Genomic DNA, 57,671 nt, shown 5'->3' with positions numbered 1-57,671 from the left:
CGATCTTCGTCGCGGTGGACCCCACCACGCTCAGCCCGGCTCCCAAGGTGGGTGACCGCGTGCGCCTCCGCGCCACCGAGAAGGGGACGTCGAGCGGCCTGGTGCGCATCACCAAGCTCGACACCGCCAGCTTCACCGTGCACAGCAGTGGGGAGTCGGTGGAGTTCCTCGTCAACGACGTGAGCAGCATCGACCTCGCGGCAGCAGTGGCCGATTACGAGAGCGAACTCATCACCCTCAGTGGCACGGTGGCCAACGACTTCACCGCGGCTGGCACGGGCCACGTCGGAGCGAACGTGGTGACCCTGGGCAATCCCGACATCAACACCAACCTCCGGCTGCGCCTGACGACCGCGGTGCAGAGCGCGTCCGAGGTGGCGCAGGGCTGCTCCGTCACCGTGACCGCGCCGCTGTGGCGGTTCACCGCGCAAGCCCAGCCCTCCGCCTGGGCGCCCGGCGACCTCGACGTCCTGTCGTGCCCGGGCCCCAAGGTGACGAGCGCCTCGGCGGCCAGCAGCACCAGCGTGACGGTGAGCTTCGACCGGACGATCGACCCGGCCAGCGTGCTCGCCAACGGCAGCCAGTTCACCTTCGACAACGGCCTAGTGGCCTCGGCCGCCACCGTTTCGGGCCGCCAGGTCCAGCTCACCACCTCCACGCAGGCGGCGGGCACGGCCTACGCGGTGACGGTGGCCTCCAGCGTGAAGGACTCCCTGGGTAGCGGCGTCCAGCCGACGGCCAACACCGCCACCTTCACCGGGTTCGTCACGCCCGCCGTGCTGATGCTCACCGAGATCGCCCCCGGCCTCGGCGGCGGTAAGGATCTGGTGGAGCTATTCGTGGTGAAGGGAGGGAGCGTGAACGGCTTCACCCTGATGCAGGGCGCGAGCACCACCCTGGCCACCTTCCCGAGTGTCGTGGTGGCCGCCGGTGACGTCATCGTCGTCCACCTCAGGCCCGCCACGGCGCCCGCCGACGCGCCCACCTCCGAGACCACCAGCAAGACCGAGCACCCCGAAAGCGCCTACAGCGGCTACTACGACAGCGCCTGGGACTTCCTCGGGACCACCGCCGAGATTGGTTACTCCCAGCGCGTGATCCGCGTGCGCGATGCCGCGGGTGCCACTCAGGATGGCGCGGCCTTCTTCCGGTCGGGCGGTACCCCTCCCGCTGACTTCCTCCCGCAGCTCCAGTCCCTCCAGGATGAGGGGCAGTGGTTGCCGGCCAACTGCGGTGGCGTCCCCTGCTCGGGCACCACGACCCCCACCGCGGCGGAGGTCTCCGTCGACTGGAACGGGACGTCGACCACCGATCGGTCCACCACGGTCCGCCGCGTCCTCGCGACGGACAACAACCTGGCCAGTGACTGGGCAGTGGGCGCCTCTTCGTTCGGGTTTCCCAACCCGTAGTCCGTAGGACCTCCGTGGGAGGGGCCGGTCACTCCGGCTCCTCCCTCGTTCCAGGGGAAGACCCTCACCCCAGCCCTCTCCCAGAGGGAGAGGGAGCAGGCCGCTGATACGGTGGGAGCAACATGACGCTCTCGGTCCTCCCCGTTTCCCCCGCGGAGCATCCGCTCCTGCGCCATCTGTACCCGCTGTACCTGCATGACCTGAGCGAGTTCGGCGACGGCTACTCGCTGGATGCCGAGGGCCTCTGGCAGCCCGACTACCTGCCCCACTGGCTCTCGGGGAAGGAGGGCTTCCACCCGATGCTCTTCCGGCTCGACGGCCGGCCCGTGGGCTTCGCCCTGGTGGGACAAGCGCCCTTCCCGTTCATGACCCCCGGGCGCGACTTCCGGCTGAGCGAGTTCTTCGTGCTCCGTGGCGAGCGCCGGCACGGCATGGGACGCAAGGCCGCGTTCACGCTCTTCGATCGGTTCCCCGGCACGTGGGAGCTGTCGCAGCTCCCCGCCAACCAGGGCGCCACCGCCTTTTGGCGGCGCGTGATTGGCGAGTACATGGATGGCGCGTTCGAGGACACCACGCTGGACGGGGACCCGGCCCAGGTGTTCGACGGCCGGAAGCGGGCACGGTTTCAAGGCTGAAGGTGATGCATGTCCGCTGGGACGATGTGGAAGTGCGCGGCCCTCCTGCTGAGTACCGCGGTGTTGGCCACTGGCTGCGCCACGGTGGCTCCGATGTCCGGCCGTGGTGCGGCCCTGGGCTACAGCCGGAGCGAGCGCGTACCGGGCACGCAGGTGGCCATGCTGAGCCCGGCCAGCATGGCCGCGCACACGGTGACCGGTGGCACCGAGCAGGTAGACGCCTTCGAGCAATTGCTGACGTACGCGGGCCTGGACGATCTCAACGATCTGCCTCCGCGAGGCGCTGCCTTCACGCCCCAGCAGGCGGCCCAGGTGTTGGCGGTGCTGCTGCGCAAACCCGTAACGCTGGCCTCTTTTCCGCCACGCATGGCCGTGGGCCACCTGCTGCGCGAAGTGCTGGAGAGCGGGGAAGTCTCCCGCGAGGAACTACTGCGCCGGGTGGAGCGATTCAACATCGTGGCCGTGCTGCGGCCGGATGGATACCTCGCCTGGACGCGCAACGGGCGCACGCAGCAGAAGGTGGGCCGGGTGGAGTGGAAGGACGAAGCCTTCCGCGCGGGCCCCTTCGAGTTGGGCCACTTCTACACCAGCATCGGCTGGGTATTCCGGCCCACGGACGGGCGGCTGCGGCCCATGATGCAAGGGCCTCCGCTGGCGGAGGTGTATGACGACGCGGATTACATCGGCCGCACGTTGGACGGGGCGGAAGAAGCCTTCGTCGAGCTGTACCACGCCACGGGCCAGTTGCTGACGCGCCCGCTGGACAGCCTCGCGGCGTTGCAACACCTGCCGGCGGGAGTGGCCGCCTTGATCGCCTCCTCGCCCGAGTACCTCGAGCGCTTGCGGTACATGACGCGCGGAGAGCAGGTGAAGACCCTCTCGAAGCTGACCACCAGCCTGCTCGTTACCTGGGGCGCCGCCAGCGGCACCACTCGCACGCTGACGGGAGCGTGGGCGGGCGCGGAGGCAACCGTGCCGGTGCTGTCCCTGTCAGCCGACGGACTGCTCGTCGTGGAGCGCATCGTGGTGCCAGTGGGCAGGGTGGCCACGGTGATGAGCGGTGGGCCAGGGACGGCCATCATCCTCCAGCGGGCCAATGCGGGCGGGCAGACGCCTTCGCCCGCCAATGGGCCGGGGCAGTGGGGACCGGCACAGGAATCCATGTCCGCCCGAGCCCGTGCCTACCAGGAGCAGATTTCAGGGCGCTCGGCGGACGAGGCCTACTGGGTCGGTGGCGTAGGCAGGAAGAGCGGAGGCGTGAGGTTCGACGGCTTCAAGGACGGCGTGTTGCTGGAGGCCAAGGGGCCTGGCTACGCCAACAAGTTCCTCGACGATTTGGACCCCAAGACCTGGTTCAAGAACTCTGGAGCAAGGGACCTTGTCAACCAAGCCAGGCGCCAGCTCAACGCCGCCTGGGGAACGGGTATCCCCATCCGGTGGCACATCGCGGAGGAGAAGACCGCCAAGGCCATCCAACTCTTGTTCAAGAACGAAAGAGTGGCCGGGATTGAAGTGGTCTATACCCCTCCGATGTAGGGAGCAGCGCGGCCCATGCCCAAGACGTTCCACAGAATCGACTCGTATTACGCAGGTGCCTATTGGGGACCACGGAAGGAGACGCCGGAGGAGTGCGCCCGGCGGGCGGAAGTCTTCCTGGCCGCCGTGGCGGATGTCGACCCATCCTTCTCCCGATGGTTCCAGCAGGGCAGGTCGCGCAAGGATGCACTGAAGCGCCCCATCGAGCCCACCCGCGCGGCGCTGGAGAAGCTCGTTCGCCGGGGCAAGGATCGGCAATTTGAAGAGCTCGGCTACTCAGTCTGGGCGTGGAACGGAGTGTGCGTCGACTACGACGACACCGGTTTCCACTTCACCTGTGGCGCCTATTCCAAAGCGGTGGGCAACGTCTGTGTGTGCAACCTGCCAACCCGAGGACCGAACGCGGAGCGGGTGCTGACCGTGCCCGTTCTCACCGGCCTCGTGCGGAGCATGGCCCTGGCCTGGGAGCCTGACTCCGCCATCGCGACCTCGACGATGCACCGGGACGCGGTGACACCCACTGGCATCGCGGGCACGTTCGCGGGTTGGATCATGTATTTCCCGCGCAGCCGGGGCACGGTGCCCCCTCTTCCCGCCCCCGTGCACATCGAGCCAGTCGCGGACAAGGGCACGCTCATCGTCCTCACCCCCGAGCGCCTCACTGCAGAGAACCCCGAGCATGTGGCGCTGTCCATGCGGGTGTGCGAGCTGTTGGTCCGAGCGGGGCTTCTCGAGACCACGGGGTGACTCAGCGCCTCGGCTGGCGCCTCGCGGCGATTCCGTTCGCCAGCGCCACCTGTTGTTTCCAGTGGCCATACAGCCGGCCCTGTGAGGCCAGCCGGTCCAGTTCCTTCCGCGTCTCCTCGTCCACCGAGCCCGGCGGGGCATCGCGGTACGGCGTCCCCGGCAGCGGCATGAACGTGTGCCCGTGCACCTTCGCCCCGAGCTCCGACAACCGCCGCATCAGCGCCAGCGTCGCCCTCACGTCCTCCGGCGCCTCGCCCGGCAGCCCGAGGATGAAATCCACGTTCGGCACGAAGCCCGCCTCCACCGCCAGGCTCGCCGCCCTCACCACCGTCTCCACGTCGTGCCCCCGGTGGCTCGCCTGCAGAATCCGCTCGCTCCCCGACTGGCCTCCGATGATGAGGTTGTCGTTGTCCACGTAGCGCTTCAGCAGCGCCAGCGCCTCGGGTGTCACGTGCTCCGGCCGCACCTCCGAGGGGAATGTCCCGTAGAACACCCGCCCCCCAGGGCTCATCGCCTCGCGCACCGCCGCCAACATCCGCTCGAGCGCCTCCAGGTTCACCGACTCGTCCGCCGTGCCGTACGACATCGACGTCGGCGTGATGAAGCGCACGTCCCGCTTGCCCGCCTCGCGCAGCACCCGCGTCCACCGCGCGATGTTCTCCACGCTCCGATGCCGGAACCGCGCCTTGTTCAGGAACGGCGTCTGGCAGAACCGGCACGCGTAGATGCAGCCCCGGGTGATCTCGATGGCCCCGAACATCCTGTGTCTCGCCGCGAAGGGCGGATACGTGTCCAGCAGCACGCCCTCCCCCCGCCCCTGCGACACCAGCTTCCCGTCCACCAGCCTCGACATTCCCCGCGTCTGCTTCGGCTCCTCGCCGCGCACCAGCCGGCCGAGCAACTCCAGCAGCACGGGCTCGCCCTCGCCCACCGCCACCAGATCGAAGCCCCCGCGCAAGGTCTGCTCCGTCTCCGCCGTGGCGTGCACCCCGCCCGCGATGCACAGCACCTCGCGGCCCTCCAGCCGCTCCCGCAGCCAGGCCAGTTCCTCCACCGCCCCGGGGAAGCTCGCCGAGTAGAACGACCACGCCACCACCACCCGGTACCCCGCGTCGTGGCACTCGCGCACCGCGGCCAGCAGCGACTCCCTGTCCCTCGGGAAACGCAGGGCCACGTCCTGCCCCACCGCGTCCGCTTCCACCGCCCCCGCCAGCACGGTGAGCGCGTACTTGCCCGGGTACTGGTAGCTCAGGACCAGCGCGACCTTGTTCTTCGACGCCATTTCCCCTGAAAACCCACACGGCCCCCCCTTGTCAATCGGGCCGTCCGCCCGCTCCGGGGGCATCCGGCCATACCAGCCTGCTCGAGCCGCCGGACGTGCTGGTGAACGCCGCGCCGCTAGGGGCCGACACCCTCCACGGCCAGCCGCAGCTCGCGGAACAGCCGCGCCAGGTCCCCGGGCCGGTAGTGCGCATTCAGTCCGCTCGGGTTGGGGAGCACCCAGACGCGCGCGCCGCCCAACGTCTGTGGCTGCGCCCCCAGCGAGGCCTTGGGGTGTCCGAAGGCCGTGCGCCAGGCGCCGATGCCCAGCACCGCCAGACACCGGGGACGGTAGCGCCGCACCTTCGCCTCCAGCCGCCGCCCGCCCTCGGCGAGCTCCTCCGCCGTCAGCGCGTCCGCGGACACCGTGGCCCGATCCACCACGTTGGTGATGCCGTACCCGAGTGCGAGCAACTCCTCCTGCTCGGAGGGGGCCAGCAGCCGGTCCGTGAAGCCCGAGGCATGCAGCGCCGGCCAGAAGCGGTTGCCCGGCCGCGCGAAGTGGTAGCCCACGACGGCCGAGTACACGCTGGGGTTGATGCCACAGAAGAGGATGCGCAGCCCGGGGGCGATGAGGTCCGGCATGTGGCGCCCCACCGCGGCGAGCAGCTCGTCCTTCGTGGGCCTGCGAGGTGACTTCAGACGTTCCTCCCGTGAGCTGAACCTATACCGTCTGCCCCGCGCTGGCATCCCCTCCCGATGGTGCACCGGTGGACGGGAGCCCCTCGCGGGCCCCCTTCCCTGTCCGGCGGGCGGCTACAGTCCTCCCCCATGCGCTCCCTCGATATGAAGGACGGGCCCATCGCCTCCGTGTTGATCGCCGACGAGCTCGTCTCGCCCGAGAGTGACAGCCTGGACGTCGTGGTCCGCCTGAAGGACGGCCGGCGCTTCGGCCTCACCCTCTTCACCCTCGAGCACCTGCGGCGCCAGCTCGACCAGGCGCTCTGCATCGTCTCGCCCCGGATGCTCCTCGTGCGCAACCTTTCCGACGAGGCCGTCCTCGACGCGGTGCGCTCGGCCATGAGCCAGGATTTCGAGCGGCTCGGCGTGCTGCAGCCGCTCATCAACCAATAGGCCCCTGGCCCCGGCTCACGCCTCCTTCGCGAGCGCCGCGAGCTGCTCCCAGACCGCGCGCACGTGCCGCTCCTCGGTGCGCGCCGAGCCGATGGCCATGCGCAACACGTAGCGAGCGGGCGCTCCATCCACCCCGGGCAGCACCGTGTGGGTGAGGAAGGCCTTGCCGCCCGCGTTCAACCGCTCCAGCAACTGGCGGTTGCGCGCGTCCGTGGCCGCGGGCTCCTCACCGGGCGCCGGGCGCAGCCGGAAGCACACCAGGGCCAGCGAGCGCGGCGTGGCCAGCTCGAAACGCCCGTCCGCCTCCACCCAGGAGGCGAACAGCTCCGCCTGCCGCACGTGCTCGCGGATGTAGGCCCGCAGCCCCTTGGCGCCATAGTGGCGCAGCACGAACCACAGCTTCAGCGCGCGGAAGCGGCGGCCGAGCGGCACCTGCCAGTCCCGGTAGTCGATGACGGCGCCGCTCGCGGTGGCCGCGTTGCGCAGGTACTCGGGCATGACGCTCAGCGCGTCCAGCAGGGCCTTGCGCTCGCGCGTGTAGAAGGCGTTGCAGTCGAAGTTGGTGAGCAACCACTTGTGCGGGTTGAAGGCGAAGGAGTCCACGGCCTCCAGGCCCTCCAGCATCGCGCGGTGCTCGGGGCAGACGAGCGCCGAGCCGGCCCACGCCGCGTCCACGTGCAGCCAGCCGCCCGCGGCGGTGACACCCGTGCGCTTCAGCACCTCGGCGATGGCGCCCACGGGATCCATGGCACCCGAGGAGGTGGTGCCCAGCGACGCGCACACGAAGAAGGGCTGGCGGCCGGCGGCCAGGTCCTCGCGGATGGCCTGCTCCAGCACCTCGGGGCGCAGCGCGTAGACGCCGTCCGTGCCGAGCTGGCGCAGGTGCACGTCGTCCGACACGCCGCGCACCACGCCGGACAGCATGGCCGCCTTCAACACGGAGGAGTGCGCCTGCGTGGAGGTATAGGCCACCAGCTCCGGCTCCTTGCCGAGCGTGCGCCGCACCCGCTCGCGCGCGGCGACCATGGCCACCAGGGTGGCCTCGCTGGCGGTGCCCTGGATGACGCCGCCGCCGGTGCCCGAGTCCGAGCGGAACGAGGCGGGCAGTCCCGTGCAGCTCGGCCAGCCAGTCGAGGACGCGCGTCTCCATCTCGGTGGCGGCGGGGCTGGTGGACCAGAGCATGCCCTGCACGCCCAGGCCCGCGGACAGCAGCTCGCCGAGCACCGCAGGCCCCGAGGCGTTGGCGGGGAAGTAGGCGAAGAAGGACGGCGACTGCCAGTGGGTGAGGCCGGGCAGCACCACCTGCTCCAGGTCCCGGAAGACGGCCTCCCAGCCCTCATCGCCTCCCAGGCCCTCCTCGGGCGGGTGCGCGGGGAGCTTCGCCATCACCTCGCCCGGAGCGACAGCGGAGCGCACCGGGAAGGACTCCAGCCGGGACCAGTAGTCGGCGATCCAGTCCACCATCCGATGGCCCAGCCTCCGGAACTCCTCGGGGCTCAGGTGGGGCACCGCCCCTTCACGCGCGTCACTCATCTCGGTTCTCATCTCGGGGTGGCCCTCTCATACGACGGGCCCCTCCGGCACGGGTAGAACCGAGTGGAAACTCCCCTCTCCCCTCGGGAGAGGGACGGGGTGAGGGTGCCCGCCCCCGTTCTCCTGACCCGCGGGTCACCGCGGAGTCCCCGAATGGAAGGCAGTGCGAGGGGCAACCTGGTTACATCCGATACCCTCACCCCGACCCTCTCCCGAGGGGAGAGGGGAAATTCAGCGCATGTGCCTCGCGTGACGCCGGGCGCGCCGCAGCAGACCGCCGAGCCCCAGCAGCCCCATCACCCAGAGAGACCCGCCCGCGCTCGAGCACCCCACGCGCGGCACTTCCTCCTCGAGCGTGGGAGGGGTGGCTCCGGTATCCAGCGGCGGAGAGGTGGGAACAATGGGCGGCGTCGTGTCATCCGGCGCCGTGCCCGCATCCGGCCCTGGCACCGGCGTGCCGGCGTCCGGCGTACCCGCGTCTGGCGTGCGCGTCCCCGCGTCTGGCGTGCTCGTCCCCGCGTCCGGCGTGGGCTGGGACACCGGCGGCAGCACGTCCTCCAGCCGCGTCCCCTGGACGAAACCGTCATGGTACACGGTGCCCACCGGCTGCACGGTGTCGCTGCGGTACAGGCCCATCTTCAGGTAGATGCCGTCGCCCGGGTACATCGTGGCGTGCACGTACCGCGACAGCACGCGCTGGCCGTTGTGCCACAGCTCGACGAAGCCCACGGCCGGATCGGGCGACCACTTCACGTGCAGGATGAAGTCCTGCCACTTCCCGCGCACCAACGCCGTCTTCCACGGCGTCACGCTGTCGGTGAGCGTGAGGCGGATCTCCTCGCCGTAGACGAAGAACTCCACCGGCGGCGAGCCGCAGCAACCATCGTGGTGCCACTGGGTGAAGACCTGCCACGTCTTCACGCTCGGGTAGTCCTGCGGGAACAGCACCTGCCAGCGGTAGTAGTACTCCGAGCCCTCCTTCTCGTAACCCTGGTAGACGAGCTCGTTGCGGTTGCCGCTGGAGTTGATGGGGTCATCCCCCTGTCTCACCGTGGCCTTGAGCGCGTAGCGTCCCTGGTACACCGGGGACGTGACGACCTGGAGCCGATCCGCGCTCACCTGCTGGGCGCGCGTGTACTGGGACGTGTTGCCCGTCTCGAAGTCCCCCCTCCACACGACGCCGGCCCACGCCAGCCCCGGCATCAGGATGGCGAGCAGTGAAACCAGGATTGCTCTCAAGGCGCCCTCGCTAATGTTTGACAGCCAACGACAAGGGCCACGCTCCCACGTTTCTCTTTTATTTCAAGCGGCTGTTATTTCTTCTTCCTTGACAGCCGGACAGGCACCCGGGGAGGCGTTTACCCCTCGGAAACGGCCATTCCCAGAGGTGGGAGGAATTGGCTGAACCGGGCAGCCAGCCGGACAGGCAACAGAATCGACGCAGCGCGTCGAAACGGAAGGGCAGACGAGCGGCTGACGGGATGACCGGGTGGTGTATGGTCGCCCCCTCTGCGGTCCCCCGTCCGAGGGGTGATCCGGGTGCTCCCATGCTCGTCCTGCGCGATGTCCAGAAGACCGACCTGCCCGGCCTGAAGCGGCTCGCCGCGGTGCTCAACACCGTCAACCTGCCCAACAACGAGGAGACGCTCGAGGCCATCATCGACAAGTCCGTGAAGAGCTTCGCGGGCAAGGTGAAGAACCCCTTCGAGCGCGAGTACCTCTTCGTCCTGGAGGACGTGCGCAACGAGCTCATCATCGGCACGTCGATGATCATCGCGCAGCACGGCACCTACGAGGCGCCGCACACGTACTACGACGTCTCCGAGCGCGAGCACTACTCGGCCACCATCGGCCGGCACTTCCGGCACAAGGTGCTGTCCATCGGCTACAACTACGAGGGCCCCACGGAGATCGGCGGCCTGGTGGTGGACCCGCCCTACCGCGCCACGCCGGACAAGCCCGGCAAGCAGCTCTCCTTCGTGCGCTTCCTCTTCATGGCCATGCACAAGCGGATCTTCCGCCCGCGGGTGCTCGCCGAGCTGCTGCCGCCGCTGCTCCCCGACGGGCGCAGCCTGCTGTGGGAGGCGTGCGGCAAGAAGTTCACCGGCCTCACCTACCACGAGGCGGATCGCCTCAGCCGGCAGAACAAGGAGTTCATCAAGGAGCTCTTCCCCAACTCGGACATCTACGCGTCGCTCTTCCCCGAGCGCGTGCAGAAGGTGCTCGGCGAGGTGGGGCCCAACACCAAGGGCGTGCAGCGGATGCTGGAGCGCGTGGGCTTCCGCTACGTGGAGCGGATTGACCCCTTCGACGGGGGCCCGCACTTCGAGGCCAACCTCTCGGACATCACGCTGGTGCGCCGCTACCGCTCGCTGAAGCTGGCCGATCAGGACTTCGACATGGAGGGCGATGACGTGCTCGTCGCCTACGAGCGCGAGTCGGGGCGCAACCGCTTCCGCGCGGTGCGCACCACGGCCCGGCTGGACGACAAGAACGCCTACCTGCCCGCGAAGACCAAGGAGCTGCTGGACGTGCCCGCGGGCGCGAAGCTGTCCGTCATTCCCTTCGACTGAGCGGAGTGTCCCGTCACTCGCTGGCGGGCCCGGGTTCAGGACGCTCGATGAGCCCGGCCCGGTCGAGCAGCTCGCGGATGCGGGCGGTGAAGGCCACGTGCTCGGGGTTGCTGGCCGTCATGGGCTCGGGGGACAGCACGAGGAGCCAGCCCAGCGTCCCCACCGGCTCGATGCGCACGGGCGCGGGCAGCGGCGGCAGCGTGCCCAGGCGGCGCGACAGGTACGTCAGCCAGCCCACCCGCACCTCGCTCTTCCTCTTCTTGATGAGGCGAACCATCTCGGTCGAACTGGCCATGGCGTAGTCGGGATCCCACGCGGTGGCCATGCACGTGAGTACCTCGTCCAGCACGGGTGCGCGCAGAAGCCGCTCCCGGACCGTGCCCTGCCTGGGGGGGTTGAGCAGACACGAATTGGGCCCTCCCCACGGCGAGTATCCGCCACAGGAGAGGTGGAGGTCCGTGGCCTCCTTCTTGGCGTTCCACACCATCTGGAAGAAGCCCATATCCTCGATGACCTCCCTGCCAACGTCGGTGCGGCTCCTGCCCTTGAGCAAGAAGGTCTCCAACTCCTTCAGCTCCGGACGGACGGGCCAGCCCGGCAGCTCACGGGGGAAGCCACGGCCTGACCCATACCATTGGGTGAACGTCGGGTCACACCGCGCCAGCATGTGGAAGAAGAGCTCCGCGCGCCGCGCACACTCCAATGCCGTCTCCTGGCGCGGGCCCCAGTACGCCCCGACATAGTAGTCCTCTTGCATACGTGCGCCTTTCTACTGCACGGGCCGCGTGTAGTGGACGGTGAGGCTGTTCCAGCCTTCTTTCTCGAAGAGTTCGCGAAGGTACGCCGCCACATTGGCATCGGCGACATGCCAGCTCACCGGCATCCCCAAGTGCTCGGCCATCTTCGACTGATTCCTGGCTTGCTCCATCAGCTGCCTGAACCCGCCAGACGCCCTGAACCAGGGCTTGGGCGTGCCGTTGGCCTCGAAGAAGGAGCAGTAGCCGGGACCCTTGGCCTCCAGCAGTTCCCCCAGCTTGATGCCGTCGAACTCCAGCTTCCCAACCATGTACACCCACCACGCGGGCCGTCCCGTCACCTGCTCCTGGTAGTCCAGGGAGCGCTGGGACCCGGTGGTAGGCTTCTTGTACGTCCACCTTCCGGGATTCTTCGCCGGAGCCGTCTGGGAGCCCTTCCCCGCCTTGCCACTCGCGCCGCCGCTTCTTCCCTGACCCCTCCCCGCCATGTGGAGGATGGAGAGGGCGCCCAGGTCCATCGTCGTGCCCACCGCCACCACGGCTCCACCGAGCACCAGCTCGCCCCGGGCCGTGAGTGACAGCACCGGCAGCTCGGCTCCCAGCCCGCCCATGCGTCCCACCGTGGCCCGCCCTCCCCCGAGCATCAGGAGGATGTGCGTGGACAGACGCGCCGCCTCGCGTATCTGGTCCTCGCGCGACATGGCGCCGTAGCGCGCGAAGTACTCGGGCGAGGAGGCGATGAGCTGTGCCACCGTGGTGGGCAACTGCCCCAGGTCCTCCAGCGTGCGGATGGGGTGGAGCACGGTGTGGGCCAGCGCCAGCGCCATCTCCGCCATGGCATCCTGCGCCCCGTCGAGCGCGGCGTTGAGCGCGTCCCTCTCCAGGCCCAGCTCGGCCAGGGGTGGGCTGTCCGCGCGCCGCAGGGCCTCGGTGGCCGGGTAGAAGACGCCCCCGTGCGAGACGTAGAAGCCGCCCACCACGAGGCTACCCACTCTCCACTCCCCCTCCACCAGCTCCAGCGCTCCCCGGCGCTGAAGCGGCGTGCCATCGAGCGCGGCCACCAGGTAGCCGTCCGGGCGCACCAGCACCACGGACCCGAAACGCTCGGCCCGCCACTTCAGGTCGGCGTAGTCCACGCGCTCGCCGCCCTCGAGCACCTCGCGCAGCAGCCAGCACAGCGCCTGGCGCGGCGCGAAGCTCCGCTGCGTCACGGGCGTCTTCGCCAACAGGCCCAACAACTGGCGCGCCTGCTCCACGTAGAGGGCCGCGCCCGCCGGGTGCCGGGCCTGCTCCCCGAGGCCGCTGGCCTCCTGCACCACCTGGAAGAAGTCCCGCGTCTGCTCGGGAAAGCCCCCCGCCGCGCCATCCATCTCCCCAGGAAGAGGAAGGGCCGCGCCCAGCCCGGCTCCGGAAGCATCACGGAGCGGGGTGGGCCACGAGTGAAGCGGATGGCCCGTGGCGCACCCTCCGATCAGCACGGCCACGGTCAGGGCCAGAACGAGAGCACTGGCCTCTCGACCGTGCGCGCCAACGGAACGAGTGGACAAGCCCCACCTCCCAGCCCCATGGGCTGAAAACAGACACCCTGAACGCAACCCCCTCGCTCAGCGCGCGAGGGGCTGGCGCACCACGCGGTGCTCGCCGCGCAGCAGCGCCAACCACCGCTCCCCGGCCTCCACCGAGGGCCCTCCGGGCTCGGCCACGGCGAGCGGCAGGTGGGTCTCCCGGGTGACGGGGTCCAACGAGGTGGGATCCAGGTCCAGCGTGCCGCCCCCCGCGAGCCCCACGCGCACCCAGGCGTGAGGCCGTGCGGGGCCGCCATCCACAACGAGCAGCCCGTGCACCAACGCCACCCGCTGCCCCCGGGCCGCCGCCTTCGCCGCGAAGCGCAGCGCATGGGCCAGACATCCGCCCGCCTCGCCCTCGCCCTGCTCGCTCCAGTCCGCGGCCCCCGGGCCCTTCTCCGGAAACGCCGCGTGGACCGCCTCCGCGAGCGCGCGCGCCTCTCCGGCCCGCCAGTCCGTCAGCCAGTCTGGCCGCACCACGAGAGGCCAGGACGGTGAGAAGGCGAGCGGACCCGATGCCCCCTCCACGGGGACGCCCTCGGCGAAGAGCTCCGGGGGAGGCCTCAAGCGCACGCCCGGTGCCACCGAGGTGAAGCGCGACTCGCCCACCTCCAACGCCGCCATCCGTCCGCGCTCGTCATAGCGCGCGGTGAAGGGCTGGCCGAACATCGTCCCCTCCACCCTGTCTCCCTGGACGGCGGTGACGCAGTGGGGGCCCTCGCGGCCGGACAGCTCCTCCCGCCCCGTCACGCAGCCGGGCACGCGGGGGCCTCGCCACAGCCACAGCGCCTGCGGGACGCTCGCGCGCCCCACCACCGTCTCTCCCTGGCCCACCTTCAGGGAGGCCTCCCTCACCCGCTCGCCCACGTGCTCGCCCCGGGTGTGCAGGTGACGCGAGGTATAGGTGAAGCGCTTCCCTTCAGGCGCGCGGGAGAGGGAGAGGGTGACGGTGCCCACCGGCACACCCCTCCAGGCGAAGACGAAGCGAGCGGTCTCCTCGGAAGAGGAGCTCGGCGAAGTGCCCCCTGCTGGCAGAGCGAGCAGGAGAGCGGGAACGAGCGCGAGCATGCTCCCAGTCTGCGCCGATTTGAGGACCCCGGCGAGAATGCGCGCTACGGTGGGACTCCGTTCTCCCATGGTCGCCAAAAAGTACCTCTTCACCTTCATGGCCGTCGGGGGGCTCACGCTCGCCCTCGGCCTGGGCAGCCTCCTCAAGCTCTTCACCGGCCACCCCGATGACTGGCGCGGCTGGGCCGTGCTGGTGGTGTTCACCCCACTGCTGCTGGGGCTGGCGAGCTATTTCTTCTGGTTCAAGTGGGCCGGCGAGCGCGCCGCGCAGCGCACCCAGTTGCTCACCCGGCTGGCCGAGGGGGACCTCACCAACAACGCCTACAGCGGCGTGGAGGATCAGCGCGAGGTGCGCCGGCTCCTCTTCTCGCTGCGCCGCGCGCTCAGCCAGGTGCAGCGGGTGACGAGCAACGTGCGCCGCACCTGCCAGGGCGTGTCCGAGGAGGTGCGGGTGCTGCTGGAGGCCGCGCGCCGTCAGGGCGGAGCCGTGGAGCGCTCGCAGGAGTCCGTGAACAGCATGGGCCAGAGCCTCCAGGCCGCGGGCAAGCGCGTGGCTCAGTTGGAGAGCTTCGCCCAGGAGACGAACGGCTCGTTGGTGGAGATGACCGAGCGGCTCGGGCAGGTGGCCGAGGCCCTGCTCTCGCTGGACGAGTTCTCGCACCGCACCACGCAGCAGGTGCAGGCCATGAGCGAGCGGCTGCACCACATCGCCTCCTCCGGTGACGAGCTGGCCCGCTTCGCCAGCGAGGCGGAGGCCTTCGTGCAGGTGGTGCACACGGGCATCGACGCGGTGCGCCACCGCGCCTCGGAGACCAACCAGCTCGCGCACGCGGTGACGGCCACCGCCGAGCGCGGCGAGGTGCTCGTCAACGACTGCGTCCAGGGCATGTACCGGGTGGAGGAGACGGTCCGCAAGGCCGCCGGGCTGGTGGACTCGCTGGGCGTACGCTCCACTCAAATTGGCCGCATCGTGGACGTCATCCAGGAGATCGCGGACCAGACGAACCTGCTGGCGCTCAACGCGGCCATCATCGCCGCCCAGGCGGGAGAGCAGGGCCGGCCCTTCGGCGTGGTGGCCGATGAGATTCGCAGCCTCGCCGAGCGCACCGCGCGCTCCACGCGGGAGATCGCCACCATGGTGGGGGGCATCCGCCGCGAGGTGGACACGACGGTGTCGCTGGTGAAGGAAGGCCGCGAACAGGCCAGCGCGGGCGTGCAGCTCGGAGACCGGGCCGCCGAGGCGCTGATGGAGATCCGCACCATCACCCAGCGCACCTTCTCGGCGGTGGAGGCCACGCTGGCCGAGACGAAGCGGCTGGAGGCGCAGGGCTCGACGGTGGTGGACGCGAGCCACCGGGTGGCGCGGCGCGTGGATGACGTGACGCGTGCGGCCATGGAGCAGGCGGGGCACGGGCGCGAGCTGGTGCACCAGACGCAGCAGATGGCGAAGCTGGCGCAGGAGGCCTCGCACAAGGCGGAGGGCCAGGCGCGCACGGGCAGGGACCTGTCCACGGCGGTGGTGCGGCTGAGCACGGCCATCGAGGAGATCCGCGCGGCGCACGGCGTGCTGATGCGCGGGGACTCGGCCATTGGTGAGGAGGTGGCGCGGGTGCGCGAGGACGCGCTCCAGGTCATCCGCATTGGCGACGGGCTGAGCCGCACGGTGGAGCAACTGGCGCACGAGGCGGCCAACCTGGATGGCGAGGTGTTCCGCTTCCGGCTTCCGGCCCCCCACCCGGGCGGCACGGTGCGCGCGGGCATCCACCAGACGGCCTTCGTCCGGGCCCTGGGCGGGTTGGATCCCCTCTTCGCCGTGGACAACCAGCTGCTGGAGATGAGCTGCTGCGTCTTCGCCAACCTGGTGCGGCTGGACGACGGCGTGCTGGTGCCGGACCTGGCCGAGCGCTGGGAGGAGGACCCCTCGGCGCGCCGCTACCGCTTCCACCTGCGCCAGGGCGTCACCTTCCACGATGGCACCCCCCTGACGGCGCGCGATGTGAAGCGCCACTTCGAGCGGCTGCTGGACCCCGCGGTGAAGTCGCCGGACCGCACCCTCCTGGAGGACGTGGAGGGCGCCCGGGCCTTCGCGCAGAACCAGGCCCGCGAGATAACGGGCATCGAGGTGCTGGATGACCACACGCTCGAGATCCGCCTGGAGGAGCCCAAGGCCTTCTTCCTGCAACTGATGGCGCTGCCGCGCACGGCGGTGGCCCGGGTGACCTCGAGCGGACAGGTGATCGGCACGGGCCCCTTCCGGCAGGTGGGCTTCGACTCCAACCTCATCACCCTCGAGCGCAACCCCACCTACTGGCGCAGGGGACAGCCGATGCTGGACCGGCTCGAGTTCCACCTGCTGGACTCGCGCGAGCAGGCCGTGCTCGCGCTGCAAGAGGAGCGGGTGGACCTCGTCTCGCACCTGTTCGCCCAGCACGTGGAGTCGCTCGAGCTGGATGGGCAGCAGGTGGTCACCAGCACGTCCCCCTCCACCTCGTTCCTCGGATTCAACCTGCGCGAGGCGCCGTACAACGACGTGCGGGTGCGCAAGGCCCTCCGGGCGGGAATGGACCACCAGGGACTGGTGGACCGCTTCCACAAGGGGGCTCGCGTCGCCCGCACGGTGACGCCGCCGGAGCTGCTGGATGACGAGGGCGTGCTGCCCGAGCCGCGCCTGGACCTCGCGCTGGCCGAGCGCCTGCTGCGCGAGGCCGGGGTGCGGGTGCTGTCCCTGACGATCTACTACGCGAAGGGACGCGACACGTCGGCCGAGGACGCCGTGCTCTTCCGGCCCCTGCTGGAGGCGGGCCTGTTGGAGCTCCATCACGTGGAGCTGCGCGCGGAGGAGTTCGCGGAGCGGCGGCGCGAGGGCAGGTTGCCGGCCTTCCGGGTGGGGTGGATCGCCGACTTCCCGGACCCGGACAACTTCCTCTACTTCCACCTCAATTCGAAGGCGCAGACCGTCTATTCGATGGGCTACCGCAACGCGGAGTTCGACAAGCTCACCGCGGAGGCGCGCGTCACCGTCGACCCGGAGCGGCGCAAGCAGCTCTACCGGCAGGCGGAGCGGATCGCCCACGAGGAGTGCCCCGTCATCCCCATCTTCCACCACCGCGTGTACGCGGCGGCGAGCGGGCTGGTGCAGGGGCTGCGGCTGCACCAGGCGCCCCCTCAGGTGCGCTTCGATGAGCTGTGGCTGGACAAGCAGGAGCAGCGGCTGGAGCGGAACTGAGCCTCAGGGGCTCGCGCGCCGCGAGCCGGAGACGCCGGAAGCCTGGGACCACCCGCGCGTCTCCGCCGTGATGAACGGCTCGAGGTCGAACGCCTCCAGCCGCCACGTGCCCCCCCGCTCGAGGGCGACGTAGACGAAGTGCCCCGCGTAGGTGGCCCCCACCACGCGGGGAGTCCCGGGCAGCGGGCACATCATCAGCCGCTCGCCCCGGGCGAAGACCTGGAGATGGGCCCGCGTCTCCGCACCGAGCCGCATGCTCGTCACGGTGCTCACCGCGCCGCCCTGGACCAGCGCGGCCTCGTGCAGCACCCCGGGAGCCTCGTCCGGCAGGAGGGGCACCTCCCAGCGGGCCGCGCCTCCCCGTGCGTCGAACGCGCGCAGCAGCATCCCCTCCTCCGCCGGAGCGCAAGCCGTGCCATCCGTGCGCGGGCAGGTGCGGGCGAAGGCGTAACCGGTGTCGTCCAGCAACAGCACGGGCTCGTCGAGCGGCCGCACGCCCGTTGCACCGGCGTCCCACTGCGCCAGGGCGGGCAGTCCCCCATCCACGCCCACGAAGGCCCGCGTCCCGGCGAAGAGCCAGTCCCCCGCCACGGCCAGCGAGGCCCCCGACTCCGGCACCTCCGCGAGCAGCGGGACGGACTGGAAGCCCGTGCCTCCGTCTTCTGGCGAGGCGCGCACCAGCGGCCCCCCCGCGGCGAAGAGGAACACCTCTCCCCGCGAGTCCAGCGCCACCCGCGCATCTCCCGCGAAGCGGATGCCGTCCAGGGCGCCCTGCCGCACCACGCCGCCATCCGGGGCGAGCACCACCAGCGCCGCTCCCACGCCGCCATCCCGCGCGTCCGGCGGTGCCCACGACACGAGCGACACCACTTCGCCCTCGGGTCCGAGCGCGACACGGCCCGCGCCCGTGGAGGGAACGAGGCGCTCTGCCCCCGGCGGCGCTTCGACGCTCGCGAGGGGAACGCGCCACAGCGGAGTGCCCGTCACCGAGGACGCATAGGACTCGAGTGCCCCCGGCTCGTGCAGCACCACGCCCGCATCCGAGACGGCGAGCAGCACGCGCGCCGCCCCTTCCGGGTAGAGCGTCTCGAAGCGCAGGAAGCCCTCGCTCGTGTACGACACCAACCGGCAGCCCGCATCCCCGCCACACACCGACGCGTAGAGGGCCTCGCCGTGCGTGAGCAACACGGGCCCACCGGGTGAGAACGAAGGCTCGCCGCCGAGTTCCTGGGCGAAGGCGGGGGTGAGCTCCTCCACGGGCGGACGCACGCACTCGCCGGTGCGGCAGTGGCCCTCTCCCTGACAGGGCGTGGCGGGCGCGCAGAGAAAACCCTCGGGGGTGGGTACCTCCCGGCAGGTACCGGAGAAGCACAGCCGGGCGGTGACACAGTCCACCTTGCCGCAGACGGAGAGGTCCGCGGCGGCCACGTCGGTGCACCCCTGATCCCGGTCACACAGGCCCACGCGGCACGGGTTGCCAGGCGCGGGACAGGCCACGGGCGAGGTGATGCACCCCTGCTCCGGTGAACACGCATCCCGGGTGCAGGGGTTGCCATCGTCACACGTGCGCGGCGAGCCCACGCAGGCTCCCGCCTGGCAGCGTCCATTCTCCTGACAGCGGCTGCCGGGGATGCACGCCGCTCCGTCCGGAGACTCCGACTCCACGCACCCGCCCGTCTCCAGCTCGAAGCGGGACTGGCGGCACGGCTCCGAGGCCACACACGCCAACGGCCGCACGCCCTCGCCCCGCAGGGCCACCTCCACCGTGCGCCCTCCGGCGGACAGCACCAGCGTTCCCTCGGCCGGAACATCTCCCGCCGCGAACAGCACCTCCAGCGACACGGAGCCCGCTCCCGGGACGGACACCTCGGTCTCGGCCAGGGAGAAGGGGCCGCCGCGCACCGAGGCGGAGACGGTGACGCTGGCGCGGCCCGTGCCCACCACCGTCACCGGACGGCGGGCCGTGTCGCCCTCGAGCACGCGGCCGAAGTCGAGCACCCGCGACTCCACGTCGAAGTCCCCCCGGCTCCCGCCCACGGGCGGCTCGTCACACCGGCAACCGCCAGCGAGCACGAAGGCCACGAGAAGCAACAACCACGGGTGGGAACGGAGCATGACCGCCACTTGATCGCGGCTCCGCGCGTCCGCTCAACGCCTCCGGCTGCCGAACGGATGGATGAACGACAATTCAGCCCGTCATTCGGGCGAGGCCGACGCCTGCGCCTTCCGCTTCGCCAGCGCCCGCACCAGCGCCGCCACCACGCCCACCACCACCAGCCCGATGACGGCCCGCTGGTAGCGCCACATCAACGCCTCCAGCCGCTCCAGGTTGCCACCCACCGCCGCTCCCAGCGCCAGCACCAGGCCCGTGTGCGCCATCGCCGACAGCGCCCCGAGGATGAGCGCGTTGCTGCGCGGCATGTGCGCCGCCCCCGCCGCCACGAAGATGAGCCCCCGCACGCCCGGGATGAAGCGGTTGGCCAGCAGCAGCCACGGCCCCTTGTGCCGCATCTGCGACTGCACCTGCTCCAGCCGCGCATGGCTGATGCCGAAGAACACATCCCCCGGCCGCCGCTCGAAGCGCCCCACCAGCCACCGGCCCACCTGGTAGTTGATGAACGCCCCCACCACGCTCCCCGCCACCACCACCAGGAACACCAGCGGCCACGGGTGCTCACCCCGGACGGCGTACACCCCGCCCAGCAAGGTGATGGTGTCCCCGGGGAAGGGCGGCACCACGTACTCCACCGCCGCCGCCAGCCCCAGCACCAGCAGCCCCAGCAGTCCGATGTTCGAGATGAGGTTGTCGAGGAACTCGACCATGCCCCGTCAGATTAACCAGCGGTCACCGGCGGCGGCAGCACCACGCCACCATATTGTGAAGCTTCCAGTGTCCCACACGCCGCCCCGATGTCCTTGCCCCCCGAGTAGCGCCGCGCAATCGGCGCTCCCAGGATTTGCAGGTGATCCCGGAACGCCTTCAGCTCCTCGGCCGAGGGCGGCAGGTACTTGCCCGTCGGATCCGTCACGTCGATGAGATCCACCTTGATGGGGATGCCCTCGAACGTCGCCTTCAGCGCTTCCGCGTCCTCGCGCCCCAGGTTGAAGCCGCTGATGGCCACGTAGGCGATCATCGCCCGCTCGCGCCGCACCGTGGCGTACTCGCGGATGGCCTCCACCAGCTCCGGCAGCGGGTGCGTCTTCTCGATCGGCAGCACCTTCAGCCGCTTCTCCGGGATGGCGCTCGTCACCGAGAAGGCCAGCCGGTAGGGGTGCCCCTCGCGCACGTAGCGCCGGATGGCCGGCACATGGCCCGCCGTGGAGAAGGTGATGGAGGGGCCGGCAATCGCGAAGCCCGCCGGGTTGGAGAGGATCTGCGCCGCGCGCAGCGTCTCCTTGTAGTTGAGCAGCGGCTCCCCCATCCCCATGAACACCACGCCGCGCACGGGCCGGTCCGCCTCGGCGCGAATCTGCAGCACCTGGTCCAGAATCTCCCAGGTGTGCAGGTTGCGCTTGAAGCCCAGCTTGCCCGTCATGCAGAAGTCACACGCCAGCGCGCAGCCCACCTGGCTGGAAATGCACACCACGTACTTGTGGTCGAAGATGGGGATGCGCACCGCCTCCACCCGGCCCCCCAGGGGCGAGGCGAAGAGGTACTTCACGAAGCCGTCGTCGGCCTTGCGCCGCTCCACGATTTCCAGCCGCGTCATCTCCGCGTTCTCACGCAGCAGCTCCGCGACGCGCCGAGGCACCTGCGGCGCCTGGCACACCTCCTCGAGCGAGGAGGCCCCATGGGCGAAAACGGAGGCGAACACCTTGCGCACCGCGACCGGCGACGGCTCCGCGGGGGCGAGTGCCTGCTGCAGCTCCGGCAACGACAACGACTTCAGATTGAGCTTCACGAGGCGGACTTGATGCGCGCGCGCAGGTATTCGGTGAGCTTGGTGGACACTTCCCGCGGCATCTGCTGGGCCAGCGCACGCTTGCACAGCCCCGGCGTGGCCTTGTAGGTCCGCAGAAAGTCGACACAGGGCGCGCACCCCGACAGGTGCTCGCGCAGATGTTTTGACTCCTCGGGCGGCATCTCGCCATCGAGGAATTCCAACAGGAGGTTGATGGCGTCTTTACACGTGTACATCCGGACCTTGGCCGTGGCCTGCCTCGTCATTCACGAAGATGCCTGGCCTCCCGATGGGTTTCACCCGCCCACACTGCCTTGATTGTAGAACCGATCGATGGCTTCGCGAAGTGCGAGCCGGGCGCGGTGCAACCGGCTCTTGATGGCGGGGATGGAATCCCCCGTCACCTCGGCGATCTGTTCGTAACTGAGGCCCTCCACGTCTTTCAAGAGAAAGACTTCCCGGTACCCCTCGGGCAGGCGATCAGTCGCCCCCTGGATGGCCCGCCCGAGCTCCGCGTCGAGAATCTTGCCCTCGGCGCTCCGGCTCCAGTCCTGGGAGGGGTACTCGGCCAGGCTCTCCCGCTCGGTGAACTCCGGGCCCTGGAGCTCTTCCTCGGCCGCCTGCACCACCCGGCGGTGGCGCAGCCGCATCAGCGCGTTGTTGGCGGCAATCCGGTGCACCCACGAGCCAAAGGCCGCATCCCCTCGGAAATCCTTGAGGTGTTGGTAGGCGGACAGGAAGGTGTCCTGGGTGATTTCGGCGGCATCCGCCTCGGAGCGGGTCATCCGCAGCGTCAGGCCGTACACCTTGTCCCGGTGGGCCTCCACCAACGCCTCGAAGGCGCTGATGTCGCCGGCCTGGGCCCGCGCCACGAGCTGCCGGTCCTCTTCCTTGACGGCCTCGTCGGACATTAGGGCTGCACCCTTCCAGTCATGCCGTGCCCCGTCAAGACCGCTCTCGGCGCCGGCGGGCCGGGGGCCGGCTCACGTGTTGACTGCCTCGGACCCACAGCCGGTAGGGCTCCAGCGCCCACGCTCCGGCATAGTCCACCCCGATACGGGGGCCCCGCTCCACCTGGGCCTCCGGCACGGGCTCGCCCGGGGACAGGTGGAGGGCCCGGTCCTGCAAATCCCAGCGGTTGTGGGCCAGCGTCAGCCCCAGGGCCCGGCACAGCCGCCCCGGCCCGTCCGTCCGGGCCTTCTCGGGCAGCCCCTCCACCGGCTCCACCGCCCGCACCAGCACCGCGGACGCCACCCCATCCACGTCCGTCACCACGTTGAAGCAGTGGTACATGCCATAGATGAGGTAGACGTAGGCCCGCCCCGGCGGTCCGAAGAGCACCTCGGTCCGGGCGGTGCGCCCCTTGGCCGCATGACAGGCGAGGTCATGCTCCCCCACGTAGGCCTCCGTCTCCACGATGCGGCCCACGCGCCGCCAGCCGCCCTCCTCGACGATGAGGTGGGTGCCCAACAGTTCTCGGGCCACGGTGAGCGCGGGGCGCGCATAGAAGGAGACGGGAAGGCGCACGGAGGGGAAACGAATGCCGCCGCCCCGTCCTGCCGTCAACGGGTGGAGCTGCAAGGAAGGGCCGGGGTCTCCCCAGGTGGACAAGCGGGCACGATCTCCCCTGACTGGGCGATAGGACAGTTCACACCCGGGGGGACGTGATGCATTGTGCGCCCACCATGGCTTCTACCGGCCGGATCTCCGGTCTCCTGCTCCCGCTCTTCTCCCTCCGCTCGAAGACCGACTTCGGTATTGGCGACTTCGGCGGGTTCGATGGCCTCTTTCAGTGGATGGAGACGGCGCGCCAGCGCTTGCTGATGCTGCTGCCGCTCCTGCCCACGTCTCCGGGCGACCCCAGCCCCTACTCCACGCGCTCGGCGTTCGGGCTCAACGCGCTCTTCATCAACCTGGAGATGGTGCCCGAGTTCCACGCCACCGGCGGCGAGGCGGCGCTCTCCGACGAGGAGAAGCGGCTGCTGGCCGAGGCGCGCGCGGCGCCCCGCATCCGCTACGACCTGGTCTTCCGCCTCAAGGGCACCGCCTTCCGGCGGTCCTTCGACCACTTCGACCGCACCGAGTGGCCCCAGGCCCCGCGCGCCAGGGAGTTCGACACCTGGCGCAAGCAGCAGGGCGAGTGGCTGGAGAGCTACGCGCTCTACACCGCCATCTCCCATGACCGGCATCAGGCGCCCTGGTGGGAGTGGCCGGAGCCGCTGAAGAACCGCGAGCCGGCGGCGCTCGCGGCCGAGACGGCGCGGCTGGAGCACGAGGTGCGCTACCACGCGTGGCTGCAGTGGGTGGCCGAGACGCAGTGGAACACGGTGCGCGAGCGGGCCAAGGCGCGCGGCGTCCTCTTGTGCGGGGATGAGCCCTTCATCATCGGCCAGGACAGCTCGGACGTGTGGGCGCACCCGGACATCCTGCGCCGCGACGCGCGCCTGGGCGTGCCGCCGGATGCCTTCTCCGCCACGGGCCAGGACTGGGGCCTGCCCTACTTCGACTTCGAGCGGATGGAGAAGGACGACTACCGCTGGCTCAAGTCGCGCGCCGTCAAGGCCGCCAGCTACTACGACCTGCGCCGGGTGGACCACGCGGTGGGCTACTTCCGCCAGTGGATCCGCGACGAGAAGACGCCCACCGGCCGCTTCGTCCCCGAGACGGAGGAGGCCTGGAAGCGCCAGGGCGAGAAGCACTTCCGCCTGCTGTCCAAGGACGCGGGCATCGTCGCCGAGGACCTGGGCGTGATTCCGCCCTTCGTGCGCACCATCCTCAAGGACCTGGGCCTGCCGGGCTACCGGGTGATGCGCTGGGAGCGCGACGACCTCGTCTACCGCAACCCGCACGAGTTCCCGGCCGTGTCGCTCGTCACCACCGGCACCCATGACACCGAGCCCGTGGCCGATTGGTGGATCGAGGCGGCCACCGAGGAGGAGCGCCTGGCCATCGCGCGCGTCTACCCCGAGTTCCAGGGCCTCGGCGTCACCAAGGAGTTCACCCCGGAAATCCACCGGGCCATGCTCGCCGCCGCGCTCAACGCGGGCAGTGACCTGTGCGTGCTGCCCTGGCAGGACGTGCTCGGCACGCGCGACCGCATCAACCTGCCGGGCTCCATGAGCGACGCCAACTGGTCCTACCGCATGAGCCAGAACGTCGAGGACCTGCTCACCACCGAGGAGACGCGCACGGCCGCCGAGCGGCTGGGGCTCCTCACCGCCTCGGCCCGCCGCTAGGGCCAGCCACCGGAGTGCGCCCACCGGCCCGGGTCCCTCTCCTGAGGGGCCCGGTGCCGCGGACGGGCCTGACGCGCTACCGCCTCGGCTCGACGCACTTCACCTGGCCGGGGAAGCCGTCGAAGATGGCGCACTCCTGGCCTTCCTTCGCGCACTGGAGCCGCTCGCACACGTCGATCGTGAGGCACAGCGCGGGGGAACGGCCGTACTCGAAGAACACCTCCAGACAGGCCTGGTCCTCGTAGGGACAGCCGAAGGTGGAGCAGTACTGCAGCCCCACTTCCGGATCACCCAGCGTCTGCCCTTCGCGGATCTGCACGACCTCGTCCTCGCTCACACCGCACGAGGTGAGCACCACCAGCGCCGCCAGGAATCCTCTGATTGGCCATGACATACGGCCCCACTCTGGAGCAGCCGGGCCCGGGATGCACGCCCCACGCACCTTCTGGCGCGTGCCAGCGGACAGAGCATCCTCCCCTCGAGGTGCCAAGTGTCCGCTGGCGGAGACGCCCCACGCCGGGCGGGTGCATCGGCGGCCTTCCGGGCTATGTATCCTGAGTGGACGTCCCGTACTTTTTCACTCGCCAGCTTCTTCGCGGTACCAGCCTCCTGCTCCTCCTCGCGGCCGGGTGTGGAACCCCCTCGGGCGCCATCCGGCAGGACCAGCCCAAGGTGGTGGACCTCAAGATAGAGGGGGCCGACGAGGTCAGCGCCTCCGACATCAAGGAGAAGATCGTCACCAGCGAGACACCCTGGTGGGAGCCGCTCAACCCCTTCGTGGGCCCCAACTACTTCGACGAGAACGCGTGGCAGGCGGACCTGCGGCGCATCAAGCGCTTCTACCAGTCGCAGGGCTACTACCAGATGCAGCTCGAGTCGGAGCAGCTCGAGGACACGGTGGTGCGCAAGGGGGACGACGCCGTCGCGCTCCGGGTCAAGGTGCTGCAGGAGGGCGCGCCCACCCGGGTGGGGGCCTTCGTGGTGAAGGGGATGGAGGAGCTGCCCCCGGAGCACCGCGCGCGGGTGATGGAGGAGCTGCCGCTGGAGCCGGCGCAGGAGGGCGGGGAGAGGAGCATCTTCCGCGAGGAGGGCTGGGAGGCGACCAAGGAGCTGATGCAGCAGCGCCTGCGCGAGCTGGGCTACGCCGAGGCGGAGGTGAGCGGTGAGGTGCAGGTGGACCTGGCCACCAACGAGGCGCGGGTGTTCCTGGAGGTGAGGCCGGGCCTGCGCTACCGCTTCGGCAACATCTTCGTGGCCACGGACGCCAACCCGCAGGTGAAGCCCCGGCGCATCATCGAGCAGGCACAGGGCGCCATCCGCAAGGGCGAGTGGTACAGCGAGACGGCGCTGTCCGAGGCCCAGGCGCGCGTCTTCCGCATGGGCGTCTTCGGCGCGGTGAAGGTCAACCGCGGCGCACCGGACCGGGAGGCCCGCACGGTGCCGGTGGTGGTGGACGTGCGCGAGGCGCCCTTCCGCTCCATCCGCCTGGGTGGCGGCGTGGGCCTGGACGCGGCCCGGCAGGAGGTGCGCGCGGTGGGCGAGTGGACGGACCGCAACTTCTTCGGCGGCCTGCGCCGGCTCACCGTGGGCGGCCGGGTGGGCTACGCCTTCATTCCCACCATTGGCGCCGCGTTCGATCAGATCGACACGAATGGGGACGGCGAGCCGGACGCGCCCAACCTCACCACCCCGCACGGCCTCGTCTTCGAGCTGTCCACCCAGTTCGAGCAGCCGCGCTTCCTCATGCGCGACCTCCGGCTGCAGACCACGCTCACCGGAGAGCGGGGACTGGAGCAGGCCTACAACTTCATCGGCGGGCGCCTGCGCGGCGGCGTCATCTGGCAGCCCTACCCCGAGTTCTCCCTCTTCCCCAGCTACAACCTGGAGGTCTACCGGCTCCAGGGCCAGCGGGGCCTGCAGGACCAGACGACCGTTCCGCCCCTCGTGCTGGGCTGCCCCGCCGGCGGTGGCTCGGACACCTGCAACATCTCGGTGAGCTACCTCGAGCAGGTGGCGGAGTGGGACCGCCGCGACGATCCCATCGCGCCGAGGAACGGCTTCTACACCGCGCTGTCCTTGCAGGAAGGCGGCGGGCCCCTGCAGGGCGACTACACCTTCCTGCGCGTGCTGCCGGACGTGCGCGGCTACTACTCGTTCGGCCCCAATGACAGCCTCACCCTGGCGGCGCGGCTGCGGCTGGGCACGCTCCTCACCCCCGTGGTCACCAACGAGGCGGGCGAGCGCATCCGGCAGGAGAGCGCCATCGTCAACCGCTTCTTCGCGGGCGGCGGCGCCTCCATGCGCGGCTTCAACAGCCGGCGGCTCTCGCCCATGAACATCGTCAACACGAACACCGAGTCGGCGCCCCCGGACCGGGTCGTCCCCATCGGCGGCAACAGCCTCGTCGAGACGTCCGTGGAGCTGCGCTTCAAGCTGATCGGCAACCTGTACCTCGCCGCCTTCCACGACACCGGCCTCGTGGGCGCCGGCCCGCTGAACTTCGGGCCCCGCCAGTCCGACGTCCGCAGGGAGAGCGGCCGCGTCTTCGGGGACTACCACTACCAGGCGGTGGGACTCGGCGTGCGCTACCTGACCATTGTCGGGCCCCTGCGGCTGGACCTGGCCCGGAGGTTGAATATCGGCCAGCCCCTGCCCATCTTGGACCCGCCCCCCGGCCAGCCCAACTCCCTGGGTGGATTGGGTGATTGCTTCGGCATCGGTGGGGTGGCGGCCGCCGCGGCGGAACGCAACACTTATGCGGGAAGCCCGGAAGGACTCTGCACGTTCTTCCTGTCCATCGGAGAAGCATTTTGAGGAAGCACCGGGGTCGCTGGCTATTGTGGGGCCTGCTCGGTCTGCTCGGGCTGGTGCTCGTGCTCGTGGCCGGCGCGCTCATCTATGTGACCGGGCCCGCGGGTGAGGCCCGCATCCAGGCCCTCGTCGTCCAGCAGGCGAACGAGCAGCTCTCGGGCAAGCTGGAGGTGGGCGGGCTCGACCTGGGCCTGCGCTCCGTCGTCCTCACCGGGGTGAAGCTGTACGACCCCGAGGGCGAGCTGGTGGCGGAGGTGGACCGGGTGGAGGCGCGGCTGGCGCTCGCCCCCCTGCTGCGCAAGCACGTGGTGCTCAGCTCCGCGCGCGTGGAGCAGCCCCACCTCTACCTCCACCAGGACGAGCGCGGCCTCAACCTCGCGCGCGCCATCGAGCCCCGGCAGCCCAAGCCGCCCGAGGATCCCAACACGCCGCGCGGCACCCTGCGCTTCACCCTCGAGGACTTGCAGCTCGAGGACGGCTCCGTGGACTACGTGGCGGAGTCCCCCGAGGGCAACCGCGAGGTGCGCCTGGATGACCTCGATGCCTCGGGCGCGGCCTCCTGGGCCTCGGCCACCGAGGCGCTCGACGCGAAGCTCGACGCCACCGCCAGCCTCGGCAAGCCCGTGGCGGGCCCGGTGCGCCTCGCCCTGAAGGCCCAGGGCGAGGAAGGCAAGCTGAACGCCGAGGTGGACATGAGCGCCCCGGGGCTCGGGCTCCAGGCCACCGGCGCGCTGGAGGGCGAGAAGCAGGCCCACGTCGAGGTGAAGAAGCTCAGCCTCGCCCCGGAGACGGCGCGCGCCTTCCTGCCCTCCTACCCGGTGGCCGCGCCCGTCACCCTGTCGGGCACCGTGGCCCAGGCGGGCGACACCGTGCGCGTGGACCTGGACGCCCAGGCCGCCGATGGCACCGCCGAGGTGGAGGGCGCACTCGATGTGGAGCAGCTTCGCACCAGCGGCCTCACCGCCCGCGTGCGCCAGCTCGACCTGGCGAAGCTGCTGGGCGGCGGACCGAGCACCGTGCTCGCCGCGGACCTGCGCGTCACCGGGGGTGGCAAGAGCCTGGAGACGCTCGATGGCACGCTGGACCTCACCGTGCCGCCTTCCCAGGTGGGAGGCCGGACGCTCGGCCCGGTGGAGCTGCACGCGAACGCGAAGCAGGGCCGCTTCGAGCTTCTCCCAGCTCCTGGCCCAGGTTCCCGGCGCCAGCCTCACCGCACGCGGCGGAGGCACCCAGGAGGACATGCGAATCGAGGGCCGGCTCGTGGCCTCGGACCTGGACGCCTTCGCCAACACCGTGGGCCGGCTGGGCGACGGCGAGCCCCTGCCCCTCTCGGGCCGCGGCGCCCTGGACTTCACCGTGTCCGGCCCCGTCCGCCATCCCGCCGCCAGCCTCAAGGGCGGCTTCGAGTCCCTCGCCTGGGCGGACACCTCCATCCAGGGCCTCACCGTCGACGCGCGGGTGCCGGACGTCACCCAGCCCCTCACCACGGATGCCACCCTGAAGGCCACGAAGCTGAGCGCCGGTGGCCGCACCTTCGAGGACCTGAACGCCTCGCTCCTCACCCGAGGCCGCGCCCTCGAGGCCACCGTGAGCACCGGCGGCGCCACGGACCTGCTCGTCTCGCTCACGGGCACCGTGGACAAGGACAACGAGGGCCTCGGGCTCGACACCCTCACCCTGCGCTACCCCGAGGCCGGTTGGACGCTCCAGCGCCCCACCCACCTGGGCTGGGGCAACGGCCGCGTGGAGGTGGCCACCGAGAAGGAGCCCCTCACCCTCACCTCCGGGCCCCAGTCGCTCTCGCTGGCCCTGCGCATGGAGGGCGAGCACCTCGACGCCCGCACGGAGCTGCGGGACTTCGACCTCGGACGGCTGCCCAAGGCCTTCCTGCCCGCGACGCTCGACGTGGACGGCCAGCTCTCCGGCCAGGTGGCGGTGAGCGGCCGCATGGCCCGGCCGGACGCCACCGTGGACCTCACCCTGCGCGGCGGCCGCTACCAGCAGTACGCGGACCTGGGCTTCGATCTCCAGGGCCGCTACGTGCGAGACCGCGCCACCGGCACCTTCGCCGCCAACGCTCCCGCGGGCCGCATCTCCGCGAAGTACGACGTGCCGGTGCAGGCGCTGATGAAGCACCGCCGCGAGCCCGTGGACCTGGAGCTCACCCTGGACCGCGTGGACATCGGCCCCGCGCTGCGCATGGCCGGACAGCCCGAGTCCGCCACCGGCATGCTCTCCGGCACCATGACGCTCGAGGGGCTCGCGAATGATCCCCGCCTGCAGCTCTCGCTGAAGGGCTCGGGGCTGCGCTACTGGGGAGTGCCGCCGCAGCAGCCTCCGCCCGTGGTGCTCGCCCCGGGCGCGCTGCCCGAGGAACTGCGCCGCGAGCCGCTCGGCTTCGAGCTCACCGCCCGCTCCGATGACAAGGACGGCACGCTCAGCGCGAGCCTGGACCTGCAGGGCATCGGCTCGAAGGCCACCGCCAGCATCGCGACGCCCTTCACCCTCGGCCGGTTGCTGACGAACCCTCCCACGGCGGCCCAGGCGATGGACACGCCGATGCGCGAGCTGAAGGCCGACATCCGCGAGCTGCCCCTGAGTCTGCTGTCGCAACTGGGCGTGGCCGACCGCGCGGGCGGCCTGCTGTCGATGACGGCCAACGTCACCGGCCCCCTGCTGGCGCCCGTGGGCGAGCTGAAGATGGAGGCGCGGCGGGCCACGGTGAATGGCCTGCAGCCCCTCGACGGCACCCTCGCGCTGAACACGGACAAGGACTCCGTGAGGCTCCAGCTCGCCGCGCGGCGCGAGAGCACGCTGCTGGCGGAGGTGGACGCCCGCGTCGAGGCGCCCATCGCCGCGCTGCAGGACCAGGAGGTGGTGGGGTACATCCCCTTCACGCTCGCGGTCCGGGCCGGCCCCATCTCCCAGCGCGAGCTGATGGGCCTGGCGTCCGCCGGCCCCGGGGCTCGAGCCCCCTCCGTCTGCCGCACCGAGGAGGACGACTCCCGAAGCTCCGACATCCAGAATGTCCTCTCCCTGAGCATGAAGGCGCGCGGCACGCTGGCGGATCCGCAGGTGGACCTCACCGCGGGCGTGCAGAACATCGGCCTGAGCCAGATTGGCCTCGGCCAGGCCCGCCTCCATTACACCTACGAAGACGCCCGCTCCGTGTTCAACGCGCTCCTGTCCGCCCCCAAGGGCGGCACGCTGCTGGCCAAGGGCGAGGTGACGCAGGACCTGTCCCTGCCCGCGCTGCGCCGCGGCGTGAACTTCGCCCGGGTGCCGCTGGAGGTGGACGTGGACGCGCACCAGTTCGACCTGTCCTTCCTCTCCGGCGCCCAGCTTCCCATGGTGCGCTCCATCGGCGGCGTGCTGCGCATGGACAAGGTGCACGTGGGCGGCACCGTCGGGGCGCCCACCTACCGCGGCACGCTCGAGTGGGTGAAGGGCCGGCTCGCCCTGGAAGGCATGGGCGACTACCAGAACATCCACGTGGCGCTCGACGTCACCGACAAGAACCTGAACCTCTCCGACCTCTCCGCCACCAGCGGCGGCGGCACCCTGAAGTTCCAGGCCAAGGCGAACCGGACGTCGCCGGACGTGTACTCGCTCACGGGTGAGGGCACGCTCAACGACTTCCCCCTCGTCTACGAGGACCAGCTCCTGGCCCTCCTGCGCATGCGCACCCAGTTCGAGGGCGAGGTGTCCAGCAAGCTCGTCAACCTGCGCAACCTCACCATTCCCGAGGCCCACATCCTCCTGCCCGATGCCAGGCGCAAGGATCTCCAACCGCTGGACCGGCCCGAGGGCATCGTCCTGGTGTGCAACGGGACGCCGATGAAGACGGCCCGGCGCAAGCGGCCCACGCCCGCGGCGGACGCGGCCGGCCCGGGGACCGCCACGGGAGGCGCGGGCCCGGTCCATGGGGAAGACGCGCCGCAGCGCCAGTACTCCATCAACGTGAACGCGCCGAAGAACCTCTGGGTCCGGGGCTCGGACGTCAACGCGGAGCTCGGCCTGTCGGAGAACTTCCGCGTCGAATACGCGGACACCACCTCCATCTACGGCGAGGTGCGCGTGCTGCGCGGCGAGGTGGAGGTGATGGGCCGGCGCCTCACCGTGCAGAACTCCAGCCAGGTGCGCTTCACCGGCCCCGCGGCCATGCCCTACATCAACGCCACCGCCGAGTACGCCAACGAGCGCGCGGGCGTGAAGGTCTTCGTCACCGTGCGCGGCCAGGGCAAGGAGTTCACCATCAAGCCCACCAGCGAGCCGCCGCTGCCGGAGACGGAGATCTACACGCTGCTGGCCACGGGCCGGCGCACGCTCAAGGCGGGTGGCGGAGGCTCGTCGATGAACCAGGGACAGGTGGCCTCGGTGCTGGGCTCGGCGCTGGCCTCGCAGGCGCGCAAGGCCCTGGCCGCGAAGCTGCCCCTGGACGTGTTCACCATCGAGGCCGGTGAAGAGGGCCTCGCCGGGGCCCGGCTGGAGGTGGGCACGTACCTCACGGACGACCTGTACCTGGGCTACACCGGCCGCCTGGGCGCCGCGCAGAACCAGTCCCCCACCCGGCGCGAGAACAACAACGCCGTGCGGCTGGAGTACCAGTTCAGCCCCCAGTGGAGCGTCGAGGGCGAGTACGGCGACGCGCAGCAGGGCGGCGCGGACGTCATCTGGAGCAAGGATTACTGACGCGCCTGGCGCGAGCGCCCGGCTGATTCGACCAACGATGGATTGACACCCACCTACCTCGGCGGACGAAATGCCCGCACGCTCCGTGAGGGCGCCACTTCGAGGGGGTAGTTCATCGTGCGGACGGCAATCGTTTCTTTCGCTCTCGCGGCCACGCTGCTCCTGGGGTGCGGCGACCCGGAGGCGTGCCCGGAAACGGGAGCGGGGACGCTGGACCTGACCATCACCGGGCTGCCGGGCTCCGCGAGCCCCCGGGTCATCCTCACGCGGGGCTCCGAGTCGCGCGAGGTCACCACCGCCGGCCGGGTGGAGGGGCTCGCGGCTGGGACCTGGACCCTCGCCGCGGAGCCGGTGGCCGGAAGCGGAGGATTGATCCGCGCCGCCTACGACGCCCCGGCCCGGCAGGTGTGCGTCCGGAACGGCGAGACGGCAGCGGCGGCAGTCGACTACGCGCTCATCCCGAGCAGCCAGAAGCTGTGGCTCTCCACCAGCAATGGGGCCGCCGAGGTCGAGGCGTTCTCCGCGGCGGACCTGGGCGTCACCGGTTCCCCGGCGGCCGCCGTGCTGCTCAGCTCGAGCCCTTCCATTCCGCGCGCCTCGGGGCTCGCTTTCGATCGCCGCGGCAACCTCTGGGTGGCGCTGGGCTCGGGGGAGCTGAGGCGGTATCCCGCCGGGGCGCTGGGAGCCTCCGGGGTGAAGACGCCGGATGTCATCCTGACCGGCAGCGCGCTCGGCGCCGGGACACCGGGGCCCATCGCCATCGCGTTCGATGCCGCCGGGCACCTGTGGACCACCATCGGGTTCAGCAAGAAGGTGCTGCGCTTCGGCGCTTCGCAGCTCGCCTCCAGCGGCTCCCCCACTCCGGAGCTCGAGCTCACGGGGCTGGGAGTTCCCACCGGTCTGGCGTTCGACGCCGCGGGTCACCTCTGGGTGGGAGACAGCACCTCCGGAGCGCACCGCGTCCACAAGGTGGCCGCCGCGAGCCTGGGCGCGTCCGGGGCCGTGAGTCCCGTGACGAGCATCGACGCCAAGGACACGTCGCCGGTGGTGAGCTTCACGGGGCCCACGGGTCTCGCCTTCGATGCGGCGGGGAACCTGTGGGTCGCCTACGGGAGCAGCGGCGCCGTCGTGCGCCTCACGCCCGCGGACCAGGGCGGCAGCGGCACGGTGACGCTCACTCCCGGCATCCAGATAGATGCTGGCGGGCCCAAGGAGATTGCCTTCGACGAGGGCGGGAACCTGTGGATGGCCTACAACTCCGGGAAGATCTCCCGCTTGAGCCCGGCCCAGCTCGGCGCCTCCGGAGCCCCCACCCCGGAGGTCGTCATCACCAGTCCCGAGCTGGGGGCCACCTACGGCGTCGCGGTGTATCCTGCCCCCGCGAACCTGCCCCTGTTCCATCGCCTGCCGTAGCCGTTACCCATGCGGAGCCGTCCCCCTCCGCTTCACCCTGGAGAGTCCATCTTGAGCTCGAGCACCCCTCGTTACGACCTTTGGGCACAGGAGACGCGCGCCAACCCCGTGCCCGTCTACGCCCGCATGCGGCAGGAGGCCCCTCTCGTCCGGCTGGTCGACCCCTACTACAAAATCCCCGTCTGGGTGGCGACCCGCTACAAGGACGCGGTGGAGCTGATGCGCGACTCGCGCTTCACCAAGGATGTCCGCAAGCTTCCCGACAGCTCGCCGTCCAAGCAGATGCGCTCCGGCTCGTTCGATGCCATCAGCCAGCACATGCTCTCGGCGGATCCGCCGGACCACACGCGCCTGCGCACGCTCGTGTCCAAGGCCTTCACCCCGCGCCGCGTGGAGGAGCTGCGCTCCCGCGTCACCGCCATCGCCCACCGGCTGCTGGACGCCGTGCAGCCGAGCGGCTCCATGGACCTGCTCGATGCCTTCGCCTTCCCCCTGCCGGTGACGGTCATCGCCGAGATGCTCGGCGTGCCGCAGGAGGACCAGGAGCAGTTCCGCGAGTGGACGAACATCGTCATCAACCCGCCCACCGACGGGAACATGAAGCCCATCGAGGCCGCGGGCATGCAGTTCGTCCAGTACTTCCAGGGGCTGATGGCCCGGCGCCGGAGCGAGCCGCGCGATGATCTGCTCAGCGCCCTGCTGACCGCGGAGGAGCAGGGAGACCGGCTCTCGCCCATCGAGCTCATCAGCATGCTCTTCCTGCTGCTGGTGGCGGGCCATGAGACGACGGTGAACCTCATCGGCAATGGCGTCTGGGCGCTGCTGCAGCACCCGGAGCAGCTCGAGCGGCTGCGCGCCAACCCGGCCCTCATCGACTCCGCGGTGGAGGAGATGCTGCGCTACCGCGGCCCGGTGGAGACCACCACCCAGCGCTGGGCCCCGCAGGACCTCGAGTTCCGCGGCCAGGTGATTCCCGCCGGCGAGACCGTGGTGGCCTCGCTGCTGGCGGCCGACCACGACCCCGAGCAGTTCGCCGAGCCGGAGCGCTTCGACATCACCCGCGAGCCCAACCGGCACATCGCCTTCGGCTTCGGCATCCACTTCTGCCTGGGTGCGCCCCTGGCGCGGCTCGAGGGCACCATCGCCATCAACCTGCTGCTGAAGCGGATGCCCCGGCTGCGGCTGGCGGAGGACCCGGCCCGGCTGCGCTGGCGTGACGGAATCCTCGTCAACGGCCTGCAGCGCCTGCCCGTGGCCTTCTGAGCACGGCCCGGGCGTTCATGCCAGGATGGGGGGGCACATGCACCTCCCGTGTCCCCACTGCCAGCACCCCCTCACCCCCGGAGCCACGTCGTGTCCGGGTTGTGGCACCTCGCTGCTGCGCGAGGCCACCCCGGGGGGTTCCGAGCCCACGTGCGCCTTCCACCCCCACCGGGTGAGCCTGGCCATCTGTGACCGCTGCGGCTCCTTCGCCTGCGCCGAGTGCCTGCGGCTCAACTCGCGCCGGGAGGTGGTGTGCCAGCGCTGCCATGCGTTGGATCAGGACGCGCCGCTGCCGTGGGACCGGCGCGAGGAGCTGGGCACCTTCACCGCCTGGTGGAAGACGGTGGTCCACGTGATGCTCCACCCGGACACCTTCCCCACGCTGCGTCCCCAGGGGAGCGCCGGCGGCTCGCTGCTGTTCACGCTGCTGTGCTCGCTGCCCACCAGCTTCATGATGGGCCTCCTCTACCTGGGCCTCTTCGCGTTCCTGCCCTCGCGGCTCGCGGAGGAATTCAGGGAGGACACCGTCCAGGGCTGGATGGGGCCCTTCATGTTCGCGTTCTGCATGATCGCGGGGCCGCTGTTCTCCCTGGCCTCCACCGTCATCTTCGCGGGGTTGGATCACCTCGTGCTGATGCTGGGAGGCGTCAACCGGGGCTTCCAGGTGACGTTCCGGGCCCACGCGCTCTCCCAGGCGCCCTGGGTGCTGGGCCTGGTGCCCTGCGTGGGCATCTACGTGGCGCCCGTCTGGGCGCTGGTGGCCCGTGCCTTCGCCTACCACGGGCTGCACCGGACGACGTGGGGCGTGGCGCTGGCGGGAAGCCTGCTCACGCCCCTGCTCTCCTGCTGCATGTGCGGCGGCGCCTACCTCTTCATGTTCAACCTGATGCGCGGCCTCACCTGAGCCACCGCCCGCCTCAGAGGGCGTAGGTGGCGTAGCAGCTGCCCACCGGGCCGGCGCCCGAGATGGGAGCGCTCGGAGCGGACTGCCACGCGCCCTCGGCGCCGCACTGGTGCCACTGCGAGTCACCGCTGGACTGCACGCACGTGCGCGCCGGCACCGAGCGGCCCAGCGTGGCGGACGAGCACCACGGCCAGGAGGCCGTGCAGGTGGTGGGCTTGGTGGTGGTGCCCGCCGTGAAGGTGCCATCGGCCTGGCACTGCCGCCAGATGGCGTCCGAGGAGCTCTGCACGCACGTGCCCACGGCCACGTTCTTCTCCAGCGTGCCCGTGTAGCACGTGACGGTGGTGCCGCCGCCGGTGCCCCAGTTGTACTCCGTCTTGAACTGGTTGTACTTCACCGCCACCAGCGACGAGCCGCCGATGTCGTTGCGGCCGCACTGGATGGCGTACGCGCCCACCCACGGGGTGTACGTGTAGAGCGCCGCGGTGGCCTTGTTGACGGGCCGCACCGAGCACGGATCCGAGGTGCTCTTCGTCACGCCCGGCTTCCACCCGGAGATGGTGGCCCGGCCCGCGTCCAGGTCGATGAGGTAGCCGCGCAGCTTCTTCGCCGAGCACTCGATCTGCTTGCCGAAGCCCGCGTACGAGGAGCTGCACCCGCCGCTGTCCGGGCAGCCGCAGCCGGTGGCCTTGGCCAGGTTGGTGGAGGTGCCGCTGGTGATGAGGCTCGACTCCGTCTGGATGCGGGCCAGCATGTACAACGGGCTGATGGTCTGCAGCTTGGACTGCTCCACGATGAGCGTCGCCGCCGTCTTGTTGTTCCAGGCCGGATCCTTGTAGGTGGCCAGGTACGAGCCCTTCTGCTGCAGGAACGCCTGCACCTGGGCGACGGTAATCCACTGGCCGCCGGTGATGTCCGTGTCCTCCAGCAGCCGGTGCATGTCGTACTCGGTCGTGGCCGGCTCGAGCACCTGGCCCGTGAGCTCGTCCACCACCACTTCCTCTTCGGAGGGACCGCAGCCCGCGGCCCACAGGGCCGGCAACAGCAACAGCGTGTATCGCAGCTTCATCACGTGCCTCGGGGATGGCCGCGGAACCGGGCGGGGGTGCCCTGCCCCACGGCGGGGGGAGGACGCGTCTTAGCACCAGGAAAGACCGGATTTCTCGTTTTTCTAGAAGATGGGGGCCAGAAAACAATCGAGCCCTGCCCCGAGACAATCCCTTCCATGTGGGACGAGTGCCTACCGTGATTGCCGATTCATTCGGGCTGTCAGGCGTTTCCGCTTCGCACGGCATTCGCGGGAGTCGACATGAGCAACGAGCCAGGCTCCGGGGAACCCGTCAGCGGCAAGGAGAGCATCCTCGAGTACGAGAAGAACTTCCTGAAGGAGAAACAGGACGGGCCGAAGTGCCCGCCGGGAGACGGAAGTCCGCCACCCGCGGACGGCTCGGGACAAGTCCCCCGGCCGCCGCATGCGCTGTGCGGGCTGGCGCTCTCGGGGGGAGGCATGCGCAGCGCGACGTTCAACCTGGGGCTGCTGCAGGGGCTGCACCAGCTGAACCTGCTGGGGATGTTCGACTACCTCGCCACCGTCTCGGGCGGGGGTTACACCGGTGGCTTCTGGACCGCCTGGCGGCATCACGCGCAGAAGCAGAAGGAGAAACAGGAGAAGCAGCAGACGAAGCAGCGGACGGAGGCGGAGCCGCCGCTCTTTCCCACGCTCGATGACAGGTCGCGAGGAACACACCTGCGCGAGGTGCGCCACCTGCGGGAGTTCAGCAACTTCCTGAGCCCCCGCCTGGGACTGCTGAGCCCCGACACGGGGAGGCTGATGACCGCGACGCTGAGCGCCATCCTCCCCGCGCTCCTCGCCACGCTCTCCCTCATCGCGCTGGTGCTCCTCGGCTGGTATGGGATTGCCTGGCTCCTGTTCGCCGGATGGGAGAAGGGGCAGACACCGGCCCTCGCCCAGCTGCTCCTCTCGGGCGCCGTGATGCTCCTGGTGACGTGCGCGTGGCTGATCTTCTGCGAGCGGCGGCTCCTCGCGCTGAAAGAGCGGGTGAAGAGGGTCCGCGGCCCGCGGACTCCCGGCCAGACGGGCTCCTGCCCGGCATCCAAGGACACACCGGCTCGCGCACAGAAGGTCTCCCGCTATTACCGGAACACCACGCTGCGGACGTCGCTCGTCGTGCTCGGAGTCTGGGCCTGGCTCCTCTACGTCAACAGGGAGAACGCCCTGACCCACCTGGGCATGGTGCTGGAGGAGACGCGGCCGCTGAAAACGGGCCTCCACCTGGGAGAGCGGCTCTACGTGTTCTCCCCCGCCCTCGCCTGGGTGGCGGCGGCTGGAGTGCTCGTGCTGAGGCGCTGGAGCCTGTCGCGGTGGATGACGCAACAGTGGCAGTGCGAGACGGAGAGCGCGTCTGATCGGCTCATCAGCCGGCTGCTCATCCTCGCGGCGCTCTGGTCGGTGTTCGCCGCGTTCTGGCTCACCGGGCAGGCCCTCGGGCAACTCCGGGAAGGCAGCCCGACCTACCAGGACTACCAGGCGCTGGTGAGGACGGGATGGATTGGATCCATCCTGGCGCTCGCGGCGCTGTTCGCGAAGGTGCAGCAGCTCTTCGGCAGGGAGGCGAGCAAACCGGTCAACCCCACCTGGAAGAGCAAGGCCAAGGCGCTCCTTCCCCAGCTCCTGGCGTACGCCACCCTCATCCTGCTCGCCCTCGGGATGGTGCGGCTGCTGCAGCTCACGGCGAAGGAAGGCCCGTACTGGCTCGGCGTGCCCCTGCTGGTGGCGGGCCTCATCACCCTGTTCACGCTGCTCTTCTTCTCTCCCAACAACGTGGGGTTGCATGCCTTCTACCGCTCGCGCATCGCGCGGACCTTCATCGGCGCGGCCCACGGACAGGCGCCGGGCCAGACCGAGCCCCACGAAGACGATGACCTGCCCCTCGACGAGCTGAAGTACCAGGCCGGGCCCTTCCACCTCATCTGCTGCACGGCCAATGACCTGGCGCCAGAAGACCCCATGCTCAATCTCTACCGGGGAGCCACCAGCGCGGTGCTCTCGAGCCTGGGCTTCTCCGTGGGAGAAGAGGGAAAGCGCTGGGAGGAGATGGGACAAGCCGCGCCCGTGCCGACCCTCGCGTCGGCCATCACGGCCTCGGGAGCGGCCCTCAACTCGCACATGGGCTCCATGTCCATGCGGATGGGACCCGCCGTCACCTTCCTCATGACCGCGTTCAACCTCCGCCTGGGAATGTGGTCGCGCCATCCCACCCGGGCGGGAAAATCGACGAAGAAGCCCGTGTGGGTGGGGCGGCCCTTCTACGCGGAGCTGTTCGGGCGTTCCCGGGCCCTGAGCGAGCACGTGCTGCTCTCGGATGGAGGCCACTTCGAGAACCTCGCGCTCTACGAGCTGGTGCGCCGGCGCTGCCAGTTCATCCTCGTCGCCGACTGCGGCATGGACACGGAGGCCGAGTTCAACGACCTGGCCAACGCGGTACGGCGCGTGCGCGAGGACTTCAAGGTGGAGCTTCCGCATCGATCTCTCGGCCCTGCGCCCGGGAGCCGACGGCCTGTCGCGCCAGACGATCGTCGCCGGGGATATCGAGTACCCGGACGGCAACACCGGAGTGCTGTTGCTCATCAAGCCCAGCCTGCTGGGCAATGAGCCGGCGGACATCACCCACTACAAGGCGCGCAACGCGGCCTTTCCCCACGAGTCGACGGGAGATCAGTTCTACGACGAGGCGCAATGGGAGGCGTACCGCCGGCTCGGCGAGCACGCCGCGCTCACGGCCTTCCGGTCCGTGCGCAAGGAGATGGAGGCCATGAAGGATCAGCCCATGGCCGCGCAAGTCTTCGCCCGCGCCCGCTACAACTGGCTGCCCGTGCCCGCCGGCTACGAGGAGCGCTACTCGCGCTTCGCCGCCCAGGCCGCGTCGCTCGACACGCTGCTGCAGGAGAAGAGCGGCCGGAAGCTGTTCCGGCAGGTCTTCAACGAGATCACGGAGCTGGACGAGCGGGCCAAGCAGCAGCTCTGGGAGCACCGGAGGGCGTTGTCCAAGCAGCCGCATGGGAACCAGGAAGAGGCAGACGGTGCCGCGGAGCCACCTGCCCCGAGCGCCCGGGAGCTGGCCGACGCACTCCACCTGCTCAGGCGCGCGCTGCTCTTCATGGAGGAGGTGTTCCTCGCGGAGAAGCTGGCCGTCCATTACAACCACCCCACCTACACGGGGGTGATGAACTACTTCGCGCGCTGGGCCTACGCTCCGCTCTTCCGGACCTGGTGGCCGCTGTTGAAGACGCAGTACTCACCGCGCTTCACCCTCTTCCTCGAGGAGCACTTCGGCCTGCCCGGCATGGAGAGGACGGACATTGGAAAGCTCTCCCATGTGGAGGGCTTCGCGATGCGGTGCTGGATGGAGCAGAGAGGCCGGCGCCCCAATGACTTCCCCCATGAGCACCCCCAGAAACCTCCGGAGTCGCTCGTCTCCTACCAGCTCAACATGCCCTACGGAGGGAGGCCCCAGTACCACATCCAGGCCGCCCAGCTCATCGTGCGCACCCGGCATGACGATGGGGAGCCGCTGCACTACGAGGAGGGAGGGACGGACACACAACTCCTCGTGTGGCAGGGAGATGACTTCTATGTGCCGCCCGGGTTGTGGGGGGCGGGCATCGGCGAGGACTTCCTGAGCCTGCTCCACTCGGACAGCAGCCTGATCACCCACGTCCCGGGCACCCATGAGGGCTGCCTCCTGGCGGTGCGGCTCCTCGTGGATCCGGACGCCTCGGCCGCCCGGCGCAAGAGGTGGGCGGATGACGTGCAACTCTACCGGTCCCATGGCTTCGCGGAGCCCGAGCAACAGCTGAAGCCCTTGCTCGATTCACTCGACGACGAGCTCGACGCGCACCCGGCACTGGAGTGGCCCGGGAGAACAGCCAGGCAGTGGCGGAAGCACTGGCTGGTCCGGCGGTTCATCCCCACGCACCAGACGGCCGAGCCGCCGGACAGAGCCTCCGCGTCCAGTGACGTCCAGGCTTCCGAGCCGCCGATGCACCACTGAAGGAAGACCTCAGCGCCCCATGCGGCGGCGAGCCCGCTCCCGGGCGGCCTCGAGCGCCGAGTCCACGCCCCGCTCCTCGCGCGGCTTCGTCTCTTCCTGGGCCGCGACCGGAGCGTCCGGAGAGGGGCCCGTGCCAGCCCCAGGCATCGCCGGAGAGGGGCTCGCGGAGGCGGGGGCGGACAGGCCCGGCACCGCTCCGGCCGCCGCGGTGGAAGGAGCCACCGCGCGCCGGAGCCTCGGGCCCGAGAGGAAGCGGCGAACCACCACCTCCGCCAGCAGCACCGCCACCGCCAGGGCCACCAGCCAGGGCGCCAGCGCCACGCGGCCCTCGGACTCGGGCGCCTCCGAGAAGAGGCCCGTCATGGAGAGCCGCTCCAGGCCTCCACCCACGGCCGCCACCCCGCGCAACACCGCCAGGCCCTCCTGGGCCGTGCCGGGCTCGAACTCGGGCGCGTAGGGCAGCGTCACCGGAGGCGCCCGCAGCACGCGCGTGCCCAGCTTCACCACCGGGTGCCACGTGCCGCTGCCCGGCAGCGTGTACTCGGCCGCCACGCGGTCCTCGTCCTCCCAGCGCATGGGCAGCTCCACCGGCGCGCCGCGCCCGTCTCCCGGCAGCAGCACCAGCGAGGGCAGCGCACCCGGCAGCGCCTCTCCCGGCGCGAAGTCCAGCGTCACCCGCAGCAGGTTGCCCCGCCGCTCCGAGCGCGCCACCGCCTCGCCCGCCTCGCCCGCGCCGCCCATGCTCCAGCGCACCATGCCCTCCAGCGCCGCGCGCAAGCCGCTCCAGGTGCGCAGCTCGCCGGTGAACTCGCCGTCCACCTCCGCCATGAGGGCCACCACCCGCCCCGAGCCCCGCGGCCACAGCGCCAGCACCGGCGCCGCGTTGTCATCCAGCGTTCGCAGGGCCACGCTCGCGCGTGGACGCAGGTACGTGAGGTTGTAGCCGCCCACCTGCGGCAGCCCCAGCGCCGGCAGCTTGCCGAGCAGCGGCAGGTCCGGCGCCGCCTCGAGCGAAGCGGGCTCGTCCACGAAGGTGGCCCGCGCCACGGCGATGGTCTCCTGGCTGAAGATGCGCGGCAGGCTCGTCGCGTCCTCGGCGAAGTAGACGCGGCCTCCGCCCTTGGCGGCGATCTCCTCGAGCAGCGCCGCGTCCGGGTCCGTCTTCGAGCCCAGGCCGATGACGGACACCGTCACCTTCTGGCCCTGCAGCTCCGCGAGCGTCCTCAGGTAGTCGGCCGGCTCCTCCGAGTCCGCCGCGTCCGAGAAGAGCAGCACGTGCCGCGTGACCTTGTCGCTGCGCAGAATCTGTTTGCGGCCCTCGCGCAGCGCCTCGCCCACGTAGATGCCGCCGCCGCCGCTGAAGCCCCGCGACACCTCGTCCAGGGGCAACCCGTTCTCCACGGGGCTCATCGGGAAGATCTCGTGCACCTCGGTGTCCACCATGTGCACGGACACCTCGTCCTTCTCGTTGAGCAGCGTGAGCGCGCCCACCACGCCCTCGGCGGCCAGCTCCATCTTCGTGCGCCCGTCCGGCACGGTGGCGCCCATGGAGCAGCTACAATCCATCAGCACGCTCATGGCCAAGGCCGTGCGGCGCTGCTCCTCGCGCATCTCCAGCGACACCGGCAGCAGCGGCTCCACCGGCGAGCGGCGGTAACCGCCCTCGCCGAAGCTGGAGCGGCCGCCCGTCATCACCAGTCCACCACCGGCCTGCTCCACGTAGGAGGCCAGGGCGTGGAGCGCCGGCTCACCGAGCTGATTGGCGTCCACGTTCTCCAGCACCACCGTGCCCACCCCGTCGAGGGCATCGAGCGTCAGGGGGAAGGGCGCGCGCACCTCCAGCGTCAGCCCCGCCGAGCGCAGGCTCTTGGCGAGCGTGCCCTGCGGCTGCGCGGTGAGCAGCAGCACCCGGGGAGGGCCCTCCACCCGCAGCACCGCCTGGCCCACGTCGTTCTCCACCACCCCGTCGCCGGGCGCCTCCACCGTCAGCCGGTAGGCCACGAGGCCCGGGTCGTCCACCAGGTCGCGGAAGGGCAGCAGGTTGGGCCCGGTGTGGAACTCGAAAGGCCCCTTCACCAGCACGCGGCCGTTGCGCTCCAGGCGCACGGTGCCGGTGACGGGCGCCGAGGCCACCACCACCCCGGTCATCTGGAAGGGCTCGTGCGCCTTCACCGCGGCCGGCACGTCCAGCGAGAGCACGGCGAGATCGAGCGGCGAGTCCTCGCGCGCCACGTGGCGGAAGTCCACGGCGATGCCCCGGGCCGCCAGCCGCCGGGCCGCGCCCCGAGCATCCGCTCCGGTGGCGCGTCCGTCGGACACCACCAGCACCCGGCCCGTGCGGCCCGGAGGAACGAGGGCACCCGCCGCGTCCAGCGCCGCCGACAGGTCCGAGGCCTCCGCGTCCACCGTCCGGGTGAAGCCGCCGAAGCGCCCCACCTCCGAGAGCGGATGCTCCACCCGGGCCTCGCGCCCGAAGGAGATGACGCCCACCCGGTCTCCGGAGCGCCGCTGCGACTCCAGCAGGCCCACCAGCTCCGAGGCCACGCGTCCCGCGTCGGCGGGCATGGAGCGCGAGCGGTCCACCACCACCACCACGTCGCTGCCCGCGTGGCGCAGCACCCACTCGGGGCCGGCCAGCGCGCCCACCACGAGGAGCAACAGGGCCCACCGCAGCACCATGGGAGGGCCGGGCCGCTGGCCACGCTTCCACAGGAAGAGGCCCAGCGGGACGAGGAGCACCAGCGCCTGGGGCAGGGAGAAGCTCATTCGTCTTGGAGTATAGGCTGGCGGGGCCTTCCCGCAGTCGGCGGACTGGCGCAAGGGCTGTGCCCCTCGGCGTGAGCTCCAACCCCACCCCGTCACACCCCCGTCACACCGGCACGGCTACACAGGCCCTCGTGGTCCGCTTTCAAGGATCCCATCGCAAGACTTCAAACGAGGGTGAACACCATGATGAAGATGTCCAGGAAGTGGGACGTGGCCGGAGTGTTTCAGACGAGCGGAGTGATGATGCTCGGTGCGGCGCTTGTCTTGTCCGCCTGTGGGAGCCCCGAGGAGGCCACGGCTCCGGTCGAGCAGGCGCTCTCGGCCGCGAAGCAAGCCGCGGTCTGCCAGGATTGCGAACCGGGAGGGGGAGGCGGGGGCGGGGGTTCAGTGACTCCCCAGATTGAATTCTTCGAGGGGAACGATGCCACCCAGGACTCGCTGGGCAGGGTCTACCTGCCCCCCTACGGCGAGTTCCGTTCCTATGATCTGACCGCGTCGGGGACCAACATTGGCATCCCCAACGACGAGGCGCGCTCCATGGTGCTTCGCAACCTGCCCGCGGGGACCCGCATCGTCCTCTGCGACTGCCCCCACTCGTCGGATAACTTTCCGGACAGCTGCCCGATCGCGGACAGGGTCTCCTACACGGTCCGGTATGAAACCCTCGTGTCGCAGACCGTTGGCTCGTTCGAGGAGGCCCTCCCCACCGGAGATACGGGCAACCTCTCCATGTACTATTCGAAGCACCCCTGGACCAGCGACCGGGTCATGGATGGCAAGGTGTCCGTCATCCAGGTGTTCGCGCCAGGGGTCCTCGCCGAGGTCGCCAACGCCGTGGGCTGTGACTACTGAGCCCGCGCTGTCCGCCGCGTGAGGTGGAAGTCCGCCAGCAGCGCGGCCAGCAGTCCCGCGGGAAAGCACGGGGCGCCTTCCGGCCGCGCGGCGTGCCGACTGGTCCAACAATCGGACCAGTTGCTCCCCGTCGCGGCCGGAACCTCCCCCCTGACAGGACCTACCCCTCCTGGCCTGGCTGACGACGCCGGTGGGTTTCATCGGCGTCCCGCCCCATGGTGGCCCGCCGGTGCATGCCGGACGTTCAGTTGGTGACGGTGCGGCGTGAGCTTGCTCCGACGAGCCGTAGGGCTTCCGGGCTCCACGAGTGGCGAGCCCTCGCCTGCCCCATTGCTTGTGCGGGCACCGGCCCTCCGTCCGTGGCTATAGGAAGGTGATGGAAGATGGCGCCACCGAATCTCCGCTCTCACGTCTCTGCCGTGGCTGCGGCCTGTGCTGCGATGGCAGCCTCTTCACCCACGTCGGACTGGAGCCCGAGGAAATCGGCCAACTCCACGCCCTGGGAATTCCCACGCGGACCCTTCGCAGCGGTACGGAGGTGCTGCCGCAGAGATGCTCCGCGCTCGAGGGCCGCGACTGCCAGATCTACGCGGACCGTCCGGCGAGCTGCGCGGCCTACCAATGCGTGCTCGCTGAATCCCTGCTCGAGGAGGAGGTCACCCTGGAGGAGGCACAGGCCGTCGTGAAAAAGGCGCAGCGCCTGATCGCGGACGGACACGCCCGAAGGTTTCTGCGACAGCGGTTCCGCGGCCGCAAGGGGCTCGACTGACCCGGGAGAGGCTCACTTCACCTCGGTGCGCCGCGTGAGGTGGAAGTCCGCCAGCAGTGCCGCCAGCAGCACCAGCAGGGGCCAGCGCGCCCGTCCCGGAGCGGCGCCTCCCTCGTCGTCATCCCCCGCGGCCTGCGCGGGCCTGTCACCCTCGCCGCGTCCGCGCAGATCCGACTCTCGCGCATCCAGCGGCAGCACCTCCACCGCGTCCACCGGCTCGCCATCCCGCTCCAGCGTGTAGCGTCCGGGCACCGCGGGAGGCGGCAGGCTCAGGGCCCCCGCGCCGAAGAGGGGCCGCGTTCCCTCGGGGCCTTCCAGCGTGTAGCGGGCGCCCGGGCGCGTCACCACCGCCAGGGACTCGCCGAGCGAGAGCTGCCGCCGGGGGAAGCCCTCCTGGGAGCGCCGCACCTCGCGCAGCAGGTTGCCCAGCAGCACCGGCCACGCGGGCGTGCGCTGCACGTTGGAGCGCGAGAAGTCCACGTTGAGGTGCACCTGTCCCTCCGCCTCGGAGAGGAGCACCACCGTCCCCGCCGTCATCAAGGCCCGGCCCGGAGGTGGCTCGGCGCCGGCCGCCCAGCGCACGCCGCCCAGTTGCACGTCATCCAGCAGCGGGTGGCCCTTCTCCGCGAAGAAGGGGCCCACGAAGGTGCGCACGGCACCGCCCGCGCCCACCGTCACCCGCGCGTCCGAGCCTCGGGGGCCCACCACGAGCGCCCCCTCTCCGGGCCCCTGCTCCACGCCGGGCGACACCGCGAGGAAGCGCTCCAGCGCCGAGCGCACCTGCGCGTCCAGTCCCTCGGCCAGTGCCACGCGCACCCGCCGCTCCGGGGCCGGTGGGAGGCGGGCCTCGCCGTCCTCGGGCAGCGCGTCCGGCGGCAGGGACACCTCCACGTCTCCCGCGTTCTCGAAGGTGAAGCGCAATGTGGCCGCGCCCTCCTCGGGCAGCCGCACCCGCTCGCGCCGCTCGGTGCCCTCCTTCGCTCCCGGGCCAGGACGGGCCACCGCGTGCACCTCCGTCTCCTCGGGCCCCGTACCGAAACGCGCCACCCGCACCGTCACCGTGGCCGTGGAGCCCTCATCCCGGCGCCACGCGGACACCAGCGCCACGTTGTCCCGGGGTGCCCCCAGCGCCGTCCAGCGCACCGCCGCGGGCACGGCCACGCCTTCCGCGGGCGGAGCATCGGTGAAGAAGTGCACGCGCCGTCCCGGGCCCGCCAGCTCCTGGGCCCACAGCAGCGTGGGTGCCACCTCGTGGTCCGCGCCCAGGGCCCGGAAGGACTCCAGCGCGGCCAGTGCCCGCGAGGGCTCCGCCTCCGGCCCCGCCAACACGCGCGGCACCGTGCCACTGGCCAGCACCGTCACGCTCGTGGCCTTCTCCTCCTCCACGCGCCGGGCCGCCTCCGCGCGCACCTTCTCCAGCACCGGGCGTCCGTCCGCACCGCGCGCCGACAGCGAGAGGCTGCCGTCCACCACCAACACCACGTGCCGCGTCCGGGCGTCCTCACCCAGGCGCACGTCCGCGAGGAAGAGGGCCGCGGCCACCACCGCCAACGCCTCCAGCAGCAGCGAGGCCTCGTGGGTGAAGCGCTCGAAACGAGGGCCGGCCTCGGCGCGGGGACGGGGCGTGCGCCAGAGGAACAGGGCGCTCACCACCACCGGCTTCTGCTTGCGCCGCAGGAAGTACGCCGCCACCAGCGGCACCAGGGCGCCCAGCGCCAGCAGTCCCCACGGGAAGCCGAAGCTCATGCCCGCGAGGCTCCGACGTATTGGCGCAGCGCGAGCACATCGAGCCCCAGCACGCCCACGAGGAAGAGCCAGCAGCCCACCGCGTTGCCCGGGACGATGAGCCACCAGAGGGTGAGTCCTCCGGCGAGCCCCACCGGCAGCCACGGGAACTTCTCCGGCGGGCGCCGCTCGAGCAGCATCGTCCCGGCCAGGAGGAGCAGCAGACACAGGGCGAAGACGGAGGCCTGCCGGGTGCGGCCGGAGTAACGGAACTCGGGCACGTACCAGGCGGCGGGGTTGTAGTCGTTCCTCCAGCGGCCGGCGTAGGGCACGTCCCCGAGGAGGTCCGGATTGTCGCTGACGTACCGGGACTCGATGGCACCGCGGTAGTAGCCCCCATGCTTCACCCAGGGGAGGTGGAAGGCCAGGAGGCACACGCCCAGCGCCACCAGCACCCAGAGGCGGGGCCCCGTGCGTACGGAGGCCCAGGAGCGCTCACCGGCTGGGAGCACGGCGAGCCGCTGGCGCACCTGCTCGGAGCCGGCCAGCCAGGCCGCGAGCAGCCAGAGGAGGGGCGTGAGGCCGAGACCGAACTGGTGCACCGCGTGCGCGAGGGGGAGCAGGGTGAAGGTGGGGCGCAACCACGGGTGCCACGCTCCGGGAGGGAGCTGCTCCACCCACCGCAGCCAGTGCGGGAGCGGCTGCCCGGCGGTGCGCTGTTCTTCCACGAAGACGAGCAGTCCGAGGGCCAGCATCATCAGGGACCAGTTCAGGCCGAGGCCCTGGATGAAGGGCAGCACCGAGAGACCGATGGCGGCGGCCGCGAGCAGGACCGCGAGTTGCGTCCGCGAGAAGCGGGAGAGAGGGGCGGCAACGGACATGGCGGGCTTTCAGAGGCCGGAGGAGCATGGCCACCATACCTCCGAGGCGGAACACCGGGCCACTCGGCGAACGTCAACCGCCCGCTGGGAGGAAGAGGGGCCGCAGCGCTCCGGCCACCAGCGCGCGCAGGGCCCGCGGCGCGGGGGCCACCAGGTGCATCGCCCGGGCCCTCATCGCCGCGGCCCCGAGGACCTTCTGGTGCTCGGCGAAGCGCCGGGTGTAGGCGGCCAGCACGTCCTCGGTGAGCAGCTCCTCCAGCGCCGCGCCGCTCTCCGCGTCCACCAGCCGCGCGCCCTCGCCTCCCGTGGGATCGAGATCCTCCGCGTCCAGCACCTGCACCAGGAAGAGGGCCGCCGCCCCCTGCGCCAGCCGCGACACGAGGGATGGCAGCGGGGCCTCGAAGAGGAAGTCGCTCACCACCACGCGCAGGCCGCACGGGCGCAGCGGCGGCAGGCGTCCGAGGGCGGCGTGCAGATCGTCCTTCGCATCGAAGGTGGCGGAGCGCAGGGCGGAGCGGCACACCTGGCCCTGCACGCGCTCCGGACGCGCGCCGCCCACCAGCAGCGTGGGGCTGAGTCCCTGGTGCGCTCCCACCTCCGTGGCCAGCAGTGCCAGCTCGCGCGCGCACCCGGCCTTGCGCGGCGACAGCGCCATGCTGCGCGAGCCGTCCAGCAGCACCTCCAGGCGCGGGGATACCTCGTCCTGGCGCACGCGCAGAATCAACTCACCGGTGCGTGCCACGGCGTTCCAGTCCATCTGCCGCAGGTCGTCTCCCGGCTGGTAGGCGCGGAAGTCGTGCAGTTCCAGCGAGGATCCGGCCGAGGACGCACGCACCTCGCCAGTCCGGCCCCGGTGGGGCGTCCGTGGCAACGCCAGGGCGAGGCCCGGAGCCAGCCGGGCCACCTCCGCCTCGTCGAAGTCCAGGGCGGTGCTCATGAGGCGTGGATCCGGCGCTCGCGAGCCACGAGGGCCCGGTCCGCGGTGAAGGCGGCGAGCACGGCCATCCCCCACACGCAGGCGAGCAGCCCCAGGCTCATCTTCGTCTCGTTCAGCGAGTAGTCGTAGTCGCTGAAGTTATCCAGCCCGAGGAAGGGGTTGAGCAGGTTGAAGAGGGGGTCATCCACGCGCTGGTCGAAGAGGACGGCCAGCAGCGGCAGCAGCGCTCCGGCCAGGCCCGCCAGCGCGAAGAAGAGGACGCGCACCACGGCCGGGGAGGCGAGCCGGTCCGAGCGCGGCAGGCGCCCCACCACCAACGGCAGCGACAGGAAGAAGATGGCGTACGCCGGCGCGGCGAGCACCGTGAGCAGGTGGTGCTCGGTGACGCCGCCGTTGCTCACGGACAGGGAGAGCAGCCCGCAGCACAGCGCCGTCCAGCCGAGCACCAGCAGGACGATGAGCCGGAAGCCCCGCACCGCCCCCGGGCGCAGGAGGGAGAAGGGCCGCGTGTGGGCGCGCAGGGCACGGGCCTGGCCGTCCACGTCCGTGGCCACGAAGATGCCGATGAGGGTCAGGTGCAGGCACCCGAGGATGCTCGCCGCCCCGGCGGTGGCCGTGCCCGGGGTGTCCATCAACCACAGTCCCACCAGCAGCACCGCGGAGAGCAGCATCTGCAGGGTGAGCGCCAGCCGCGGGCCGTGGGTGTAGTTCTCCGTGACCAGCGACAGGCGCGCGGCGGCCGTCTCGAAGAGCACCCACCCATAGGAGAGCATCACCCAGAGGAAGATGCCGAGGCCGATGAGGAAGTCCTCATCACGCGCGGTGGAGCGGTAGCCCTGGTCGCTCAAGAACCAGGCGGCGATCAGGCTGTACAGCATCGACATGCCCAACGTGCCCAGCAGGACGAAGTGCACCAGGGCGCGGCCGATGCGCCCGTCGGCGAGCGTGGCCGCGCACACCGCCACCACGGTGAGGAAGACGAGCCAGCCCGCGCCCAGCCCGAGCACCAGGAGGATGGTCGGCAGGTCGATGCCGTTGAGGTAGTAGCTGAAGAGGAGGAAGGGCCCCACGGCGGAGGTGTACAGCCCCGCCTGCACCAGGAAGGAGGCCACCTTGCCGCGCAGGATCCGCCGGGGCCCCAGGCCGGTGAGGATGAGCAGCACCCACGTCTCGTCCTCGCGCTCGCGCGCCAGCGAGCGGTAGGCGCTGTAGGGGATGATGAAGAAGTGCACCACCGACTGGCAGAAGAAGAAGGCGAAGAAGTAGCCCTGCCCATGGGTGGTGAGCCCGGCGTCCCGCGTGGCGGCGTAGGCCACCAGGGAGAGGATGAAGCAGGCCACCAACATCAGCCCGAAGCTCACCCAGAAGAGGCGGGAGCGGAGGCCCTGGCGCACCTCCTTCACCACCAGCGGGTTGAGCCTGTCCCCCAGCCGCTCCAGCACTCCGGGCCGGGTCTCCTCGCGCGGGGCGGTGCCCGCGGTGTCCGTGGCGAGCGCGCTCACGCCACCCTCCCCTTCGTCACGTGCATGAACGCATCCTCCAGGTTGCGCTCGCGGTGGCTGAAGGCGCACACGGGCACGCCCGCCCCCACCAGCACCGCCAGCAGCCGCGCCGCCGACTCGTCCACCCAGTTGCCGGCCGCCGCGCCGCCCTCGTTCTCCAGCCGGACCCGCAGCGCCTCGCCCTCGCGCGCCACCTGCTTCACCCGGGGCTGCTCCAGCAGCAACCGCTCGGCGCGCGCCCACACCGCCTCGCCCTCCTCGCCCGGGAAGAGGCGCACCGTCAGCTCCGCCACCGCCGTGCCGGCGGCCTGCGCGAGGATGTCCGCCACCTTGCCCGTGGCCAGCAACCGGCCCTGCTCGATGATGGCGCAGGTGTCGCAGATCTCCGCCAGCTCGGTGAGGATGTGGCTGGAGATGAGCACCGCCTTGCCCTGATCGGCGAGCGCGCGCAGCAGCTCGCGCAGCTCGATGCGGGCGCGCGGGTCCAGGCCGTCCGCCGGCTCGTCGAGGATGAGCAGCTTCGGGTCGTGCAGCAGCGTACGCCCGAGCGCCACGCGCTGCTTCATGCCCTTGGAGAGCGCGCTGGTGAGCTTGTCCTGGAGGGGCAGCAGCCCGGTGAACTCCATGACGGAGGCCACGCGTTTCGTCCGCTCCCGGCCCTGGAGGCCATAGGCGCGCGCGAAGAAGTCGAGGAACTCGAGCACGGTGACGTCGTCATAGGTGCCGTAGCGGTCCGGCATGTAGCCGATGAGCGGCCGCACCTTGTCCGGGGTGTCCACCAGCGAGTGCCCGTCCAGCATCACCTGGCCCGCGTTGGGCGTGTCCAGGGTGGCCAGTATCCGCATGGTGGTGCTCTTGCCGGCGCCATTGGGCCCGATGAAGCCCAGGATGGTGCCCGCCTCCAGCTCGAAGGACACGTCGTCCACCGCGCGCAGGGCGCCGTAGTCGCGCCGCAGCCCCTTCACCTCCAGCAGGCTCATGGTCCGTCCACCCTTCCGTGCACGAAGTGCATGCCCTCGTGCAGCTCCGCCGGGAGCGCCGACAGGGGCGTCTGTCCCGCTCCCTCCAGCTTCGCGGCGAAGCCCCCCTCCGGCAGGGGCGCGTCCAGCGTGTCCCAGGGCACGCGCGAGAAGCGGCTCTTCACATGCTCCGGGAAGCCCACCACCCAGGTGAAGGACACCTTCCCGATGGAAGCGTGCGCCAGCGAGGCCTCGCCCTCGGCGCCGTCGGCGAGCGCCGGCAAATCCCACAACTTGCCGTCCAGCCGCACGTAGCCTTCCGCCAGCGGGGCGCCGAGCGCGTTCTGCACGCGCAGCGCGTTTCCCTCGCGGCGCACGGTGAGCCGGGCGCGCGAGGGCAGCACCGCCACCTCGCCCCACTCCCGGTAGGAGCGCGAGGGCAGGAAGCCGCCCTTCACCACCATGCCATTCGTCCAGTCCGCCTCCATGGCCTGCTCATCCCAGTTCAGGTCCGGCCCCAGGAGCGCGGCCTGTGCCGGGAGGCGCACGCCCTCCGGCTCCAGGTTGGCGTAGTAGCCGCCGATGCTGGCCGTCAGCGCCCGGTCCCGGTCCCGGTCCAGCCAGGTGAGGCTGTAGCGGGAGGCATGGATGGAGAAGCCCTCCACGAGCACGGACCAGGCGACGATGGCCAGGCACGTGACGAGCGCCACCGAGGGCACGGCGATGAGCAGCGCCACAGGCCCCTTGCGCCGGGCGAGCGCGAGGCCCCCGGGGCCCACCGCCAGCACGAAGAGGGTGATGAGCAGCAGGAAGCGGCCCACGGGCGCCTGGACTCCGGGCAGCAGTGCCACCTGCCCGTCACTCAGCATGTGGCTGTTGCCGAAGCTCCGCTCCCAGCTTGGCGGAGGCCCGGCGGGAGCGACGAGGCCCACGTGGCCCAGGCTCGCCTCCTCCATGAGGTTCACGTCGGCGAGCAGCGCCGCGCCACACTCCTCCGCCTTTCCGCACACCCGCACCCGGCCGAAGCCGTAGGGGACCACGCCCTTGGGCGTCTGGGTGAGCAGCGGCAGGCGTCCCACCACGTCGCGCGGAGGGCGGAGGAGAATCAAGTAGCCTCCGGTGGAGGCGTAGGCCTCGAGCGCGCTCCAGACATCCGCCGGAAGCGCGGTGACGTCCCCGGCCACCACCACCATGGGATGGCCCACGTAGAGGGCGAGCTCGCGCGGCGCGTCCTGCGGCGCGATGAAGCGGACCGACAGCTTCGGCTTCTCCTTCACGCGAGGCAGCTTCGTGCCCGACTCGAAGGTCTGCTCCGAGCCCAACACGAGCATGGGCTGGCCCGTGGGGTCCACCGAGTAGAAGTTGAAGGGCCGGAAGGAGCCGCCCGGGCTTTGCACGCGCACCAGGCCTCCCTGCGCGGTGCTGGCCACGGGTATCCAGGCGGAGAGCCGCTGGCGGGGGCCCACCTCCACCTGCCGCGTGGCCACCTGGGAGCGGCCCACCCGCTGGGACTCGACGCGGATGCTCACGGCGCGCGGGGTGGAGCCCGGGTTGTAGAGCGTCACCTCCAGCGGGATGTAGCCGCGCATGGGGCGCAGCACGCCGTTGACCACCGTGGCCTGCAGGTCTCCCTCGGACACGTTCACCGCCTGGCCCGTCACCTCCTGGTAGCCGGGGACCCAATCCTTGCCGGGTGTCTCGAAGTCCTCCTCCGCGACGGCGGTCTCGTCGTCCACCACGGCCGCCTCCGGCTCGGGCGCGGCCAGCGCGGGACTCGCGCACAGCAGCAGGGCGAGCAGCGCGGCGGCAAGACGCTCACGCACGAGGCACCTCGGGGATGGCCTGGAGCAGGGCGCGCACCACGTCCAGGGCACCCACCTTCTCCAGCGAGGCCTCGTAGGCGAGCACCAGGCGGTGGTTGAGGACGGCGGGGGCGGCGGCCACCACCTCGTCGAAGCCCACGTTGGGCTTGCCCCGCATCAACGCGAGCGCCCGTCCGGCCGCGGCCAGCGCCAGCGCCGCGCGAGGGCTGGCCCCATAACGTACGAAGCGGCGCACCGGCTCGGGCGCGCCCGGGCCGCGCGGGTCACTCGACTCCACCAGCCGGCCGATGAAGTCCGCCACCGGCACGGGCAGGTGCACCCGGTCCACCGTGGCGAAGAGGGAGGCGAGCCCCTCGGCGTCCGTCACCGGCGGCAGCACGGGCGGGGTGCCGCGCACGCGCGTGGTGAGCAGGGTGGTGAGCGTCTTGGCGCCCACGGGCGGCACCTGGACGCGGAAGAGGAAGCGGTCGAGCTGCGCCTCGGGCAGCGGATAGGTGCCCTCCAGCTCGATGGGGTTCTGCGTGGCGAGCACGAAGAAGGGGTCGGGCAGCGGACGCGTGTGGCCGAGCACCGTCACGCCGCGCTCCTGCATGGCCTCCAGCAGCGCGGACTGCGTCTTGGGGCTGGAGCGGTTGATTTCGTCCGCGAGCACCACGTTGGCGAAGAGGGGCCCCTCGCGGAAGGTGAAGTCGCGGCGGCCATCGCCCTCGAGGACGTAGGTGCCGGTGATGTCCCCGGGCAGCAGGTCCGGGGTGAACTGGATGCGGCGGAAGGGCAGCCCGAGCAGCCGCGCGAGCGCCTTGCACAGCTCCGTCTTGCCCAGGCCCGGCAGACCCTCGAGCAGCACGTGGCCGCGCGCGAGCACCGCCGCCGTCACCTGATCCACCACCTGCGTCTGGTCGAGCAACACCTGGTTCAGCCCCTTCTGGAGCTGCGCCACCCTCTCCGCCGCGCCCTGCACCTCGGCGGGGCTCAACAGTTCCGACACGGCCGACTCCTGTCCTAGGGTTCCCCCCCGAAATACCGCTTCACCAGCTCCCGGTTGCGGGGCAGCAGCGGCCCCTCCGAATGTCCCGCCTCCGCGTCGCCCTGGGCGCCCGTCCCCTGCCCGCCGCCGCCTCCGCCCCCCTCGCGCCGCTGGGGCTCCGCGGAACGCAGCCCCCACAGTCCCTGCGCCTCGCCGCCCTGTCCCTTGGGCAGGGGTTTGAAGGAGAGCCGCTCCGGGTCCATCTCCGCCTTCTCGCCGAAGACGAGCGGCTGGCTCTCTCCACCCCGTCCCGTGCCACCCTTGCCCGGCTTCGTCTGGCGGCTCGCGTGGCCGCCCTGGCGTCCCTGCCCCTCCCCCTCGCCCTCGCCCTGCCCTTCTCCGGGCCGCGAGCCGTTGCGCCCGGCGCCCTGGCCGAAGCGCTGCTCCAGCTCACGTTGGCGGCGCTCGAGCGTCTCGCGCAGGCTGGCCACCTCGTCACGCGAGCGCACGCCCTCGCCGGAGCCCCCCTGCTTCGCCTGCCCCTGGCCGGTGCCACCATCCCCCGCGCCCGGGGCGCCCCCTGCGTTGCCGGAGGAAGGGTGCTCATTGCCCTGGCCCTGCTGGGACTGCGCGGCGTTGTCGGCGCTCAGGGCCATCAGCGCGTTCTCGAGGGCCTCGCGCTCCCGGGCGGCGGCCTCGGCTCCGGCGGCGGCATCCAGCGACTCCGCCAGGTCCCGGGCGGCCTCGGACGCGGCGGCCAGCTCGGCGGCGGCCTTCGCGGCACGGGCCTCGAGCGACTTCTCCAGGCTGTCGGCGGCCTCCCAGTCGGCAGAGTCGAAGCGGCCCTCGGCGACCTCCTCGGACAGCCGGCGCAGCTCGTCCTCCAGGGGGGTGCCCAGCGGCTCCTCGCGGGAGAGGGCCTCGGCCTTGGCCTGCACGGCGGCCACCTTCGCCGCGGCGGCCGCGTTGGCGGGGCGCACCTGACGGGCGGGCAGCGGCAGGAGGAAGCCCACCGCGAGGAAGACGAGCGCCGCGAGCAACGCCCCGGCCGGGCGCTTCCAGGCCACCGGGGGCAGCGTCACCGCGCGGGCGTACTGGTTGGCGGAGAGCTCCCACTCGCCCACGGGGCGCTCCAGCCGGGTGAGCAGCAGGCCGCCCGCGCCGGCCGAACGGTCCGCCAGCACCGCCGCGTGTGTCAGGGACACGCTCCGGGCGCGGCAGCGGACGAACCACCACGCGCCCGCGGCGAGCAGCGGCACCGGCAGCACCCAGGCGGCGGCATCGCGCAACAACAGGCGGGCCAGCACACACCCGGTGGCGGCGGCCCACACGGGGGCAATGCCCGCCTCGGCCCAGATGACGGCATTGAGGCGCCGCCGCACGCGCCGGACGGGAGCGAGGACGAGGGCCTGCAGGCGGCGTTCATCGCTGGCGGGCATGAGAGCTTCCGAGTCTCGGACAGTCAGCCGCCCTTCCACAAGCCACCTGCTCCAGGGAGTTCCCCCGAGACGAGGGGATGGGGCAGCTGGTTCCAAACCATTGCACCCATGCACGACGGGGCCCCGGCCTTCGAGTCGCCGGAGCCCCGCGTCGCCTTCAACGTCCCGTGGCTACTGCTGGAACTGACCGTCCTGGTTCTGGCTGCCCGGGTCCTGGCTCTGGGTGCCCGGGTCCTGGCTGCCGCCCGTGCCCAGGCCGCGGCTCGTCACGTCCACGCGCAGCGCCGTCGGCTCTCCGCCGATGTCCTGGTACGAGGCGCGCACCTGACTGCCCTCGGCGATGTCCGCGGGGGAGCCCTGACGCCCATCCACCAGCACCTGCGTCTGCTCGTTGAGCTGCAGGCGGATCTGCGGCTGCCCCGCCCCACCCGCGCTGCTCAACAGCAGCTCATCCGGGCTCGAGCTGCACCACCTGGCCCGTCACCAGCTGCTGCTGCTGCTGGCTCCCCTGCTGCTGGGCGCTCTGCTGCTGGGTGCGCGCCGTCTGCTCCTGCTGCTGGGCGGCCTGCTGCTGGGCCTGCGCCATCTCCTGCTGCTGCTGGCGCTGGGCCTCCAGGGCCTGCTGCTGGGACTGCTGGATCTCCGCCTGGGCCTGCGTTGCCTGATTGCTGGCCTGCTGCTGGGCCGTCTGGGCCTCCTGGAACTCCTTCTGGGCCTTGGCCTCGGCCTCCTGGAGCTCCTGCCGGGCCTTCTCCACGTCCTGGCGGGCGTCCGCGACGTGCTTCTGCTCATCGGCCGCCCGGGCCTGGACCTCCTTGGCCTGCTCCATCGCCTGCTGCGAGCGCTCCTGCGCCGACTCCACCTGGGCGCGCGCATCGCCCTGGATGTCCTGCTGCTGTTGCTGCCCCTGCTGCTTGCAACCGGCGGTGACCAGCAGCGCGGCCACGCCAGCGGTCAACCACCCCGAACCCTTGAACATGGAAACCCCTCCTGTCGATTACGAGACAGGCCAAAGATGGCGCCCGTCCTCGCGACGCCAACCCGGGGTGATCCAAAGGGTGGCTGCTCCGGCAGGCTGCCCTCCAGGCGGGGGGTCCACCTGGAATGGGGGACTCCCACACCCGGGGTGAAACCAGACGGCTGGGGCGAGAAAATTTCCGCGTCACCGGAAAGCAGCCCCTAGCATACACGGTTTTGAGTCGGATTAGCGACGTTGACTGTACTACCGGTTCCCACACACGATCTGCAGTCAACGGCAGCCCATACAGGGGGGCCGCTCCATCCGCAGCAACGTTGAGGTGAAGAGCGAATGACGCTGAAACAAGCGTTGATTTCGGGGTGCGCACTCGCACTCCTTTCCGTCGAAGCCAAGGCGCAGGAGCAGGGCACGGAGGCGCCGCAGCCCGCGGCGCCGCAGCCTGCCGAAGCCCAGCCCGTGGCCCCCGTGGCTCCGGCCCCGGCCAACACGCGCACCATCACCGGCAAGGTGCTGGACGCGCTGACCAATGACGGCCTGCCCATGGTGCGCGTCATCATCAAGGGCACCACCAAGGGCGTGGAGACGGAGCTCGACGGCACCTTCACCCTGGAAATCCCCAAGGGCCCGGTGACGCTGCTCTTCTCCAGCCAGGACCACAAGCAGCGCGAGGTCACCGTCGGGGCCAACCGCGACACCGTGACGGCGTCGCTGGACGCCACCTTCGTCGAGGAGATGGTCGTCGTCGGCCGCGCCAGCGAGCTGGCGCGCAAGCACGCGGCCAACTCGGTGGCCTCGGTGAAGGCCGAGGATCTCAACCGCGCGCCCGCCTCCACGGTGGACCAGGCGCTGCAGGGCAAGGTGGCCGGCGCCAACATCCAGAGCAACTCGGGTGCTCCGGGCGGCGGCATGCAGCTGCGCATGCGCGGCGTCTCCACCATCAACGGCTCGAGCGCGCCGCTCTACGTGGTGGACGGCGTCATCATCAGCGACGTGGCCATCGCCTCCGGCGTCTTCGAGGTCACCGGCTCGGTGAGCGGCTCCAACCCCGCGGCCACCCAGGACAACCAGGTCAACCGCATCGCGGACCTCAACCCCAACGACATCGAGAGCATCGAAGTCCTCAAGGGTGCCTCCGCCGCGGCCATCTACGGCTCCAAGGCCACCAACGGCGTGGTCATCATCACCACCAAGCGCGGCAAGTCCGGCGCTCCCCAGCTCTCCCTCACGCAGCGCGTGGGCTCCTACCAGCTCGCCAACAAGCTGGGCAGCCGCCGCATCGACGACGTGGCCGAGGCCACCGAGGTCTTCGGCGCCAAGGCCGCCGACTACTTCCAGCC

The 57,671-nt window shown here is 70.9% G+C and carries 44 protein-coding genes and 2 pseudogenes (2 of these 46 running past the window's edge); 19 read left to right on the top strand and 27 right to left on the bottom strand.

Going from position 1 to position 57,671, the window contains the following annotated elements:
• From ACN28I_RS36840 to ACN28I_RS36825, 4 genes are all read left to right on the top strand, one after another.
• Positions 1–1,409 carry the end of a chitobiase/beta-hexosaminidase C-terminal domain-containing protein gene (locus ACN28I_RS36840; protein WP_420946574.1) on the top strand. 2,626 nt of this gene lie to the left of the window's left edge, so only the last 1,409 of its 4,035 coding nucleotides appear in the window; the start codon falls outside the window, past its left edge; the stop codon is at positions 1,407–1,409.
• A 122-nt stretch (positions 1,410–1,531) separates the two neighbouring features.
• Entirely contained in the window at positions 1,532–2,044 is a 513-nt protein-coding gene (locus ACN28I_RS36835; RefSeq protein ID WP_420946573.1) for a GNAT family N-acetyltransferase, read from the top strand.
• A 9-nt stretch (positions 2,045–2,053) separates the two neighbouring features.
• Positions 2,054–3,580, top strand: a complete 1,527-nt coding sequence (locus tag ACN28I_RS36830; protein ID WP_420946572.1) for a Tox-REase-5 domain-containing protein — start codon at positions 2,054–2,056, stop codon at positions 3,578–3,580.
• 15 nt (positions 3,581–3,595) lie between these two features.
• The gene (locus tag ACN28I_RS36825; protein WP_420946571.1) at positions 3,596–4,327 is read left to right on the top strand and encodes an immunity 52 family protein; all 732 of its coding nucleotides are present in this window, start codon (positions 3,596–3,598) and stop codon (positions 4,325–4,327) included.
• 1 nt (position 4,328) lies between these two features.
• Here ACN28I_RS36825 and ACN28I_RS36820 read toward each other — a convergent pair whose 3' ends face one another.
• Together ACN28I_RS36820 and mug are read right to left on the bottom strand one after the other, a co-directional pair.
• On the bottom strand, positions 4,329–5,609 hold the full coding sequence (locus ACN28I_RS36820; RefSeq protein WP_420946570.1) for a TIGR04013 family B12-binding domain/radical SAM domain-containing protein: 1,281 nt from the start codon (positions 5,607–5,609) through the stop codon (positions 4,329–4,331).
• Between the two features lie 116 nt (positions 5,610–5,725).
• Positions 5,726–6,232 carry a G/U mismatch-specific DNA glycosylase gene (gene mug, locus ACN28I_RS36815; RefSeq protein WP_420946569.1) on the bottom strand — a complete coding sequence of 169 codons (507 nt, stop codon included), beginning with the start codon at positions 6,230–6,232 and terminating at the stop codon, positions 5,726–5,728.
• A gap of 186 nt (positions 6,233–6,418) precedes the next feature.
• Between mug and ACN28I_RS36810 the strand changes: the two genes are divergently transcribed.
• On the top strand, positions 6,419–6,721 hold the full coding sequence (locus ACN28I_RS36810) for a hypothetical protein (protein WP_420946568.1): 303 nt from the start codon (positions 6,419–6,421) through the stop codon (positions 6,719–6,721).
• Positions 6,722–6,736: 15 nt separating this feature from the next.
• Here ACN28I_RS36810 and ACN28I_RS36805 read toward each other — a convergent pair whose 3' ends face one another.
• The 3 genes and pseudogenes from ACN28I_RS36805 to ACN28I_RS36795 form a co-directional block, all read right to left on the bottom strand.
• Complete coding sequence (locus tag ACN28I_RS36805) at positions 6,737–7,783, bottom strand: pyridoxal-dependent decarboxylase (protein WP_420948788.1); 1,047 nt, start codon at positions 7,781–7,783, stop codon at positions 6,737–6,739.
• Between the two features lie 109 nt (positions 7,784–7,892).
• Positions 7,893–8,108, bottom strand: a pseudogene (locus ACN28I_RS36800) (pyridoxal-dependent decarboxylase); the annotation flags it as partial.
• A 378-nt stretch (positions 8,109–8,486) separates the two neighbouring features.
• Positions 8,487–9,494 (bottom strand): heparin lyase I family protein, encoded by a 1,008-nt coding sequence (locus ACN28I_RS36795; RefSeq protein ID WP_420946567.1) that lies wholly within the window; start codon positions 9,492–9,494, stop codon positions 8,487–8,489.
• A 308-nt stretch (positions 9,495–9,802) separates the two neighbouring features.
• On the opposite strand from ACN28I_RS36795, the gene ACN28I_RS36790 reads away from it, so the two are divergent.
• Positions 9,803–10,828, top strand: a complete 1,026-nt coding sequence (locus tag ACN28I_RS36790; protein ID WP_420946566.1) for an arginine N-succinyltransferase — start codon at positions 9,803–9,805, stop codon at positions 10,826–10,828.
• A 13-nt stretch (positions 10,829–10,841) separates the two neighbouring features.
• Here the strand turns inward: ACN28I_RS36790 and ACN28I_RS36785 are convergent, their stop codons facing one another.
• From ACN28I_RS36785 to ACN28I_RS36775, 3 genes are all read right to left on the bottom strand, one after another.
• The gene (locus tag ACN28I_RS36785) at positions 10,842–11,585 is read right to left on the bottom strand and encodes an Imm52 family immunity protein (protein WP_420946565.1); all 744 of its coding nucleotides are present in this window, start codon (positions 11,583–11,585) and stop codon (positions 10,842–10,844) included.
• Between the two features lie 12 nt (positions 11,586–11,597).
• The gene (locus ACN28I_RS36780; RefSeq protein WP_420946564.1) at positions 11,598–12,953 is read right to left on the bottom strand and encodes a Tox-REase-5 domain-containing protein; all 1,356 of its coding nucleotides are present in this window, start codon (positions 12,951–12,953) and stop codon (positions 11,598–11,600) included.
• Between the two features lie 234 nt (positions 12,954–13,187).
• Positions 13,188–14,216, bottom strand: a complete 1,029-nt coding sequence (locus ACN28I_RS36775; RefSeq protein ID WP_420946563.1) for a transglutaminase domain-containing protein — start codon at positions 14,214–14,216, stop codon at positions 13,188–13,190.
• A 67-nt stretch (positions 14,217–14,283) separates the two neighbouring features.
• Between ACN28I_RS36775 and ACN28I_RS36770 the strand changes: the two genes are divergently transcribed.
• Positions 14,284–17,442: an ABC transporter substrate-binding protein gene (locus ACN28I_RS36770; RefSeq protein WP_420946562.1), complete on the top strand. Its 3,159-nt coding sequence runs from the start codon at positions 14,284–14,286 to the stop codon at positions 17,440–17,442.
• A 3-nt stretch (positions 17,443–17,445) separates the two neighbouring features.
• On the opposite strand, the gene ACN28I_RS36765 is transcribed toward ACN28I_RS36770, so the two are convergent.
• From ACN28I_RS36765 to ACN28I_RS36740, 6 genes are all read right to left on the bottom strand, one after another.
• On the bottom strand, positions 17,446–19,557 hold the full coding sequence (locus tag ACN28I_RS36765; protein WP_420946561.1) for a hypothetical protein: 2,112 nt from the start codon (positions 19,555–19,557) through the stop codon (positions 17,446–17,448).
• An 81-nt stretch (positions 19,558–19,638) separates the two neighbouring features.
• A complete protein-coding gene (locus ACN28I_RS36760; RefSeq protein ID WP_420946560.1) occupies positions 19,639–20,265 on the bottom strand; it encodes a DedA family protein in 627 nt (208 codons plus the stop codon).
• Positions 20,266–20,276: 11 nt separating this feature from the next.
• Positions 20,277–21,344, bottom strand: a complete 1,068-nt coding sequence (locus ACN28I_RS36755) for a radical SAM protein (RefSeq protein ID WP_420946559.1) — start codon at positions 21,342–21,344, stop codon at positions 20,277–20,279.
• A complete protein-coding gene (locus ACN28I_RS36750; protein ID WP_420948787.1) occupies positions 21,341–21,580 on the bottom strand; it encodes an anti-sigma factor family protein in 240 nt (79 codons plus the stop codon). Before ACN28I_RS36750 ends, ACN28I_RS36755 begins: the two co-directional genes overlap by 4 nt.
• Before the next feature lie 60 nt (positions 21,581–21,640).
• Positions 21,641–22,255, bottom strand: coding sequence for an RNA polymerase sigma factor (locus ACN28I_RS36745; protein ID WP_375773905.1), 615 nt, complete (start codon positions 22,253–22,255; stop codon positions 21,641–21,643).
• A 34-nt stretch (positions 22,256–22,289) separates the two neighbouring features.
• Positions 22,290–22,871, bottom strand: coding sequence for a DNA-3-methyladenine glycosylase (locus tag ACN28I_RS36740; protein WP_420946558.1), 582 nt, complete (start codon positions 22,869–22,871; stop codon positions 22,290–22,292).
• Between the two features lie 158 nt (positions 22,872–23,029).
• Between ACN28I_RS36740 and ACN28I_RS36735 the strand changes: the two genes are divergently transcribed.
• Entirely contained in the window at positions 23,030–24,580 is a 1,551-nt protein-coding gene (locus ACN28I_RS36735) for a 4-alpha-glucanotransferase (RefSeq protein ID WP_420946557.1), read from the top strand.
• A 76-nt stretch (positions 24,581–24,656) separates the two neighbouring features.
• On the opposite strand, the gene ACN28I_RS36730 is transcribed toward ACN28I_RS36735, so the two are convergent.
• Positions 24,657–24,974, bottom strand: a complete 318-nt coding sequence (locus tag ACN28I_RS36730; RefSeq protein WP_420946556.1) for a hypothetical protein — start codon at positions 24,972–24,974, stop codon at positions 24,657–24,659.
• Between the two features lie 164 nt (positions 24,975–25,138).
• Between ACN28I_RS36730 and ACN28I_RS36725 the strand changes: the two genes are divergently transcribed.
• From ACN28I_RS36725 to ACN28I_RS36700, 6 genes and pseudogenes are all read left to right on the top strand, one after another.
• The gene (locus tag ACN28I_RS36725) at positions 25,139–27,394 is read left to right on the top strand and encodes a BamA/OMP85 family outer membrane protein (protein WP_420946555.1); all 2,256 of its coding nucleotides are present in this window, start codon (positions 25,139–25,141) and stop codon (positions 27,392–27,394) included.
• 53 nt (positions 27,395–27,447) lie between these two features.
• A pseudogene (locus ACN28I_RS36720) lies at positions 27,448–27,831 on the top strand (AsmA family protein); the annotation flags it as partial.
• 799 nt (positions 27,832–28,630) lie between these two features.
• On the top strand, positions 28,631–32,083 hold the full coding sequence (locus ACN28I_RS36715; protein ID WP_420946554.1) for a translocation/assembly module TamB domain-containing protein: 3,453 nt from the start codon (positions 28,631–28,633) through the stop codon (positions 32,081–32,083).
• Positions 32,084–32,200: 117 nt separating this feature from the next.
• Positions 32,201–33,496, top strand: a complete 1,296-nt coding sequence (locus tag ACN28I_RS36710) for a hypothetical protein (RefSeq protein ID WP_420946553.1) — start codon at positions 32,201–32,203, stop codon at positions 33,494–33,496.
• A gap of 51 nt (positions 33,497–33,547) precedes the next feature.
• Positions 33,548–34,759 carry a cytochrome P450 family protein gene (locus ACN28I_RS36705; RefSeq protein ID WP_420946552.1) on the top strand — a complete coding sequence of 404 codons (1,212 nt, stop codon included), beginning with the start codon at positions 33,548–33,550 and terminating at the stop codon, positions 34,757–34,759.
• Between the two features lie 37 nt (positions 34,760–34,796).
• On the top strand, positions 34,797–35,663 hold the full coding sequence (locus ACN28I_RS36700; RefSeq protein ID WP_420946551.1) for a YIP1 family protein: 867 nt from the start codon (positions 34,797–34,799) through the stop codon (positions 35,661–35,663).
• Positions 35,664–35,676: 13 nt separating this feature from the next.
• Here ACN28I_RS36700 and ACN28I_RS36695 read toward each other — a convergent pair whose 3' ends face one another.
• Positions 35,677–36,732, bottom strand: a complete 1,056-nt coding sequence (locus tag ACN28I_RS36695) for a hypothetical protein (RefSeq protein ID WP_420946550.1) — start codon at positions 36,730–36,732, stop codon at positions 35,677–35,679.
• 240 nt (positions 36,733–36,972) lie between these two features.
• Here ACN28I_RS36695 and ACN28I_RS36690 point away from each other — a divergent pair, with 240 nt between their 5' ends.
• Together ACN28I_RS36690 and ACN28I_RS36685 are read left to right on the top strand one after the other, a co-directional pair.
• On the top strand, positions 36,973–39,336 hold the full coding sequence (locus tag ACN28I_RS36690; RefSeq protein ID WP_420946549.1) for a hypothetical protein: 2,364 nt from the start codon (positions 36,973–36,975) through the stop codon (positions 39,334–39,336).
• Positions 39,305–40,735, top strand: coding sequence for a hypothetical protein (locus tag ACN28I_RS36685; protein WP_420946548.1), 1,431 nt, complete (start codon positions 39,305–39,307; stop codon positions 40,733–40,735). The genes ACN28I_RS36690 and ACN28I_RS36685 overlap by 32 nt, the downstream gene beginning before the upstream one ends.
• A 9-nt stretch (positions 40,736–40,744) precedes the next feature.
• Here ACN28I_RS36685 and ACN28I_RS36680 read toward each other — a convergent pair whose 3' ends face one another.
• Complete coding sequence (locus tag ACN28I_RS36680) at positions 40,745–43,501, bottom strand: VWA domain-containing protein (RefSeq protein ID WP_420946547.1); 2,757 nt, start codon at positions 43,499–43,501, stop codon at positions 40,745–40,747.
• Between the two features lie 183 nt (positions 43,502–43,684).
• On the opposite strand from ACN28I_RS36680, the gene ACN28I_RS36675 reads away from it, so the two are divergent.
• Together ACN28I_RS36675 and ACN28I_RS36670 are read left to right on the top strand one after the other, a co-directional pair.
• Positions 43,685–44,353 carry a hypothetical protein gene (locus ACN28I_RS36675; RefSeq protein WP_420946546.1) on the top strand — a complete coding sequence of 223 codons (669 nt, stop codon included), beginning with the start codon at positions 43,685–43,687 and terminating at the stop codon, positions 44,351–44,353.
• A 376-nt stretch (positions 44,354–44,729) separates the two neighbouring features.
• Complete coding sequence (locus ACN28I_RS36670) at positions 44,730–45,122, top strand: YkgJ family cysteine cluster protein (RefSeq protein ID WP_420946545.1); 393 nt, start codon at positions 44,730–44,732, stop codon at positions 45,120–45,122.
• 12 nt (positions 45,123–45,134) lie between these two features.
• Here ACN28I_RS36670 and ACN28I_RS36665 read toward each other — a convergent pair whose 3' ends face one another.
• From ACN28I_RS36665 to ACN28I_RS36620, 10 genes are all read right to left on the bottom strand, one after another.
• The gene (locus tag ACN28I_RS36665; protein WP_420946544.1) at positions 45,135–46,868 is read right to left on the bottom strand and encodes a BatA domain-containing protein; all 1,734 of its coding nucleotides are present in this window, start codon (positions 46,866–46,868) and stop codon (positions 45,135–45,137) included.
• Positions 46,865–47,728 (bottom strand): hypothetical protein, encoded by an 864-nt coding sequence (locus ACN28I_RS36660; RefSeq protein ID WP_420946543.1) that lies wholly within the window; start codon positions 47,726–47,728, stop codon positions 46,865–46,867. The genes ACN28I_RS36665 and ACN28I_RS36660 overlap by 4 nt, the downstream gene beginning before the upstream one ends.
• A gap of 73 nt (positions 47,729–47,801) precedes the next feature.
• On the bottom strand, positions 47,802–48,665 hold the full coding sequence (locus ACN28I_RS36655; protein ID WP_420946542.1) for a DUF58 domain-containing protein: 864 nt from the start codon (positions 48,663–48,665) through the stop codon (positions 47,802–47,804).
• Positions 48,662–50,167, bottom strand: a complete 1,506-nt coding sequence (locus tag ACN28I_RS36650; RefSeq protein WP_420946541.1) for an ABC transporter permease — start codon at positions 50,165–50,167, stop codon at positions 48,662–48,664. Before ACN28I_RS36650 ends, ACN28I_RS36655 begins: the two co-directional genes overlap by 4 nt.
• The gene (locus ACN28I_RS36645; RefSeq protein ID WP_420946540.1) at positions 50,164–51,147 is read right to left on the bottom strand and encodes an ATP-binding cassette domain-containing protein; all 984 of its coding nucleotides are present in this window, start codon (positions 51,145–51,147) and stop codon (positions 50,164–50,166) included. The genes ACN28I_RS36650 and ACN28I_RS36645 overlap by 4 nt, the downstream gene beginning before the upstream one ends.
• Entirely contained in the window at positions 51,144–52,949 is a 1,806-nt protein-coding gene (locus ACN28I_RS36640) for a hypothetical protein (RefSeq protein ID WP_420946539.1), read from the bottom strand. Before ACN28I_RS36640 ends, ACN28I_RS36645 begins: the two co-directional genes overlap by 4 nt.
• A complete protein-coding gene (locus ACN28I_RS36635) occupies positions 52,942–53,937 on the bottom strand; it encodes an AAA family ATPase (RefSeq protein ID WP_420946538.1) in 996 nt (331 codons plus the stop codon). The genes ACN28I_RS36640 and ACN28I_RS36635 overlap by 8 nt, the downstream gene beginning before the upstream one ends.
• Positions 53,938–53,951: 14 nt before the next feature.
• Entirely contained in the window at positions 53,952–55,355 is a 1,404-nt protein-coding gene (locus ACN28I_RS36630) for a hypothetical protein (protein ID WP_420946537.1), read from the bottom strand.
• 171 nt (positions 55,356–55,526) lie between these two features.
• Positions 55,527–55,796, bottom strand: a complete 270-nt coding sequence (locus ACN28I_RS36625) for a hypothetical protein (RefSeq protein ID WP_420946536.1) — start codon at positions 55,794–55,796, stop codon at positions 55,527–55,529.
• Positions 55,797–55,803: 7 nt separating this feature from the next.
• Positions 55,804–56,334, bottom strand: a complete 531-nt coding sequence (locus ACN28I_RS36620; RefSeq protein WP_420946535.1) for a hypothetical protein — start codon at positions 56,332–56,334, stop codon at positions 55,804–55,806.
• A gap of 330 nt (positions 56,335–56,664) precedes the next feature.
• Between ACN28I_RS36620 and ACN28I_RS36615 the strand changes: the two genes are divergently transcribed.
• Positions 56,665–57,671, top strand: partial view of a SusC/RagA family TonB-linked outer membrane protein gene (locus tag ACN28I_RS36615; RefSeq protein WP_420946534.1) — the 5' end (the start) only. The gene runs 2,014 nt beyond the window's last position; the window shows 1,007 of its 3,021 coding nt (coding positions 1–1,007); the start codon lies at positions 56,665–56,667; its stop codon lies beyond the right edge, outside the window.

Origin of the sequence: Archangium gephyra (assembly GCF_049060025.1) — a bacterium.
Taxonomy (GTDB): domain Bacteria; phylum Myxococcota; class Myxococcia; order Myxococcales; family Myxococcaceae; genus Archangium; species Archangium gephyra_A.
The sequence above is the reverse complement of the archived record's forward strand: the minus strand, read 5'-3'. Positions and strand labels throughout refer to the sequence as shown.

Bases quoted from the DNA above. Each gene is read 5' to 3' on its own strand.
- ACN28I_RS36835 (WP_420946573.1), top strand. From the start codon at position 1,532: ATGACGCTCTCGGTCCTCCCCGTTTCCCCCGCGGAGCATCCGCTCCTG.
- ACN28I_RS36830 (WP_420946572.1), top strand. From the start codon at position 2,054: ATGTCCGCTGGGACGATGTGGAAGTGCGCGGCCCTCCTGCTGAGTACC.
- ACN28I_RS36825 (WP_420946571.1), top strand. From the start codon at position 3,596: ATGCCCAAGACGTTCCACAGAATCGACTCGTATTACGCAGGTGCCTAT.
- ACN28I_RS36820 (WP_420946570.1), bottom strand. From the start codon at position 5,609: ATGGCGTCGAAGAACAAGGTCGCGCTGGTCCTGAGCTACCAGTACCCG.
- mug (WP_420946569.1), bottom strand. From the start codon at position 6,232: ATGCCGGACCTCATCGCCCCCGGGCTGCGCATCCTCTTCTGTGGCATC.
- ACN28I_RS36810 (WP_420946568.1), top strand. From the start codon at position 6,419: ATGCGCTCCCTCGATATGAAGGACGGGCCCATCGCCTCCGTGTTGATC.
- ACN28I_RS36790 (WP_420946566.1), top strand. From the start codon at position 9,803: ATGCTCGTCCTGCGCGATGTCCAGAAGACCGACCTGCCCGGCCTGAAG.
- ACN28I_RS36785 (WP_420946565.1), bottom strand. From the start codon at position 11,585: ATGCAAGAGGACTACTATGTCGGGGCGTACTGGGGCCCGCGCCAGGAG.
- ACN28I_RS36780 (WP_420946564.1), bottom strand. From the start codon at position 12,953: ATGGATGGCGCGGCGGGGGGCTTTCCCGAGCAGACGCGGGACTTCTTC.
- ACN28I_RS36775 (WP_420946563.1), bottom strand. From the start codon at position 14,216: ATGCTCGCGCTCGTTCCCGCTCTCCTGCTCGCTCTGCCAGCAGGGGGC.
- ACN28I_RS36770 (WP_420946562.1), top strand. From the start codon at position 14,284: ATGGTCGCCAAAAAGTACCTCTTCACCTTCATGGCCGTCGGGGGGCTC.
- ACN28I_RS36765 (WP_420946561.1), bottom strand. From the start codon at position 19,557: ATGCTCCGTTCCCACCCGTGGTTGTTGCTTCTCGTGGCCTTCGTGCTC.
- ACN28I_RS36760 (WP_420946560.1), bottom strand. From the start codon at position 20,265: ATGGTCGAGTTCCTCGACAACCTCATCTCGAACATCGGACTGCTGGGG.
- ACN28I_RS36750 (WP_420948787.1), bottom strand. From the start codon at position 21,580: ATGTACACGTGTAAAGACGCCATCAACCTCCTGTTGGAATTCCTCGAT.
- ACN28I_RS36745 (WP_375773905.1), bottom strand. From the start codon at position 22,255: ATGTCCGACGAGGCCGTCAAGGAAGAGGACCGGCAGCTCGTGGCGCGG.
- ACN28I_RS36735 (WP_420946557.1), top strand. From the start codon at position 23,030: ATGGCTTCTACCGGCCGGATCTCCGGTCTCCTGCTCCCGCTCTTCTCC.
- ACN28I_RS36730 (WP_420946556.1), bottom strand. From the start codon at position 24,974: ATGTCATGGCCAATCAGAGGATTCCTGGCGGCGCTGGTGGTGCTCACC.
- ACN28I_RS36715 (WP_420946554.1), top strand. From the start codon at position 28,631: ATGCGAATCGAGGGCCGGCTCGTGGCCTCGGACCTGGACGCCTTCGCC.
- ACN28I_RS36700 (WP_420946551.1), top strand. From the start codon at position 34,797: ATGCACCTCCCGTGTCCCCACTGCCAGCACCCCCTCACCCCCGGAGCC.
- ACN28I_RS36695 (WP_420946550.1), bottom strand. From the start codon at position 36,732: ATGAAGCTGCGATACACGCTGTTGCTGTTGCCGGCCCTGTGGGCCGCG.
- ACN28I_RS36690 (WP_420946549.1), top strand. From the start codon at position 36,973: ATGAGCAACGAGCCAGGCTCCGGGGAACCCGTCAGCGGCAAGGAGAGC.
- ACN28I_RS36680 (WP_420946547.1), bottom strand. From the start codon at position 43,501: ATGAGCTTCTCCCTGCCCCAGGCGCTGGTGCTCCTCGTCCCGCTGGGC.
- ACN28I_RS36675 (WP_420946546.1), top strand. From the start codon at position 43,685: ATGATGAAGATGTCCAGGAAGTGGGACGTGGCCGGAGTGTTTCAGACG.
- ACN28I_RS36670 (WP_420946545.1), top strand. From the start codon at position 44,730: ATGGAAGATGGCGCCACCGAATCTCCGCTCTCACGTCTCTGCCGTGGC.
- ACN28I_RS36665 (WP_420946544.1), bottom strand. From the start codon at position 46,868: ATGAGCTTCGGCTTCCCGTGGGGACTGCTGGCGCTGGGCGCCCTGGTG.
- ACN28I_RS36660 (WP_420946543.1), bottom strand. From the start codon at position 47,728: ATGTCCGTTGCCGCCCCTCTCTCCCGCTTCTCGCGGACGCAACTCGCG.
- ACN28I_RS36655 (WP_420946542.1), bottom strand. From the start codon at position 48,665: ATGAGCACCGCCCTGGACTTCGACGAGGCGGAGGTGGCCCGGCTGGCT.
- ACN28I_RS36645 (WP_420946540.1), bottom strand. From the start codon at position 51,147: ATGAGCCTGCTGGAGGTGAAGGGGCTGCGGCGCGACTACGGCGCCCTG.
- ACN28I_RS36630 (WP_420946537.1), bottom strand. From the start codon at position 55,355: ATGCCCGCCAGCGATGAACGCCGCCTGCAGGCCCTCGTCCTCGCTCCC.
- ACN28I_RS36620 (WP_420946535.1), bottom strand. From the start codon at position 56,334: ATGTTCAAGGGTTCGGGGTGGTTGACCGCTGGCGTGGCCGCGCTGCTG.